Source organism: Thioalkalivibrio sp. ALMg9 (assembly GCF_000380625.1).
In the GTDB taxonomy this organism is placed as follows: Bacteria; Pseudomonadota; Gammaproteobacteria; order Ectothiorhodospirales; family Ectothiorhodospiraceae; genus Thioalkalivibrio; species Thioalkalivibrio versutus.
Window position 1 is genome coordinate 110,949 of sequence record NZ_AQYC01000005.1, and the last position, 56,243, is coordinate 167,191.

The 56,243-nt window shown below is 66.9% G+C and carries 51 protein-coding genes and 5 tRNA genes (1 of these 56 only partly in view); 39 read left to right on the forward strand and 17 right to left on the reverse strand.

Going from position 1 to position 56,243, the window contains the following annotated elements; genetic code table 11:
• The 18 genes from rpoE to F792_RS0101840 form a co-directional block, all read left to right on the forward strand.
• Positions 1-568, forward strand: the 3' portion of a protein-coding gene (gene rpoE / locus F792_RS0101755) for an RNA polymerase sigma factor RpoE (RefSeq protein ID WP_018168138.1). Its footprint begins 14 nt before the window's first position; the window shows 568 of its 582 coding nt (coding positions 15-582); its start codon lies beyond the left edge, outside the window; its stop codon occupies positions 566-568.
• A 12-nt stretch (positions 569-580) separates the two neighbouring features.
• Complete coding sequence (locus F792_RS0101760) at positions 581-1,147, forward strand: sigma-E factor negative regulatory protein (protein ID WP_018144069.1); 567 nt, start codon at positions 581-583, stop codon at positions 1,145-1,147.
• Positions 1,148-1,153: 6 nt separating this feature from the next.
• The gene (locus F792_RS0101765) at positions 1,154-2,140 is read left to right on the forward strand and encodes a MucB/RseB C-terminal domain-containing protein (protein ID WP_026305876.1); all 987 of its coding nucleotides are present in this window, start codon (positions 1,154-1,156) and stop codon (positions 2,138-2,140) included.
• A 22-nt stretch (positions 2,141-2,162) separates the two neighbouring features.
• Positions 2,163-2,651 carry a SoxR reducing system RseC family protein gene (locus F792_RS0101770; protein WP_018144067.1) on the forward strand — a complete coding sequence of 163 codons (489 nt, stop codon included), beginning with the start codon at positions 2,163-2,165 and terminating at the stop codon, positions 2,649-2,651.
• Between the two features lie 81 nt (positions 2,652-2,732).
• Complete coding sequence (locus F792_RS0101775; RefSeq protein ID WP_018144066.1) at positions 2,733-4,157, forward strand: DegQ family serine endoprotease; 1,425 nt, start codon at positions 2,733-2,735, stop codon at positions 4,155-4,157.
• Between the two features lie 110 nt (positions 4,158-4,267).
• The gene (locus tag F792_RS0101780) at positions 4,268-4,507 is read left to right on the forward strand and encodes a glutaredoxin family protein (protein ID WP_018168141.1); all 240 of its coding nucleotides are present in this window, start codon (positions 4,268-4,270) and stop codon (positions 4,505-4,507) included.
• Positions 4,504-6,312: a translation elongation factor 4 gene (gene lepA / locus F792_RS0101785; protein ID WP_018144064.1), complete on the forward strand. Its 1,809-nt coding sequence runs from the start codon at positions 4,504-4,506 to the stop codon at positions 6,310-6,312. Before F792_RS0101780 ends, lepA begins: the two co-directional genes overlap by 4 nt.
• Positions 6,313-6,379: 67 nt before the next feature.
• Complete coding sequence (lepB, locus tag F792_RS0101790) at positions 6,380-7,150, forward strand: signal peptidase I (protein WP_018168142.1); 771 nt, start codon at positions 6,380-6,382, stop codon at positions 7,148-7,150.
• Between the two features lie 59 nt (positions 7,151-7,209).
• Entirely contained in the window at positions 7,210-7,566 is a 357-nt protein-coding gene (locus tag F792_RS0101795) for a DUF4845 domain-containing protein (RefSeq protein WP_018144062.1), read from the forward strand.
• Positions 7,567-7,609: 43 nt separating this feature from the next.
• A complete protein-coding gene (gene rnc, locus F792_RS0101800; RefSeq protein WP_026289529.1) occupies positions 7,610-8,287 on the forward strand; it encodes a ribonuclease III in 678 nt (225 codons plus the stop codon).
• Complete coding sequence (gene era, locus F792_RS0101805) at positions 8,284-9,204, forward strand: GTPase Era (protein WP_018168143.1); 921 nt, start codon at positions 8,284-8,286, stop codon at positions 9,202-9,204. Before rnc ends, era begins: the two co-directional genes overlap by 4 nt.
• A complete protein-coding gene (locus tag F792_RS0101810; protein WP_018168144.1) occupies positions 9,201-9,857 on the forward strand; it encodes a recombination protein O N-terminal domain-containing protein in 657 nt (218 codons plus the stop codon). Before era ends, F792_RS0101810 begins: the two co-directional genes overlap by 4 nt.
• A gap of 35 nt (positions 9,858-9,892) precedes the next feature.
• Positions 9,893-10,660, forward strand: coding sequence for a pyridoxine 5'-phosphate synthase (locus F792_RS0101815; protein ID WP_018168145.1), 768 nt, complete (start codon positions 9,893-9,895; stop codon positions 10,658-10,660).
• A 7-nt stretch (positions 10,661-10,667) separates the two neighbouring features.
• The gene (gene acpS / locus F792_RS0101820) at positions 10,668-11,066 is read left to right on the forward strand and encodes a holo-ACP synthase (protein ID WP_018168146.1); all 399 of its coding nucleotides are present in this window, start codon (positions 10,668-10,670) and stop codon (positions 11,064-11,066) included.
• 127 nt (positions 11,067-11,193) lie between these two features.
• Positions 11,194-12,408, forward strand: coding sequence for an FtsH protease activity modulator HflK (gene hflK, locus F792_RS0101825; protein ID WP_018144056.1), 1,215 nt, complete (start codon positions 11,194-11,196; stop codon positions 12,406-12,408).
• Positions 12,408-13,292 carry a protease modulator HflC gene (hflC, locus tag F792_RS0101830; protein WP_018168147.1) on the forward strand — a complete coding sequence of 295 codons (885 nt, stop codon included), beginning with the start codon at positions 12,408-12,410 and terminating at the stop codon, positions 13,290-13,292. Before hflK ends, hflC begins: the two co-directional genes overlap by 1 nt.
• A 133-nt stretch (positions 13,293-13,425) precedes the next feature.
• The gene (locus tag F792_RS0101835) at positions 13,426-14,610 is read left to right on the forward strand and encodes an ATP phosphoribosyltransferase regulatory subunit (RefSeq protein ID WP_018168148.1); all 1,185 of its coding nucleotides are present in this window, start codon (positions 13,426-13,428) and stop codon (positions 14,608-14,610) included.
• Positions 14,610-15,911 carry an adenylosuccinate synthase gene (locus tag F792_RS0101840; RefSeq protein ID WP_018168149.1) on the forward strand — a complete coding sequence of 434 codons (1,302 nt, stop codon included), beginning with the start codon at positions 14,610-14,612 and terminating at the stop codon, positions 15,909-15,911. Before F792_RS0101835 ends, F792_RS0101840 begins: the two co-directional genes overlap by 1 nt.
• 152 nt (positions 15,912-16,063) lie before the next feature.
• On the opposite strand, the gene F792_RS0101845 is transcribed toward F792_RS0101840, so the two are convergent.
• Positions 16,064-16,150 (reverse strand) — tRNA-Leu (locus F792_RS0101845).
• A 244-nt stretch (positions 16,151-16,394) separates the two neighbouring features.
• Between F792_RS0101845 and rnr the strand changes: the two genes are divergently transcribed.
• The 15 genes from rnr to F792_RS0101920 all read left to right on the forward strand — a co-directional run bounded on the left by rnr (position 16,395) and on the right by F792_RS0101920 (position 33,404).
• Entirely contained in the window at positions 16,395-19,265 is a 2,871-nt protein-coding gene (gene rnr, locus F792_RS0101850; RefSeq protein WP_018168150.1) for a ribonuclease R, read from the forward strand.
• Between the two features lie 106 nt (positions 19,266-19,371).
• Positions 19,372-20,148 carry a 23S rRNA (guanosine(2251)-2'-O)-methyltransferase RlmB gene (rlmB, locus tag F792_RS0101855; protein ID WP_018168151.1) on the forward strand — a complete coding sequence of 259 codons (777 nt, stop codon included), beginning with the start codon at positions 19,372-19,374 and terminating at the stop codon, positions 20,146-20,148.
• A 172-nt stretch (positions 20,149-20,320) separates the two neighbouring features.
• Positions 20,321-20,725, forward strand: coding sequence for a 30S ribosomal protein S6 (gene rpsF, locus F792_RS0101860; RefSeq protein WP_018168152.1), 405 nt, complete (start codon positions 20,321-20,323; stop codon positions 20,723-20,725).
• Positions 20,726-20,767: 42 nt separating this feature from the next.
• Positions 20,768-20,992 (forward strand): 30S ribosomal protein S18, encoded by a 225-nt coding sequence (rpsR, locus tag F792_RS0101865; protein ID WP_018144049.1) that lies wholly within the window; start codon positions 20,768-20,770, stop codon positions 20,990-20,992.
• 30 nt (positions 20,993-21,022) lie between these two features.
• Entirely contained in the window at positions 21,023-21,958 is a 936-nt protein-coding gene (locus F792_RS0101870) for a hypothetical protein (RefSeq protein ID WP_018168153.1), read from the forward strand.
• Positions 21,959-22,026: 68 nt separating this feature from the next.
• Positions 22,027-22,476: a 50S ribosomal protein L9 gene (gene rplI / locus F792_RS0101875; RefSeq protein ID WP_018144047.1), complete on the forward strand. Its 450-nt coding sequence runs from the start codon at positions 22,027-22,029 to the stop codon at positions 22,474-22,476.
• 79 nt (positions 22,477-22,555) lie between these two features.
• The gene (gene dnaB / locus F792_RS0101880) at positions 22,556-23,914 is read left to right on the forward strand and encodes a replicative DNA helicase (RefSeq protein WP_018144046.1); all 1,359 of its coding nucleotides are present in this window, start codon (positions 22,556-22,558) and stop codon (positions 23,912-23,914) included.
• A 7-nt stretch (positions 23,915-23,921) separates the two neighbouring features.
• Positions 23,922-25,031: an alanine racemase gene (alr, locus tag F792_RS0101885; protein WP_026305877.1), complete on the forward strand. Its 1,110-nt coding sequence runs from the start codon at positions 23,922-23,924 to the stop codon at positions 25,029-25,031.
• Between the two features lie 53 nt (positions 25,032-25,084).
• A complete protein-coding gene (locus tag F792_RS0101890) occupies positions 25,085-26,278 on the forward strand; it encodes an O-succinylhomoserine sulfhydrylase (protein ID WP_018168155.1) in 1,194 nt (397 codons plus the stop codon).
• A gap of 7 nt (positions 26,279-26,285) precedes the next feature.
• Positions 26,286-27,758 carry a cardiolipin synthase gene (cls, locus tag F792_RS0101895; protein WP_018168156.1) on the forward strand — a complete coding sequence of 491 codons (1,473 nt, stop codon included), beginning with the start codon at positions 26,286-26,288 and terminating at the stop codon, positions 27,756-27,758.
• Positions 27,759-27,849: 91 nt separating this feature from the next.
• Positions 27,850-28,206, forward strand: coding sequence for a hypothetical protein (locus F792_RS14970; protein ID WP_196793817.1), 357 nt, complete (start codon positions 27,850-27,852; stop codon positions 28,204-28,206).
• 108 nt (positions 28,207-28,314) lie between these two features.
• Entirely contained in the window at positions 28,315-28,446 is a 132-nt protein-coding gene (locus F792_RS15045; protein ID WP_017925682.1) for a hypothetical protein, read from the forward strand.
• A gap of 11 nt (positions 28,447-28,457) precedes the next feature.
• Positions 28,458-30,977, forward strand: coding sequence for a heavy metal translocating P-type ATPase (locus F792_RS0101910; protein ID WP_018168157.1), 2,520 nt, complete (start codon positions 28,458-28,460; stop codon positions 30,975-30,977).
• A complete protein-coding gene (locus F792_RS0101915) occupies positions 30,974-32,545 on the forward strand; it encodes a multicopper oxidase family protein (RefSeq protein ID WP_018168158.1) in 1,572 nt (523 codons plus the stop codon). The genes F792_RS0101910 and F792_RS0101915 overlap by 4 nt, the downstream gene beginning before the upstream one ends.
• Positions 32,546-32,570: 25 nt before the next feature.
• Positions 32,571-33,404: a ferritin-like domain-containing protein gene (locus tag F792_RS0101920; protein ID WP_018168159.1), complete on the forward strand. Its 834-nt coding sequence runs from the start codon at positions 32,571-32,573 to the stop codon at positions 33,402-33,404.
• Between the two features lie 968 nt (positions 33,405-34,372).
• Here the strand turns inward: F792_RS0101920 and F792_RS0101925 are convergent.
• Positions 34,373-35,128 carry a UDP-2,3-diacylglucosamine diphosphatase gene (locus F792_RS0101925; protein WP_018168160.1) on the reverse strand — a complete coding sequence of 252 codons (756 nt, stop codon included), beginning with the start codon at positions 35,126-35,128 and terminating at the stop codon, positions 34,373-34,375.
• A gap of 7 nt (positions 35,129-35,135) precedes the next feature.
• Complete coding sequence (locus F792_RS0101930) at positions 35,136-35,651, reverse strand: peptidylprolyl isomerase (RefSeq protein WP_026182001.1); 516 nt, start codon at positions 35,649-35,651, stop codon at positions 35,136-35,138.
• Between the two features lie 199 nt (positions 35,652-35,850).
• On the opposite strand from F792_RS0101930, the gene gltX reads away from it, so the two are divergent.
• Positions 35,851-37,281 (forward strand): glutamate--tRNA ligase, encoded by a 1,431-nt coding sequence (gene gltX / locus F792_RS0101935; protein ID WP_018168161.1) that lies wholly within the window; start codon positions 35,851-35,853, stop codon positions 37,279-37,281.
• Positions 37,282-37,331: 50 nt separating this feature from the next.
• On the opposite strand, the gene folD is transcribed toward gltX, so the two are convergent.
• Together folD and F792_RS0101945 are read right to left on the reverse strand one after the other, a co-directional pair.
• Positions 37,332-38,195 carry a bifunctional methylenetetrahydrofolate dehydrogenase/methenyltetrahydrofolate cyclohydrolase FolD gene (gene folD, locus F792_RS0101940; protein ID WP_018144036.1) on the reverse strand — a complete coding sequence of 288 codons (864 nt, stop codon included), beginning with the start codon at positions 38,193-38,195 and terminating at the stop codon, positions 37,332-37,334.
• Positions 38,196-38,329: 134 nt separating this feature from the next.
• Positions 38,330-39,205, reverse strand: coding sequence for a GGDEF domain-containing protein (locus F792_RS0101945; RefSeq protein WP_018168162.1), 876 nt, complete (start codon positions 39,203-39,205; stop codon positions 38,330-38,332).
• 173 nt (positions 39,206-39,378) lie between these two features.
• Between F792_RS0101945 and F792_RS0101950 the strand changes: the two genes are divergently transcribed.
• The 5 genes from F792_RS0101950 to F792_RS0101970 all read left to right on the forward strand — a co-directional run bounded on the left by F792_RS0101950 (position 39,379) and on the right by F792_RS0101970 (position 42,175).
• Positions 39,379-39,455, forward strand: a tRNA-Pro gene (locus F792_RS0101950).
• Positions 39,456-39,522: 67 nt separating this feature from the next.
• Positions 39,523-39,599: transfer RNA gene (locus F792_RS0101955), tRNA-Arg, on the forward strand.
• A 40-nt stretch (positions 39,600-39,639) separates the two neighbouring features.
• Positions 39,640-39,715, forward strand: a tRNA-His gene (locus tag F792_RS0101960).
• Between the two features lie 18 nt (positions 39,716-39,733).
• Positions 39,734-39,809: transfer RNA gene (locus tag F792_RS0101965), tRNA-Lys, on the forward strand.
• 368 nt (positions 39,810-40,177) lie between these two features.
• Positions 40,178-42,175 (forward strand): nucleoside-diphosphate sugar epimerase/dehydratase, encoded by a 1,998-nt coding sequence (locus F792_RS0101970; RefSeq protein WP_018168163.1) that lies wholly within the window; start codon positions 40,178-40,180, stop codon positions 42,173-42,175.
• 521 nt (positions 42,176-42,696) lie between these two features.
• Here F792_RS0101970 and F792_RS0101975 read toward each other — a convergent pair.
• The 12 genes from F792_RS0101975 to F792_RS0102030 form a co-directional block, all read right to left on the reverse strand.
• Positions 42,697-43,665 (reverse strand): D-2-hydroxyacid dehydrogenase, encoded by a 969-nt coding sequence (locus F792_RS0101975; RefSeq protein WP_018168164.1) that lies wholly within the window; start codon positions 43,663-43,665, stop codon positions 42,697-42,699.
• Positions 43,656-44,507, reverse strand: coding sequence for an aldolase/citrate lyase family protein (locus F792_RS0101980; RefSeq protein ID WP_018144032.1), 852 nt, complete (start codon positions 44,505-44,507; stop codon positions 43,656-43,658). Before F792_RS0101980 ends, F792_RS0101975 begins: the two co-directional genes overlap by 10 nt.
• Positions 44,504-45,154, reverse strand: a complete 651-nt coding sequence (locus tag F792_RS0101985) for a sugar transferase (RefSeq protein WP_018168165.1) — start codon at positions 45,152-45,154, stop codon at positions 44,504-44,506. Before F792_RS0101985 ends, F792_RS0101980 begins: the two co-directional genes overlap by 4 nt.
• Entirely contained in the window at positions 45,151-46,365 is a 1,215-nt protein-coding gene (locus F792_RS0101990) for a glycosyltransferase family 4 protein (protein ID WP_018144030.1), read from the reverse strand. The genes F792_RS0101985 and F792_RS0101990 overlap by 4 nt, the downstream gene beginning before the upstream one ends.
• 184 nt (positions 46,366-46,549) lie before the next feature.
• On the reverse strand, positions 46,550-47,839 hold the full coding sequence (locus tag F792_RS0101995) for a nucleotide sugar dehydrogenase (protein ID WP_018144029.1): 1,290 nt from the start codon (positions 47,837-47,839) through the stop codon (positions 46,550-46,552).
• A 72-nt stretch (positions 47,840-47,911) separates the two neighbouring features.
• Positions 47,912-49,258, reverse strand: a complete 1,347-nt coding sequence (locus F792_RS0102000; RefSeq protein ID WP_018168166.1) for a hypothetical protein — start codon at positions 49,256-49,258, stop codon at positions 47,912-47,914.
• A complete protein-coding gene (locus tag F792_RS0102005) occupies positions 49,255-50,391 on the reverse strand; it encodes a glycosyltransferase (RefSeq protein WP_018168167.1) in 1,137 nt (378 codons plus the stop codon). The genes F792_RS0102000 and F792_RS0102005 overlap by 4 nt, the downstream gene beginning before the upstream one ends.
• Positions 50,388-51,725, reverse strand: a complete 1,338-nt coding sequence (locus tag F792_RS0102010; protein WP_018168168.1) for a phenylacetate--CoA ligase family protein — start codon at positions 51,723-51,725, stop codon at positions 50,388-50,390. Before F792_RS0102010 ends, F792_RS0102005 begins: the two co-directional genes overlap by 4 nt.
• A 12-nt stretch (positions 51,726-51,737) precedes the next feature.
• Positions 51,738-52,457: a hypothetical protein gene (locus tag F792_RS0102015; RefSeq protein WP_018168169.1), complete on the reverse strand. Its 720-nt coding sequence runs from the start codon at positions 52,455-52,457 to the stop codon at positions 51,738-51,740.
• A gap of 28 nt (positions 52,458-52,485) precedes the next feature.
• Entirely contained in the window at positions 52,486-53,571 is a 1,086-nt protein-coding gene (locus tag F792_RS0102020; protein WP_026304766.1) for a sugar-transfer associated ATP-grasp domain-containing protein, read from the reverse strand.
• Between the two features lie 34 nt (positions 53,572-53,605).
• On the reverse strand, positions 53,606-55,441 hold the full coding sequence (locus tag F792_RS0102025) for an ABC transporter ATP-binding protein (RefSeq protein WP_018168171.1): 1,836 nt from the start codon (positions 55,439-55,441) through the stop codon (positions 53,606-53,608).
• On the reverse strand, positions 55,441-56,243 hold an 803-nt coding region (locus F792_RS0102030), incomplete at its 5' end, for an NAD-dependent epimerase/dehydratase family protein (RefSeq protein WP_018168172.1). The genes F792_RS0102030 and F792_RS0102025, both read right to left, overlap by 1 nt.

Below are 56,243 nucleotides of genomic sequence, written 5' to 3' on the forward strand. Positions count from 1 at the left end.
TTCCGACGAGGCCCTGGTCAAGCGAGTTCAGAAGGGCGACAAGGCGGCCTTCGACGTCTTGGTGCTGAAGTACCAGCACAAGATCGTCAACCTGGTTGGGCGTTATGTCCATGACCATGCAGCGGCCCTGGACGTGTCTCAGGAGGCCTTTATTAAGGCCTACAAGGGGCTGGCGAACTTTCGCGGCGAGAGTGCGTTCTATACGTGGCTCTACCGCATCGCCATCAATACGGCCAAGAATCACCTTGTCTCCCAGGGACGGCGGCGGCCCGAGGCCGAAATCGATGCGCAGGACGCGGAACAGATGGGCGGTGACTCCGCCCTGAAGGACAGTGCAACCCCGGAGGGGGAGCTGTTGTCCGAAGAGATTGAAGGGGCGGTGCGTCGCACCATCGAGGAACTGCCCGACGACCTTCGGATGGCCATCACACTGCGCGAGATCGAGGGACTGAGTTACGAGGAAATCGCGCAGACGATGGGATGCCCGATCGGCACGGTCCGGTCGCGTATCTTTCGGGCCCGCGAGGCCATCGACCGGACCTTGCGTCCTTTGTTAGACAACAACTGAACGAGTAGCGACATGACAGAGCAAGTCTCAAAGAATGAACGTCTTTCGGCCCTGGTGGACGGAGAAACGGATGACTTCGAGACGCGTCGCCTGATGGATGAACTGGTCAAGTCCGAAGAGGACCGCGGTCAGTGGGAACGCTATCACCTGATCGGCGATAGTCTGCGCGGCGGGATGCGCCGCACGGCCCCCGCGAACTTCATGGACGGTGTCCATGCGGCCCTGGCCGACGAGGCGCCGCTGTCGGCTGCCCACAAGCCGGCGCAGCCGCGCTGGCTGAAGCCGGTTGCGGGCACTGGTGTGGCCGCCGCGGTCGCGATGGTGACCCTTGTCGGGATGCAGATGCTGGGGCCCGACACGGGCACGCAGGAGGCCGCTCCGGTCGCCAGCGAGACCCGTACCCCGGCACAGGTCGCCGATGGCGTGCAGCGGGCCAGTACCTCCGACGTCGAGGCCCCGGCCGCCGGACGCGAGTCGCTGGACCCACGCTTTGCCCGCTACCTCGAAAATCACGCGGAACTGACCGGGCCGGGTTCTACCGCCCTGGGCCGGGTTCGTTACTCGGTGAGTGACGAGTAACGCGTGATGCGCCGCGGCCTACCGTTCGTCCTGGTTGCCGCCACTGCACTTTGCTGTGTTCCGTTGCCGGTTCTGGCCGGGGATCAATCCCCGGCAGACTGGCTGCAGCGGATGACCAGTAGCCTGCATTCGGAGAGTTACCAGGGAACTTTCGTGCTCCAGCGGGATGACCGACTGGACGCCATTCGTGTGGTGCACGCCGCCGAGAACGGTGGCTACCGCGAGCGCCTGGAAACCCTGACCGGAAGCCACCGCGAGATCCTGCGGTCGGTCGACCGTCTGAGCGCGTTGAAGGGAGCCCGGGCCGCAGCCGGCGAAGGTGGTGGAGGGGCCCCGCACTGGCCGGCCGGAGCGCCAGTCTTCCTGCTCGAACATCACGATCACTACGCCCTGGAAGACATGGGCGTGGACCGTGTCGCCGGACTCGAGTGCCGCATGATCCTAGCGCGTGCCCGCGATATGCTGCGTTACAGCCATCGCTACTGCCTGCACACCGCGACCGCGCTCCCCTTGCTCAGCGAACTGTACGACGGTCACGGGGCGCTGCTTGAGCGCCTGGCCTTTACCGATCTTGAGCATCTTGACGAGGTCGCGGAAACCGCCCTCGAGGCGACCCGCGAGGACGCCGAGCATGTCGAGGTGCGAGCCGACCATGGGCACAAGAAGCCCGACTGGGACGAGCAGACCGGCATGGACGGCTGGAGCTTTGCCAAACTGCCGGATGGCTTTTCCGCGATTGCCGCGTCCGAACGCCGTGTCGGAGACGACCAGGCTAGCCTGCGTCATTTCGTGTTGAGCGACGGTCTGGCCTCGGTCTCGGTCTATATCGAGAAGGCCAGCGGCGAGCAGATGTTCGAGGGCACGACACGTGCCGGGGCCACGCACGGGGCCGCGCGTTCGATCGCGGGGCACCAGGTCACTGCGGTGGGCGATGTCCCGCAGGCGACGGTGCGGGGCGTGCTGGACGCCGTGGTGCATCACCCCGGCAATTGAATCGCCACATGGGCTCGCAAGCATGAGTGAATGGATCCGCGAACAGGGAACCGTGCTCTCGGTGGAGGGCTACGCGGCGCGTGTGCGTATCGAGCGCCGTTCGACCTGCGGCAGTTGTTCGGCCCGGACGGGCTGCGGCAGCGGCGTCCTGTCCGAGGTGCTGGGCCGCAAGGCAGTGGAGGTGTCCATCGGCCATCCCGGCTCGCTGCAGCCGGGAGATACCGTGACCCTGGGTATTCGCGATCAGGCGCTGGTTTCGGGGGCCCTGGCGATGTACCTGTTGCCGCTCGCCGGCCTGGTGGCGGCGCCGGCACTGCTGATGCTGGTCGTGCCCGGACTCGGAGAGGGCTTTCACTTGCTGGCCGGGGCCCTGGGGTTCGCGGGCGGGCTGCTCGGCGTGCGCGCCTGGCTGCGCCGGCGCGCCCCGGATCTGGCGCCGGTGCTGCTGGAGCGCCATCCGGCCACGGGAACCCACCGCGCTGCGGCACCCATGGCTGCGCCCCGGCCCTGAATCTTCGCGCCGGTCGCCGGGAACTTGTGGCCGGGCCGGCTTTCTAGAGCCATGAACCTACGACTTCCCAATGCGGGCTGGATGATGATGAAACCGATGCAATGGGCACTGGTGGCCCTGACCTTTCTCGCCCTGTCGCTGCCGGCCTCGGCGCGCATGCTGCCGGACTTCGTGCCGCTGGCGGAGGAGCACAGCCCGGCGGTGGTGAATATCGCGACCACCCGCGAGCGCGAGAACCCGCATCGCAGTCAGATGCCGGACTTCGAGGGCTCGCCCTTCGAGGACCTGTTCGAACGTTTCTTTGGGGGCCCCGGGGGCGAAGGCCCGCGCGGGCCTGAGCGCTTCGAGCGCAACTCGCTGGGTTCCGGGTTCATCTATACCGAAGATGGCTACATCATCACCGCGAACCATGTGGTGGAGGGCGCCTCGGAGGTTGTCGTGCACCTGTCCGACCGGCGCGTGTTCGACGCCGAGATCGTTGGCAAGGACCCGCAGAGTGATGTGGCCCTGCTCAAGATTGACGCCGAGAACCTGCCCACTCTGAAACTCGGCTCCTCGTCCGATCTGAAGGTTGGCGAATGGGTGCTGGCGATCGGTTCGCCGTTCGGCTTCGATCACTCGGTGACCGCCGGCATCGTCAGTGCCAAGGGGCGCAGCCTCCCGAGCGAGAATTACGTGCCGTTCATTCAGACCGATGTGGCCATCAACCCGGGCAACTCCGGCGGGCCGCTGCTGAACCTGGATGGCGAGGTGATTGGCGTCAACGCGCAGATCTACAGCCGGACCGGCGGTTTCATGGGGCTGTCCTTTGCCGTACCGATCGAGATGGTGGGCGACGTGGTACAGCAGTTGCGCGAGCACGGCGAGGTGACGCGTGGCTGGCTGGGTGTGCTGATCCAGGAAGTGACCCGCGAGCTGGCCGACTCCTTCGGCATGGACAAGCCGGCCGGGGCGCTGGTCTCGCGCGTGCAGCCGGACAGTCCGGCGCAGAAGGCCGGCTTTGAAACCGGGGACGTGATCCTGTCGTTCAACGGCATCGAGGTGCCGAACTCGTCCGCGCTGCCGCCGATTGTCGGGCGCACGCCGGTGGGCGCCGAGGCCGAGGTCGAGGTGCGCCGTGGTGACGAGACTCGCACCATCATCGTCGAGATCGAGCGTCTGCCGGAGGATATCTCCGCCCAGCGCGGGGGGCCGCAGCGTGAGGCCCCGGAGCGGACCGAGCCGCAAAGCCTGTTGGGGATGGTCCTGGAGCCGCTGGATGCCGAGCGTGCCGCAGAGCTGGACGTCGATGGCGGCCTGGTGGTCCGGGACGTCACCGACAATCCGGCGCGCTCGGCCGGGGTGCGCTCCGGCGACGTGATCGTCCAGTTTGGCGGCCATGCGGTCGACTCGGTGGAGACCCTGGAGAAGCGGATCGAAGAGGTGGGTGAGCGGCGCACGGTGCCGGTACTGGTGTACCGTGGTGGCAATCCGACCTATATCGCCCTGCGCGTTCCGCGGGACTGAAACCGCCTCGTGCTGCGCTCGCGCGGGTCCAACGGCGCGGGTGCTGCGGGGCAGCAATGGAGAACGGGAGGGCTGCCGGCGGGTTCGGCAGCCCTCCCAATCGTTTCTGGATGACCGAACTGACCCTTTATCATCGCGAGAGCTGCGGTCTCTGCCATGACATGCTGGCCGAGATCATGGCCCTCAAAAGCCGTTATACTTTCGCGCTTACGGTCGTCGACATCGACGAGCACCCGGACCTGCAGGCGCGTTTCAACGTCAAGGTCCCGGTGCTCGCGGTCGACGACGACATTCTCTGCTGCCATTTCCTCGACCGAAAGGCACTGCTGGACCTACTGGCCCCTGCATGACCGAAACCCGCCTTACCCGCAATTTCTCCATCATCGCGCACATCGACCATGGCAAGTCCACGCTGGCGGACCGCCTGATCCAGGGTTGCAACGGCCTGACCGAGCGCGAGATGTCGGAGCAGGTGCTGGACTCGATGGATCTGGAGCGCGAGCGCGGAATCACCATCAAGGCGCAGAGCGTGTCGCTGTTCTATGACGCCCAGGATGGTCAGCGCTACCAGCTGAACCTCATCGACACCCCGGGGCACGTGGATTTCTCCTACGAGGTGTCGCGCTCGCTGTTCGCCTGCGAAGGCGCACTGCTGGTGGTCGATGCGTCGCAGGGGGTGGAGGCGCAAAGCGTCGCGAACTGCTACACCGCGCTCGACCAGGGCCTGGAGGTCGTTCCGGTCCTGAACAAGATCGACTTGCCGGCCGCCGAGCCGGATCGGGTGGCGGCCGAGATCGAGGATGTGATCGGTATCGAGGCCACCGACGCCCTGCGAGTCTCCGCGAAGACCGGCGAGGGGATGGCCGAACTGCTGGAAGAGATCGTGCGTCGTATCCCGCCGCCGGAGGGCGATTCCGAGGCTGCACCCAAGGCGCTGGTGATCGACTCCTGGTACGACAACTACCTGGGCGTGGTCGCGCTGGTGCGGGTGAAGGCCGGACGCTTCCGCGCCGGGCAGAAGATCAAGGCGATGTCGGTCGGGCGTGCCCACGAGGTCAGCCGGGTGGGGGTGTTCACGCCCAAGCCGGTGGATCGCGCGACCCTGGAGGTTGGCGATGTCGGCTATCTGATCGCGACCATCAAGGACATCTCCGGGGCCAAGGTCGGGGATACCTTTACGGACTTCAACAACCCGGCCTCCGAACCCGTTCCGGGCTTCCAGGAGGTTCAGCCGCGGGTGTTTGCCGGGCTGTTCCCGGTCAGTGCAGAGGACTTCAACGACCTGCGCGATGCCCTGGACAAGTTGCGCCTGAACGATGCCGCGTTGTCCTTCGAGCCGGAGACCTCGCAGGCGCTGGGCTTCGGCTTTCGCTGCGGTTTCCTCGGCATGCTGCACATGGAGATCGTGCAGGAGCGTCTGGAGCGTGAATACGACCTCGACCTGATCACCACCGCGCCCACCGTGGTCTACGAGGTGGAAAGAAGCGACGGCGAGGTGGTCATGGTGCACAACCCCTCGGAGCTGCCCCCGAACAACGAGATCGGCGAGATCCGCGAGCCGATCATCGAGGCCAATATCCTGGTCCCGCAGGAGTATGTCGGCGCGGTGATCACGCTGTGCGTGGAAAAGCGCGGGTCGCAGACCAAGATGCAGTACCTGGGGCGCCAGGTGCAGCTGGCCTACGAGTTGCCGATGTCCGAGGTGATGCTGGACTTCTTCGATCGGTTGAAGTCCGCGACCCGTGGCTATGCGTCGTTCGACTATCAGCCGCTGCGGTTCGAGGCGGCGCCGCTGGTACGTGTGGATATCCTGATCAACGGCGACCGGGTGGATGCGCTGTCGGCAATCGTGCATCGCGACCACGCCGAGTCGCGCGGGCGCCAGATCATTGAGCGCATGGCGAAGATCATCCCGCGTCAGATGTACGAGGTGGCGATCCAGGCAGCGATCGGGTCGAAGATCATCGCGCGCTCCACGGTCAAGGCGATGCGCAAGAACGTGCTGGCCAAGTGCTACGGCGGGGATGTCTCGCGCAAGCGCAAGCTGCTGGAAAAGCAGAAGGCGGGCAAGAAACGCATGAAGTCGATCGGCCGGGTGGATGTCCCGCAGGAAGCCTTCCTCGCGGTGCTGTCGGTAGACGACGACAAGAAGTAACAACCAGGCCTGCGGCCCGGACGGGTCGCAGGGCGATCCCCGGCGGGCCGGGAACAGAGGACACGGCATGGCAAATCTCGAACTGATCCTGGTGCTGGCAACCGCCGTGACCGGCCTGATCTGGCTGGGCTGGGTGATCCTGCGGCGGCGTCGGAGCCCCGAGCGCCAGCGCGAAATGCCCTGGTTCGTCGACTACTCGCGCTCGTTCTTCCCGGTCCTGCTGATCGTGCTGATCCTGCGCTCGTTCGTGGCCGAGCCCTTTCGCATTCCCTCGGGTTCGATGATGCCCACCCTGCTGGTGGGCGACTTCATCATGGTCAGCAAGTTTTCCTACGGCATTCGTCTGCCGGTGACGCGCACCAAGATTCTCGACACCGGGGAACCGGAGCGGGGCGAGGTGGTGGTGTTCAAGTATCCGCGCAAGCCGACCGAGGACTACATCAAGCGTGTGATCGGCCTGCCGGGCGACACCATCGCGTTCCGCGACCGCGTCCTGTACGTGAATGGGGAGCCGCAGTCGGCCGAGCGCGTCGGGACCTTCGAGGGCGAGGGCTCGGGGCAGGTGATGTCGGGTGCCTCGATCTTCGAGGAGACCCTGGACGGGCGCACCTATAACACCCTGATGCGCGAGCAGCAGGCCAGCCTGGATGGATCGGTCACCGTGCCCGACGGGCACTACTTCATGGTCGGTGACAACCGCGATAATTCCAACGACAGCCGATCCTGGGGTTTTGTCGCCGAGGAGCATCTGGTTGGGCGTGCCCTCTTCATCTGGCTGCATTGGGATTACAATGAAGGCCATCGGGACTTTTCCCGGATCGGCCAGGCGATTCGCTAGTAGCCCCGCGGGGGCGGGCAAACAGGGACGGGGTATTCATGCAACATTCCAGACACTCGATGCAGGGCGCGGGCGCGATCACCATTCTCGCGCTGATCTTCCTGGCGCTGCTGGTCGGTACCTTCGTGATCAAGATGGGCACGCAGTACACCCAGTTCCTCACCGTGCGCTCGATCATGCAGGACGTCGCCACCCAGGCCGGCGCGGCAGAGAAGAGCGAACGCGAACTGTGGCGCGAGATCAACCGCCGCTTCCAGATCAATTCCGTATACGACGGGATCGGCGAGGAGGACTTCAGCGTGACCGAGAATGGCGCCAGCCGCCAGCTGCACCTGCAGTACGAGGTGCGCCGCGAATTCCTCGGCAATGTGGACGTGGTGGCGCGCTTCTCGAACAGCGAGACGCTGGCCCCCTGATGGGGTCGGCGTCGGTTCCTTGCATGCTTTGTCGGGTGGGTTCGTGAGCCGGGATTTTCGCAGTCTGCTGCCCGCGGCCGTGCGCGACGGCGACGGGATTGACCAGGCGTTGACCCACCGCAGCGCCGGCGGGCGCAATAATGAGCGCCTGGAGTTCCTGGGTGACGCCGTCCTTGGGCTGGTGATCGCCGACGCCCTGTACGAGAAGCTCCCGGATGCCCCGGAAGGGGATCTCACCCGCCTGCGTGCGGCGCTGGTCAATCGCGAGTCGCTGGCGGATCTGGCTCGGGAGACCGGCCTCGAGGGCACGCTGAACCTGGGGCAGGGCGAGCGCAAGAGTGGCGGCCAACGCCGCGACTCCATCCTGGCCGATGCGGTGGAGGCCCTGATCGGGGTGACCTACCGCGAGGCCGGGATGGAGGCCGCGCGCGACTTTACCCTGGCGCTGTATGTCGAGCGCCTGAACGATCTCCCGTCGGCTGAATCGCTGAAGGACCCCAAGACCCGGCTGCAGGAACAACTGCAGGGCCGCAATGCGGATCTGCCGGTCTACGAGGTGCTGGAGGTGGTCGGCCCCGATCACAAGCGCCAGTTCACCGTGGCGGTCCACCTGCCCACCCAGGGCTGGGGCCAACGTGGCCAGGGCTCCTCGCGCCGTCGCGCCGAACAGGCCGCGGCCGAGGCGGCCCTGAAACGCCTGCAACAGGTACAGGAACAATGAGTGAAACCGTAGTCCCCGAACCCGCCACCACGCACTGCGGGCTGGTCGCACTGATTGGCCGGCCCAACGTGGGCAAGACCACGCTGATGAACCGCCTGGTTGGGGAGAAGCTGGCGGCGACGACCCGCCGGCCGCATACCACGCGCAATCGCATCCTCGGCATCGTGACCGAGGGGCAGGACCAGGTCGTACTGATGGATACCCCGGGGATCGATACCGAGCGTACCCAGCTGGTGAACCGGGTCCTCAATCGCACGGCCAGCCAGGCGCTGGCGGATGCCGATCTGGTCTGCTTCATCGTCGAGGCTGGAGAGTTCGGCCCCGGCGACGAGCGCATCGAGGAGACCATCCGTCATTCCGGGCGTCCGGCACTCCTGGTGATCAACAAGGTGGACCAGTGTCGGGAGAAGGAAGAGCTGCTGCCGTTCATCGAGGCCCGCGCCGCGGCCTTCGGCTATGTCGGCGTGGTACCGCTTTCGGCGAAGACCGGATCCAACCTGGACGGTCTGATTGCGGAGATTCGGGCGCATATCCCGGAGGGACCGTTCCTGTACGACCCGGATCAGCTCTCGGATCGCCCGCAGCGCTTTCGTGCCGAAGAGATGATCCGCGAGTCCATGCTGGAGCATCTGGGGCAGGAAGTCCCGTACTCGGTGGCGGTGCGCGTGGAGGAATGGGCGGACGAGCCGCGCACCACTCACATTGATGCCGTGATCCTAGTCGAGCGCGACAGCCAGAAGGGCATCGTGATCGGCAAGGGCGGGCAGCGACTCAAGCGCATCGGCCAGGCCGCACGCGTCCAGTTGGAGGCGCTGCTGGAGCGCAAGGTGATGCTGCGCCTGACCGTGCGTGTCGAGGCCGACTGGACCCGCAACCCGCGCGCCCTGCGTGACCTCGGGATCGAAGAATCGCGGTGAGCGCGACCGCCGGGCTCACCCAGGGGGTGGTCCTGCACGCCCGCCCGCTACGCGAGAACAGCCGGGTGCTCGACCTGCTCACCGCCGAGGCCGGGCGCCTGTCGGCAGTGGTGCGCGGCAAGGCCGGATCGGTGCAGCCCTTCGTGCTGCTGGATCTCGCCTGGCGTGGGCGCGGCGAGCTGCCGACGCTGAATGTGGCCGAGCAGCAGCGGGTCTTCCCGCTGACCGGGCGGGCCCTGGTCTGCGGGCTGTACCTGAACGAACTGATCCTGCGCCTGTACCCACGCGACGCACCGATCCCGGAGGCCCTCCCGGCGCTGTTATCCGCTTATGCCCGGCTGGCCGCCCGCGAGCGCGCCGATACGGTCCTGCGCCGCGCGGAATGGGCCCTGCTCGCACCACTCGATTCCGGGCTCGAACACGTGGACCCGGCCGAGCTGGACCCCGATGCCTGGTACCGCTACGACCCGGAGGCGGGGGTCGAGCGTGTGGCCGCCGGTCGCAGCGAGGCGATCCCCGGTGTCGCGCTGCAGGCGCTGGCCAGCGCCTGCGACGTGCCGGATAATCAGGCCCGCGTCAGCCGCGACTTCATGCGTCGGCTGATCGACACCCATCTGGCCGGGCGGCCGCTGCGGACCCGGGGTCTGCTGTAGTGGCCCGGACCGCAGCCATACAAGGGCATCGCATCATGTCGCATCCTGCTCCGCTGAAGCTCGGGGTCAATCTCGACCATATCGCCACCATCCGCCAGGCGCGGCATACGCCGTACCCGGACCTGATGCAGGCCGTGCGCCTGGCCGAGGCCAGCGGGGCGGATTCGATCACCCTGCATCTGCGCGAGGACCGGCGCCACATTCAGGATGACGACGTGTTCGGGATCAAGCCGCGGCTGAAGGTCCCGATGAACCTGGAGATGGCCGCCACCGAGGGGATGCAGGCGATCGCCCTGAAGCTGCGCCCGGAGGCCTGTTGTATCGTGCCGGAGAAGCGCGAGGAGCTGACCACCGAGGGCGGCCTGGATGCCTTGGGCCAGCTGGAGCGTTTGCGCGCGTTTGTTGCGCCGCTGACCGCCGCCGGGATCGAGGTCTCGCTGTTCGTGGAGCCGGATGTGCGCCAGCTGGAGGCCGCCGTGGCCATCGGCGCCCCGGTGGTGGAGTTGCATACCGGTGCTTATGCGAATGCCCGCGATGTCGCCGAGCGCGAGCGGCTCCTGGGCGGGATCAACGAGGCCGCTGCGGCCGGCCGGGCCATGGGGCTGGTCATCAACGCGGGGCACGGGCTGGACTATGACAACGTGCGGCCGATTGCTGCCAACCCGGTGTTTCACGAGCTGAACATTGGGCATTCGATCGTGGCCCGGGCCCTGTTCACCGGCCTGCCCGAGGCGGTCAGCCATATGCGCGGCCTGATGGATGCCGCGCGCCAGGGTCTGCCGCCCGGTCAGTACCCGGTTTGAGCGCCGGATGATCCTGGGCATCGGAACCGATCTGGTGCAGGTCGCGCGCATGCAGGGCATGTGGGAGCGCCACGGTGCGCGCCTGGCGGAACGTATCCTGCACCCGCTGGAGCGCGCGGACCTGCCGCCCGAACACCCGGCCGGTTTTCTCGCCCGGCGCTTCGCCGCCAAGGAGGCCCTGTCCAAGGCGCTCGGCTGCGGCATCGGGGCGGATATGGCACTGGCCGAGGCCGGCGTGACCCATGATGCCCGTGGTCGGCCGGAGTTCGTGCTGGAGGGGCGTGCCCGCGCCACGGCCGAGCGTCTGGGCGCCGGGACCATCCATCTCAGCATCAGCGACGAGCGCGATTACGCCCAGGCGTTTGTCGTGATTGAGGCCGAGCCGGCCGGTATGGGCCCCGAGTAACCCCCATTTCCCTCCGGGCGTGGTTGCCCGCCCGGAGGCGCCTCCCTAGAATGTGACCCCTTATGCCCGCCGGTCTCCATGGATTCCGCGTCGGGCGCAGCCCTGAGCGAGCGACGGAGTCCACTCCATGCCCTGGAACGAACCGGGAAACAACAACCGCGACCCCTGGAGTGGGGGTGGTGGCGGCCAGCGCGGTAGCGGTGGCGGCGGAGGCGGTAACCAGCCGCCCGATCTCGAAGAAATGATGCGCAAGCTGTCGCGTCAGCTGAACGGCATCTTCGGCGGGGGCGGCAGTGGCGGCTCCGGCGGTTCCGGAAGCGGCGGCATGGGGCGCGGCACGCAGGCCCTGGTCAGCCTCGGCCTGATCATTGCCGTGGTTGTCTGGCTGGCCTCCGGATTCCATATCATCTCGGAAGGCGAGCGCGGCGTCGTGCTGCGTTTCGGCGAATTCCAGCAAGTGAAAAACCCGGGGCCGGGCTGGCACCTGCCGTACCCGATCGAGCGCGTCGAGATCGAGAATGTCGACAACGTGCGTACGCTCTCCCACCGTGCGCTGATCGTGACCGGTGACGAGAACATCATTGATGTCGACATCGCGGTGCAGTACCGCGTCCTCGATCTGGTCGACTACCTGTTCAACGTGCGCGACCCCGACACCACCGTGAACCAGGTGATGGAGTCGGCGATCCGCGAGCGTATCGGCAAGAACAACCTGGACTTCATCCTCGGCGAGGGGCGTGGCGAGATCGCATCCTCCTCGCGAGTGGTGATGCAGGAAAACCTCGATTCCTATGGCGCGGGCATTATCGTGACGGCCGTGTCCATGCAGCAGGCGCAGCCGCCGGAGCCGGTGCAGGAGGCCTTTGCCGACGCGATTCGTGCCCGCGAGGACGAGGTGCGTTTCCGCAACGAGGCCGAGGCCTACGCCAACGGTGTGATTCCGCGGGCACGCGGTCAGGCCGCCCGTATCATCGAGGAGGCCGAGGGTTACCGGGACCAGGTGATCGCGCGCGCCGAGGGTGACGCCTCGCGCTTCGATCAGTTGCTGGCCGAATACCAGCAGGCGCCGGACGTAACCCGCGACCGCCTGTACCTCGAGGCCGTCGAGGCCGTGCTGCAGGATTCCCGCAAGGTAATGCTGGATGTGGGCAGCAGTAACAACCTGATGATGTTGCCGCTGGATCAACTGTTCCAGGGGCAGCGCTCCACCACTAATTCCGGTGACACGCCAACACCGCGGCCGCTGGATACCAGCCGCAGCACGTTCGGCAACAGTGGCACGGGCACGAACCGACTGGGCGATCGCAGCCCGGCCGCCCAGCGTTCGCGGGAGGTTCGCTAATGTTTCGCATCGTCGGTATTGCCGTAGTCGTGCTCGGGATCGTGGTCGCGCTGTCGACCTACACCGTCGACGAGCGTGACCGCGTGATCAAGTTCGCCCTCGGGGAGATCCGGGAGGTCGACCCGGCCCCTGGGCTGCACTTCAAGTTCCCGCTGATCCAGAACGTCGAGAAGTTCGACGCCCGGATCATGACGCTGAATATCCCGCCGGACCGGTTCCTGACCTCCGAGGCGAAGAACATCATTGTCGACTTCTACGCCAAGTGGCGGATCGACGATGTCGGTCAGTTCTACCGTGCCACCCGTGGTGACGAGCGTCTGGCCGAAGAGCGCCTGGCCCAGATCCTGCGCGACGGGATGCGTAACGAGTTTGCACGCTTCGAGTTGCAGGACGTGGTCGCTGGCGAACGCCTGACGATCATGGGTGCGGTGCGCCAGACTGCGTTGGAGACCGCGCAGGAGCTGGGGATCGACCTGGTTGATGTCCGCATCCGCCGCATGGACCTGCCGGAAGAGGTGTCCGAGTCGGTATACGAGCGCATGCGCGCCGAGCGTCAGCGGGTCGCCCAGGACTTCCGCGCCCGCGGTCAGGAAGAGGCCGAGCGCATCCGCTCGCGCGCCGACCGTGAACGCACGGTCATCCTGGCGAACGCCTATCGGGACTCGGAAGAGATCCGCGGTGGCGGTGATGCGATCGCCACCGAGACCCTCGGGCGCTCGTTTGGCGAGGATCAGGAATTCTTCCGCTTCTATCGAAGCCTGATCGCCTACCGCAATAGCATGAGTGGCGAGAACAGCACCTTCATCCTGGAACCGAACTCCGAGTTCTTCCAGTTCTTCAACGCCCCCGGTGGCGAACGCCCGGCGCCGTTGCCGACCCGGTAAAGGAGGGGCGGAGGCGGTCCGCCGTGGCCGCCTCGAAGGTGGCCGTTTGCAACGGGCCCGGAAGATTCCGGGCCCGATTTTTGCCGGGCCGCCACTCGGGCGTGGCGGATCACAGCACAAGAGCAGGGACGAGATGACCGATATCAACCGCTGGTTGCTGCCGGACGGGCTGGAGGAGGCCCTTCCGGATGCTGCGCGCCGTCTGGAGGACCTCCGCCGGCGCGTGCTGGACCAGTTCGACACCTGGGGCTATGACCTGGTGATGCCGCCGCTGGCGGAGTATCTGGAGTCCCTGTTGACTGGTGCCGGGCACGCGCTGGATTTGCAGACCTTCAAGCTGACGGATCAGCTCACTGGCCGCATGATGGGCGTGCGCGCAGACCTGACCCCGCAAGTGGCGCGGATCGATGCTCACCGTCTGCGTGTCCAGGGCCCGAATCGGCTTTGTTACGTGGGCAGTGCGCTGCGTACCCGTGCAGATGAATGGTCGGGTTCACGCAGTCCGCTTCAGGCCGGGGCCGAGCTGTTTGGCCATGACGGGATCGATAGTGATCTCGAGATTATCCGGTTGATGCTGGCGACCCTGGCCGCCTGCGGAGTGGAACGTCCTAGCATGGATCTCGGCCACGTCGGGATCTATCGTGCCCTGGCGCAGGATGCGGGTCTGGATGCGAGCCAGGAGCAGGAATTTTTCGATCAACTCCAGCGCAAGAGCGTGCCCGAGATCGAACAGACCCTCGCGGCCTGGCAGGCCGGCGGCATGGATCCGGCGGCCTGTGCGCGGCTGCGCTCCCTGGTGGATCTGAATGGCGACGCCACGGTACTCGACGCTGCCCGTCGCGCCCTGGCCGGTGCACCCGCCGAGGTGGCGGTGGCGCTGGATCACCTGCAGGCTGTGGTCGCACGGCTTGAGGCGAGCGAGCCGGGCCTGGACCTGCACCTGGACCTGGCCGAGTTGCGCGGCTATGCCTATCACACCGGTCTGGTGTTCGCGGCCTTCGTGCCCGGGTCCGGCCAGGCGATCGCGCGCGGTGGCCGTTATAACGAGATCGGTCGCGTCTTCGGCCGCGCACGGGCGGCCACCGGTTTCAGCACCGATTTGCGCGCCTTCGTGCGCCGCGAGGCCGGGGCGCCGATGACGCCTCGTCAGACGGTGCTGGCACCGGCCACCGGCGATGTGGCGCTGGAGGCGGCCATTGCGGATCTCCGTGCCCGCGGCGTGCGCGTAGTGCGCGAGCTGGAAGGCCAGGACAACGAAGTACCCGGGGGCGCGCGGCTCGAGCCGCGCGCCGGGGAATGGACAGTAGTGGAGCATTGATGGCGATGGGACGTTTTGTAGTCGTACTGGGCAGCCAGTGGGGTGACGAGGGCAAGGGCAAGATTGTCGATCGTCTGACCGAGGATGCCGCGGCCGTCGTGCGCTTCCAGGGCGGGCACAATGCCGGGCATACCCTAGTGATCGATGGCGAGAAGACCGTGCTCCACCTGATCCCGTCGGGCATCCTGCGGGAGGGCGTGGAATGCATGATCGGCAATGGCGTGGTGCTCTCGCCCGAGGCTCTGATCACCGAGATGGAAGAGCTGGAGGCCAAGGGTGTGCCGGTGGCAGACCGTCTGCGCCTGTCGGATGCCTGCCAGCTGATCCTGCCCTACCATGTAGCCCTCGACCTGGCGCGCGAAAAGGCCCGTGGCAAGGCCGCGATCGGGACCACCGGGCGCGGCATTGGCCCCGCCTACGAGGACAAGGTTGCGCGCCGGGGCCTGCGCCTGGACGACCTGTTCCACCGCGAACGCCTGGCGGCCAAGCTGGGCGAGGTGATGGACTATCACAACTTCGCGCTGAAGCATTACTTCAAGGCCGCGACCATCGACCAGCAAGAGGTCTTGGAGCAGTGCCTGGCGCACGCCGAGCGCCTGCAGCCGATGGTCACCGACGTGGCGGGCCGCCTGCACAAGCTGCGCGAGCAGGGCAAGGACGTCATGTTCGAGGGGGCCCAGGGCACGCTGCTGGACATCGACCACGGCACCTATCCGTTCGTGACTTCGTCGAATACCACCGCGGGTGGTGCGTCCACCGGGTCGGGTGTGGGGCCGCGCGACCTCGACTACGTGCTGGGGATCACCAAGGCCTACACGACCCGGGTGGGCGCCGGACCGTTCCCGACCGAGCTGTTCGACAACATGGGTGAACACCTGGCGCGGCAGGGCAATGAGTTCGGTTCCACCACGGGGCGCGCACGGCGCTGCGGCTGGTTCGATGCCGTCGCGCTGAAGCGAGCAGTCAAGGTGAACAGCATCAGCGGATTGTGCATGACCAAGCTGGATGTGCTGGATGGCCTGGAGAACGTGCAGATCTGCGTGGGCTACAACTGCGATGGCGAGACCCGCGAGGCGCCGCCGTCCGGCGCCGAGGCCTATGCGGCCTGCACGCCGATCTACGAGGAGATGCCGGGGTGGACGGAATCCACGGTCGGGATCCGCGAGTATGACCAGTTGCCGGCTAATGCCCGCGCCTATCTGGAGCGTCTGAGCGAGGTGGTCGGGGTGCCGGTCGACATGGTCTCCACGGGGCCCGATCGTGACGAGACCCTGGTGTTGCGCGACCCGTTCGACAGCTGATTGCGTGTCTCCCTGGGCACGTCGGGGCGCGCACCACCGTGCGGGCTCCGGCGAGCCGAGTGGCGGAGCAGGTGGGATTCGCCACGCAGAAAATCCGCCACCCTCACGGGTGTCGCTTCGCGTATAACAGGGATTCGAATACAGCTGAAAAATGGTGCCGAGGAGAGGACTTGAACCTCCACGGGGTTACCCCCACTAGCACCTGAAGCTAGCGCGTCTACCAATTCCGCCACCTCGGCACGAGGGACGACACACAATGAGGAAACCGTGTGTCCTGCGCTTCAGGAGCGCGCAATATAGTGCGCGGCTGGGGGGCTGTCAACGCCCCGGAGCGGGAATGTTTCCCTCCGGTGTGGTCGGCAGGGGCGCGCAAACGCGTCCCCTGCGCAACAAAATTCCGCATGCCTCATAATGGGCGCTTTGCGCGCCCAGCCGGATTCCCGGCGAGGGGCTGCCCATTGCAACATCCACAGAGTTCACTGAATGCCAAGACAACGTCGCAAGACCCCCGCCGATCCCAATTTCGAGCGCGAGGCGCAGAAATACGACAACCCCATCCCCAGTCGCGAGTTCATCCTCGGGCTTCTGCAGGAAGCCGACAATCCGTTGTCCTACGACGAGATCGCGGAACGTCTGAAGATCGACGACGACGATCGCCTCGAGGCCCTGCGCCGCCGCCTGAAGGCGATGGAGCGCGATGGGCAGGCCCTTTGCAACCGTCGCGGTGCCTATCTGCCGGTCAACCAGGAAGACCTGATCCGCGGGCGCGTGATCGGTCACCCGGATGGTTTCGGTTTCCTGGTGCCGGACGAGCAGGACGACGACCTGTTCCTGTCGCCGAAGCAGATGCGCGGGGTATTTCATGGCGACCGGGTTCTGGCCCGGGTCATGGGCGTGGATCGTCGCGGCCGCCGCGAGGGCGGGATTGTCGAGGTCCTGGAGCACAACACCACCCAGGTGGTCGGGCGTCTGAAGATCGAGGACGGTGTCGGCATCCTGACCCCGGACAACAAGCGCATCACCCACGACATCCTGGTGCCGCCGGACGGCCTGGGCGAGGCGGAGGACGACCAGATCGTGGTCGTGCGCATCCGTGAATCCGCTTCGCGCACGGCGCGCCTGCGTGGGGACGTGCAGGAAGTCCTGGGCGAGCACATGGCGCCGGGTATGGAGATCGACATCGCGATCCGCGCTCACGCCCTGCCGCACGAGTGGCCGGACGAGGTCACCGCGGCGGCCGACGAGCTGGGCGCCGAGGTGGCCGAGGCAGACAAGAAGGATCGCCTGGACCTGCGCGAGAAGCCGTTCGTCACGATCGATGGCGACGACGCCCGCGACTTCGACGACGCCCTGTACTGCGAGCCGGAAGGCAAGGGCTGGCGGCTGTGGGTTGCGATCGCCGACGTGTCGCACTACGTCCAGCGCGACGCCGCGCTGGATCGCGAGGCGCGCACGCGCGGCACCTCGGTGTACTTCCCGAACAACGTGATCCCGATGTTGCCGGAGGCCCTGTCCAACGGTCTGTGCTCGCTGAATCCGAACGTGGACCGGTTGAGCATGATCTGCGAGATGGAGATCGGTGCGCGCGGGGCGCTGAAGAGCTATCGCTTCCACGAGGGACTGATCCGTTCGCACGCCCGCCTGATCTACGAGGACGTGGCCGCGATGCTCGACGGCGACGCGGCGCAGCGCGAGCAGAACGCGCATGTGATGCCGAACCTGGAGACCCTGCACCAGGCCTTCAAGGCCCTGCACGCGGCGCGCAATCGCCGGGGCGCGATCGATTTCGACACCACCGAAACCAAGATCGTCTTTGGCGAGGACCGCAAGATCGAGAAGATCGTGCCGACGGTGCGCAATGATGCGCATCGCCTGGTCGAGGAGTGCATGATCATGGCCAACGTGGCCGCCGCGCGCTTCCTCAAGAAGCACAAGGTGCCGGCGCTGTACCGCATCCATGATCAGCCGCCGTCGGACAAGATCGATGACCTGCGCGACTTCCTCAATGGCGCGGGTCTGAGCCTGGGCGGTGGTGACGAGCCGAGCCCCGCCGACTACACCGAAGTCCTGAAGGCAGCGCGCCAGCGCACCGACCAGCAGCTGATCCAGACCGTGCTGCTGCGTTCGTTGAGCCAGGCCGTGTATGCCCCGGAGCTCGATGGCCACTTTGGTCTGGCGCTGGACGACTACGCGCACTTCACCTCGCCGATCCGCCGCTATCCGGACCTGCTGGTGCATCGCGGTATTCGCCATGTGCTGCGCAAGGGCAGTGGCAAGGCCTTCCCGTACTCGCATGGCGACATGGAGCAGTTGGGTGAGCATTGCTCGATGGCCGAGCGACGCGCCGACGACGCGACCCGCGACGCGGTGGCCTGGCTGAAGGCCGAGTACATGCAGGACAAGGTCGGCGAGACATTCCCCGGCGTGGTCTCCGGAGTCACCGGGTTCGGTCTGTTCGTGGAGATCAAGGACGTCTACATCGAGGGCCTGGTGCACGTGACCGGCCTCGACAACGACTTCTACCACTTTGACCCGGCACGCCACAGCCTGACCGGCGAACGCGGTGGCCGGGTGTTCCGTATCGGCGACGAGCTCCAGGTGCAGGTGGCCCGGGTGAGCCTGGATGATCGCAAGATCGATCTGGCCCTGGCCCAGGAAGCGGGCCAGCCGAGTCCCGCCGCTCCGCCGCCGAAAAAGCGCAGCCGTCGTAGCAAGCGCCGCAAGGATGTTGATGCGGCGCCGGTCGAGGCCGCCGCCGAACCAACCGCAGCAGCGCCCGAGCCTGAGGCAAAACCCACAGCAGCCGGGCCGGGAGCGCCCGCGGCCGACGATGATGCCCCGGCGCCGAAGAAGAAACGCCGCCGTCGTGGTGGCCGCCGCCGTGGGGCCGCCGGTGGCGACACGAGCCCTGCTGCCGAGCCGAGCCCGGCGAAAGAACCGAGCTCGGAGAAAGAGCCGAGCCCAGGGAATGAGGCGAGCCCGGGGAATGAGGCGAGCCCGGGGAATGAAGCAAGCCCGGGGAATGAGGCGAGCCCGGGAAATGAGGCGAGCCCGGGAAATGAGGCGAGCCCGGGAAATGAGGCGAGCCCGGGGAATGAAGCAAGCCCTGGGAATGAACGGACCCGGGGCAGCGGACGTGGCCGGGGCAACGCACGCCGCCCGCGGAACGCGCCGGATGAAGGCAACAGCGATGCCCCGGAACCGGGCAACGAGGCGGTTCCGCCGCCGCGCCCCGAGGCCGACAAGGACGGAAATACCATTGTCGAGCCGAGTGCGGATCGCCCGGCCAAGGCCAAGGAATCCTCTGGGTCCGGACGTGGCCGCAGCCGTCGTCGACGTCCGTCCTCGTCCTGAGGCGCCGGGTGAACCCGCGTCTGTTCCCCCGCTTGCTCGGGGGCTGCTCAGACGGTGTCCGCCGGGGCGTTGACCCGTGGCGGGATCGCCGTGGCGGAGGTCCGCGATGAGCAAGGGGGGCAAGGGTAGTCGCGCCGAGACCTTTGGTGGCATCCACGCAGTGGCCGCCGTGTTGCAGCGGGCCCCGGAGCGGGTCAAGCGACTGCAGTTGGCGCCCGACCCCATCGAACCCGCCCTGGAGCGCCTGCGAGCGCAGGCGCAGTCGCGGGGTATCTCGATCGAGCGGGTAGGCCGCGAGCGGCTCGATCAACAGCTTCCGGGGTTCCAGAACCAGGGTGTGGTCGTGCACTGCACGCCGCGCCCGCTGCTGGACGAAAAGGCCCTGATCACCCGGGTGCGCGATGGCCTGGATCTGCTGCTGGTGCTCGACGGGGTGACCGACCCGCACAATCTCGGGGCCTGCCTGCGGACCGCGGATGCGGCCGGGGCCGGGGCGGTGGTCATGCCGCGCCATCACAGCGCCGCATTGACCCCCGCCGCCATCAAGGTGGCGTCCGGGGCCGCCGAGACCGTGCCGGTGGTGACGGTCGGCAATCTCGCGCGGACGCTGGCAACCCTGAAGGATGCCGGGATGTGGACCGTAGGCCTGGCCGGGGAGGGGGGTGAGAGCCTCTATGACCTGGACCTGCGCCCGCCGACCGCGATCGTCATGGGGGCCGAGGGCGAGGGCCTGCGGCGTCTGACCCGGGAGGCCTGTGACCACCTCGCGGCCCTGCCGATGCAGGGCGCGGTGGAGAGTCTCAACGTCTCCGTCGCCACCGGCGTCACCCTGTTCGAGGCGGTCCGTCAGCGCCGCGAAGGTCCGCCGGCTGGTTCTGCGTAGCCGGTAGCCTTCCGAGGGGCGGTGCAACCCCCTGTTTCGCCGGCTCCCTGCTTGTTGTTGGCGCTCGCTTCGGTTATCGTGTCGCGCCTTTCTGCCCTGCGGCTGCGTCCGCTGGGCCGAACCCTTGCCTCACCGCATTTGACGGGAGGCTGATACCCGCAAGGAGTTCCCGATGCGTCATTACGAAGTTGTATTCCTGGTCCACCCGGACCAGAGCGAGCAGGTCCCGGCGATGATCGAGCGCTACAAGGGCCTGGTCGAAGGTCATGAAGGCAAGATCCACCGCCTGGAAGACTGGGGCCGCCGTCAGCTGGCCTACCCGATCCAGAAGCTGGTGAAGGCCCACTACGTGCTCATGAACATCGAGGCCTCGGAAGAGGCGATGGAAGAGCTCGCCAGTGCCTTCCGGTTCAACGATGCCGTGCTGCGCCACCTGGCAATGCGCATGGAAGAGGCCGTGACCGAGATCTCCCCGCTGGCCAAGGGCCAGGAAGAGGAGAGTGGCAAGGGCCGTCGCCGCGAGCGTGACGACGAGGGCGGCGAAGGCGCCTCCGACGACTCGGCTTCCGCCGAGTAAATCCCGCCCGTTCGTTGACCGAATCATTGAAGGAGATCTGACATGGCCCGTTTTCCGCGTCGCCGCAAGTATTGCAAGTTCACCGCCGAAGGCATCGAGTACATCGATTACAAGGACCTGAATCTGTTGAAGGGTTTTGTGACCGAGACCGGCAAGATCGTACCCAGCCGTGTCACCGGCACCAGCGCGAAGTATCAGCGCCAGCTGGCCACGGCGGTGAAGCGTGCGCGCTTCCTGGCCCTGCTGCCGTACAGCGATAACCACTAAGTCCCGCACCGGTTCGCCGGGGCCGTCGCCATGCGCGTACTGGCCGAATTTGCGATGAAAAGCCGGAGCCGCGCCGTAGGCGCGGTTTCCGCCTTTGGCGTGGCGGGCCTGTTCCTGCCTCCGGTGGCGCTGCTCAGCAGTGCGCTGATCGCCCTCGTGGGGCTGCGCATCGGCCTGCGCCAGGCACTCCTGGTGATGGTGCTTTCCGCAGTGGTGCTCGGGGTGGCGATGTTTGTCCTGATCCCGGAGGCCCCGCTGTTCGCGGGGGTGGTTGCCGGGGTGGTGCAATGGGCGCCAGTGGCGCTGCTCGCCGAGCTGCTGCGGCGCACGATCTCGTGGCGCATGACGCTGCAGGTCGCCGCCGCGGTCGCCGGGGTCGGCGTGCTGGCCGTGCACCTGCTGGTGCCGGATCTCGAGTCCACCTGGGCCGAGGCGGGCATGGCCCTGCTGGGGCCTCTGGTCGAGGGCAGCGACACCGGGCCACAGGAGTTGGAGGCGGGGCTGCGCCGCGCGGCGCCGTACCTGACCGGGCTCTTGGCCGGGATCCTGCTGCTGAGCCTGACGCTGGCCGTGCTGCTGGGTCGCTACTGGCAGGCACTGCTGTACAACCCGGGGGCGTTCGGCGAGGAGTTCCGGGGGCTGCAGTTCGGGCGGATGCTGAGTGCCGTCACGCTGTTGCTGGCCGGTATCGGGCATCTGGGCCCGGTCCCGGTGGCCACGGAGTTGGCGTTCATCCTGGCGGTACTGTTCTTCCTGCAGGGGATCGCGCTGATGCACGCGCTGACCTTCCGGCAGGGGATGAGCAGTTTCTGGCTGGTGGGGATGTACGTGCTCCTGGCCCTGGCCATGCCGCAGATGTTTCTGCTGCTGGCCACCATCGGGGTGATCGACGCCTGGGCGGATATCCGCTCGCGACTGGGCCCCGGTTCCGCGCAGGGCGGGCAGGACAGTGACAACAATCCGTGAGACCGGTCCGAGACCGGTGTAGAATGCGCCCCTTCGGGGGCTGATCAAACGTTACAGGAATACCAAAGATGGAAGTCATTCTGCTGGAAAAGATCGATAACCTGGGCACCCTGGGCGACCGCGTCAACGTGCGTCCGGGCTTTGCGCGCAACTTCCTGCTGCCGCAGGGCAAGGCCAAGTTTGCCACCGCCGAGAACATCGCCGAATTCGAGGCGCGTCGCGCCGAACTGGAAAAGGCGGCGGCCGAGGCCCTGGCTGCGGCCGAGGCCCGCAAGGAAAAGCTGGACGCAACCGTGCTCGAGATCACCGCGAAGTCCGGTGGCGAAGGCAAGCTGTTCGGCTCCATCGGCCCGGCGGACATCGCCGACGCGCTGACCGCCAAGGGTACCGAAGTCGAAAAGCGCGAAGTGCGCATGCCGGAAGGTCCGCTGCGCACCACCGGTGAATTCGAGATCGGCCTGCACCTGCACTCGGACGTGGACGTCGACATCCGCGTCGTCGTGATCGGCGAAGAGTGATCCGCCGGATGTCGGGAGGGTGGCCCCACCGGGTCGCTGATACCCGGCACATGGGCGGGTTCGTCGCATGAACTCGCCCATGATCCCGAACCCGCGGGTCCCCCCGCATTCCGAGGAGGCCGAGCAGGCGGTCCTCGGAGGGTTGATGCTGGATAACGCTGCCTGGGACCGGGTGGCGGACCGCATCACTGCAGACGACTTCTACCGCCATGATCACCGCCTGATCTTCCGGGCGGTGTCCGCGTTGGCGGATCGTAATGCCCCGTTCGACATGGTCACCGTGTCGGAGCAGCTGGATCGCACGACCGAGCTGGAATCGGCCGGGGGCATGGCCTATCTCGGACGGCTGGCCGCCGAGACGCCGAGTGCGGCCAACATCGTGGCCTATGCGGATATCGTCCGCGAGCGCTCTATCCTGCGTTCGCTGATCTCGGTAGGTACCGAGATTGCCGATTCCGCCTATACCCCGGACGGCCGCGGTTCCAAGGAACTGCTGGACGTGGCGGAGCAGAAGGTCTTCCGCATCGCCGAGCAGGGTGCGCGCGGGGCTCAGGGCTTTCGCGGGATGAAGCCACTGCTGACGGCGGCGGTGGACCAGATCGAGTATCTCTACGAAAGCCAGAATCCAATCACCGGGATTGCCACCGGTTACCAGGATCTGGATGCCCTGACCTCGGGGCTGAATCCGGGCGATCTGGTGATCGTGGCCGGGCGGCCTTCGATGGGCAAGACCTCGTTCGCGATGAACATTGCCGAGTATGTGGCGATGAAGAACTCCGAGCCGGTCGCGATTTTCTCCATGGAGATGCCGGGTGAGCAGCTGGCCATTCGCCTGCTGTCCTCGATGGGGCGGATCAACCAGCAGAAGCTGCGCTCCGGACGCTTGGAGGATGGCGACTGGCCGCGCCTGACCAGCGCGGTGCAGATGCTGTCCGAGGCCCCGCTGTACATCGACGATACGCCGGCGCTCTCGCCCACCGAGCTGCGAGCACGGACCCGGCGGTTGATGCGCGAACACAAGGGCCTGGGCCTGATCGTGGTCGACTACCTGCAGCTGATGCAATCCCCCGGCAGCAGCGAGAATCGCGCCAACGAGATCTCGGATATCTCGCGTGGCTTGAAGGCCCTGGCGAAGGAGCTGAGTGTGCCGATGATCGCGTTGTCGCAGCTCAACCGTTCGCTGGAACAGCGTCCGAACAAGCGCCCGGTGATGTCCGACCTGCGCGAGTCCGGGGCCATTGAACAGGATGCGGACATCATCGCCTTCGTTTATCGCGACGAGGTCTACAACGACGAGTCGCCCGACAAGGGCACGGCGGAGATCATTATCGCCAAGCAGCGTAATGGTCCCATCGGGACCGTGCGCCTGACCTTCCACGGGCAGTTCACCCGTTTCGAGAACTACGCCCCCGACGTCTACGGCGAGATCGGCCACTAGGCACGCCGTGAGACGCGCGGCCAGCATCCACCTTCATCCCGAGGCGCTCCGACACAACCTGGGTGTGGCGCGCCGCTTGGCGCCGGGCGTTCCGATGTGGTCGGTCATCAAGGCCGAGGGCTACGGCCATGGTCTGCTGTGGGCGGCCGAGGCCCTTGCGCAGACGAGCGATGGTTTGGCGGTCTCTCAGATCGGCGAGGCCCGCGCCTTGCGCGCTGCCGGCTTCGGCGGCCCACTCCTCGTGTTGCAGGGGCCGCGCGACGTCTCCGAGGCGCGTGCCTGTACCGAGTTCGACCTGCAGCCCGTGCTGCACGACGCGACGCAGCTTGACTATCTCGACGCCGCTGGCGTGGTGCTTCCCGTGGTCTGGGTCAAACTCAACACCGGCATGAATCGCCTGGGGTTCGCACCGCAGGTGGCAAAGCGCGTCGCCACGCGTTTGCAGGCCGCCGGACACGGGTGCGGTGGCCTGCACTGGATGACGCACCTGGCGTGCGCCGACGAGCCCGGGCATCCGCAGAATGCTTGCCAGCTGGAACAATTCGGCGCGACGGTTTCCGCTTTCCCGGGGCTCCGTAGCGTGGCCAATTCGGCGGCCCTGTTCGCCGGCTGGGGCAAGGGCAGCGCGTCGGCGGCGCCCGGCGATTACTGGGCACGCCCCGGCATCATGCTCTACGGCGCGCATCCGGCCTCGGTCCCCGTCGAGCATCTCCCGGAGGGCCCGGACGGCGATCTGCGCCCGGCGATGACCGTGCGCGCCCCGATCATCGCCACCCAGCCTCTCGAGCCTGGCAGTACGGTGGGCTATGGCGCGACCTGGACCGCCGCCGCTCCGGGCCGTGCCGGGATCGTGGCAATGGGATATGCCGATGGCTACCCGCGGCATGCCCCGTCGGGCACGCCGATCCTTGTGCAGGACCGGCTCTGCCCGCTGATCGGACGTGTCTCCATGGACATGCTGGCGGTGGACCTGTCCGGGTTGCCGGAGGTGCAGGTCGGTGCCATGGCGACGTTGTGGGGCGAGGGCCTGCCGGTGGAGCGGGTCGCCCGCGCGGCGGGCACCATCAGCTACGACGTGCTCACGCGCGTGGCGGACCGGCTGCAGCCCGGAAACTGACGGAAACGCCGGGTACACTGTCCGGTCAGCAATCCGTGGCCCGAGAGACCCCAATGACCGATTTCGATCCCAGCGAATACGACCCGCAGACCGTCGCCATCCGCTATGGCTACCAGCGCACGCCCGAGGGCGAGCACTCCGAGGCGATCTTCCCGACCTCGAGCTTCGTGTTCGGCTCGGCCGCGGAGGCCGCCGCGCGCTTCGGTGGCGAGGTCCCGGGCAATATCTATTCGCGCTTCACCAACCCCACCGTGCGCACCTTCCAGGACCGCCTGGCCGCGCTGGAAGGCGGCGAGTCCTGCGTGGCGACCGCCTCCGGGATGTCCGCGATCCTGGCGACCATGATGGGCCTGCTGAAGGCGGGCGATCACGTGGTTTGTTCGCGCTCGGTGTTCGGGACCACCACCGTGCTGTTCAACAACTACCTGGCGCGTTTCGGCGTCGAGGTGACCTACGTCGAGCTGTCGAACCTCGAGGCCTGGGAACAGGCGACGCAGTCGAACACGCGGCTGTACTTCTGCGAGACGCCATCGAACCCGCTGGGCGAGGTGGTGGACATCCGTGCGCTGGCCGACATCGCCCATCGCCGCGACGTGCTGCTCGCGGTGGACAACTGTTTCTGCACGCCGATCCTGCAGCGCCCGCTGGATCTGGGCGCCGATATCATTATCCACTCGGCGACCAAATTCCTTGACGGCCAGGGCCGCTGCCTCGGCGGTGCCGTGGTGGGCGACGCCGAGCGGGTGGGCAAGGAGGTCTACGGCTTCCTGCGCACCGCGGGTCCGACGTTGTCGCCGTTCAACGCCTGGGTGTTCCTGAAGGGGCTGGAGACGCTGCCCCTGCGCATGCGCGCGCACAGCGATAACGCGCTCAATCTGGCGCAGTGGCTCCAATCCCACCCCGCGGTCACGGCCGTGCATTACCCCGGCCTCGAAGATCACCCGCAGCACGGGATCGCGAAGCAGCAACAAAGCGGCTTCGGCGGGGTGCTGAGCTTCGAGGTCGCCGGCGGGCGCGACGCCGCCTGGTCGGTGATCGACGCCACGCAGTTCCTGTCGATCACCGCGAACCTGGGGGATGCCAAGACCACCATTACCCATCCAGCCACCACCACCCACGGTCGCGTGGACCCGGAGAAGCGCGAGGCCCAGGGTATTACCGAGGCCCTGGTGCGGGTCGCGGTCGGGCTCGAGGCCGTCGCCGACATCCAGCGCGATCTGGCGCGCGGCCTCGACGCCCTGGGCTGAGACGGGTATGTCGGCTTCCAGCGGGGAGGCCCGTTCGCAGCCGCGCCGGCGGCGCCCGCGCTGGCGCGTCCTGCTGACTGTGGTCATTGCGTTCCACCTGCTGGGCTTCCTGTCCTCGCTGGATGCGCTGATGTCCACCCGCACATCGCAGGGCGCGGTGGCCTGGATCGTTTCACTCAACACCGTGCCGTATGTGGCTGTCCCGGCCTACTGGGTGTTCGGCGCCAGTGAGTTTCGCGGCTATGTCGTGGCGCGCCGCGACGAGGACTCCAGCCTGGCCCGGGCCCTGCAGCCGAAGACCGAGGAGCTGTGGTCGCACCAGTACCTCGCAGAGGAACCCAGCAAGCACCTGGACGGCGTCCAGCAGCTCGCCCGCTGGCCGTTTCTCCACGGCAACGAGGTCGAGCTGCTGGTGGACGGCGAGGCGACCTTCGACAGCATCTTCCGGGGGATCGAGCAGGCCGAACGCTACCTGCTGGTGCAGTTCTATATCGTGCGTGACGACGCGATCGGGCGCGAACTCCAGCGCCGGCTGGTGGAGCGTGCCGAGGCCGGTATCGAGGTCTATTTCCTGTATGACGAGATCGGGAGCTACCGCCTGCCCGGATCCTATCTGGATACCCTGCGCGAGGCCGGTGTGCACGTGCAGCACTTTCACTCCACCCGCGGACGCGGCAATCGCTTCCAGCTGAACTTCCGCAATCATCGCAAGATCGTGGTCGCCGATGGCGAACAGGCCTGGGTCGGCGGGCTGAACGTGGGCGACGAGTACCTGGGCCGCGATCCGGCAATCGGTGCCTGGCGCGACACCCACCTGCGTATTGCGGGGCCGTCCGCCCTCGCGTTGCAGTCGGTGTTCCTGGAGGACTGGCACTGGGCCACCGAGGCGGTCCCGGAGCTGGAATGGAAGCCGGCGACCATGGCGGAGGACGGGGTCCCGGTACTGATCCTTCCCTCCGGTCCGGCCGATGAATTCGAGACCGCCAGCCTGATGATGCAGCAGGCGATCCACGCGGCGGACCGGCGCATCTGGATCGCCAGCCCGTACTTCGTGCCCGACGAGGGCGTGCAGGGCATGCTCAAGCTGGCCGCCTTGAGCGGCGTCGACGTGCGCGTGCTGATTCCCGAGGTCACCGACAACCCGCTGACCACGCATGCGGCCTACGCCTTCCTGGGGCCGCTGCTGGACGCCGGCGTGCGCATCTATCGTTACGAGGACGGCTTCCTGCACGGCAAGGCGTTCGTGGTGGACGACATGGGCGCGGCCGTGGGTACGGTGAACCTGGACAACCGTTCCTTCCGGCTGAACTTCGAGGTCACGGCACTGGTGCTGGACCCGGCCTTCGCGCGCGAGACGGCGCGCATGTTCGAGGCCGACTTCGCCCGTTCCCGCGAGATGACTCCGCAGGACGTGAACGATCTCCCGCTCTGGCGCCGCGTGGCCGCGCGTGCCGCCTACCTGCTGGCGCCGGTGCTGTAATGTTGTTGTGCTTCCCTGCTTGATCTATCTCATGTGACCGGTCCGCGACGCTGCTAGACTTGTAAAAAGAATGCTCTTTCGAGGCCTGCCCGTGTCGCGAGCCCTGTCCCATCTGCTGACTCTGCTGATTGCCGCCGCGCTGTTGCTGGCGCCGATCGCCGGTGCGGGCATGATGCATGGGGATCACGGGGCGGCAATCGCCACGCCGGGCCACTGTCCGGATCAAGGCGCCACCTCGCCCTCGGAACCCCTGCCCTTGGACCCCGCGGTTCAGGCGGACTTCTCGGGCTGCGAGATGCCGTGCGCGGTTTGCGGTATCTGCGGGGCCTCCGCCTTGCCTTCCTCCGTGACCAAGCCGGTCACTGCATCGCTGTCCCGCCCCGTTCCGGGGGCCGTGGCCATGGGTCCCGGCGCCCGTTCGGGCCCGGATCTGCGTCCCCCTCTCTGAGTCCTCCCTGGCCGGGCGTCCGCCCGGCCCCGGGCGATTGCGGATCGCCCCCTCGATACGCGAAACCGCGTATCGCCGTTGAATTTAAGTCCTTGGGAGGACTCCATCATGATGAATGAACAAGGTTTTGGCTGGCTGGGCGGTATGGGTCTGGGCGGAGGCCTGATCGGGCTTCTGGTCCTGGTACTGCTGATCCTCGCGATCGCCGCGTTGATCAAGTATTTGTTCGGTGGTCGGTAAGGAGTCACGCGATGACGACGTCAGAAACGAAGCCGGCGACCGCCCGCGAGGCGGTGGTCATCGTCCCCGGCATGGGGTCGGACCACTGCGGGGGCATCGTGCGCTCGGCGCTGGAAAAGACCCCGGGGGTGACCTCGGTGGGGACCAATATCGCCCGGCACCGGGTGACGGTGGGGTATGACCCCGACCAGGTCGACCCGCAGGGGCTGCGCGCCGCGGTGGAGGGCGCCGGCTACGACGTCGCACAGGTCGAGAGCGAGGCCGGGGGTTCCGGTTCGGTGCGGCTGGTGGTGCCGGGCATGGGTTCGGATCACTGCGCCGGCATCGTGCGCGCGGCGATCGAGAAGCTCGCCGGGATCGAGACGGTGCGCACCAACATCTCCGACCACCGCGTGACGGTGGAGGTGACGCCGGACGGGCCCGATGGCGAGGCCCTGCGCGCGGCTGTGGAGGGGGCCGGCTACGACGTGGCGGCGGTGGAGACCGACGACGCCGCCAGCGAGGCGGACGACGCGGCGATCGACGCCGCCTACGTGAAGCAGGCCTGGAACCGTCTGTGGTTCGCGATGGTGCCGACCATCGCGATCATGGTCCTGATGATGCCGCACATGTTCTGGCAGCCGATCCCCGGCTATCTGTTGATCATCGCGTTGCTGGCCTTCCCGGTGGTGTTCCTGGCGGGGGGCGCGGCCACGCATCGGTCCGCCTGGCGTTCGCTGAAAAGCGGCAACCTGAACATGGACGTGCTGATCTCCATGGGCTCGCTGCCGCCCTACCTGATCGGGCTGGTTGGTTTCGTCTATCCGATGACCTCGTTCATCGAGATGGCCGCGACCATCATGGCCTTCCATATGCTCGGGCGCTATCTGGAGTATCGCGCGAAGGGCGAGGCCTCCTCGGCGATCCGCAAGTTGCTGGACCTGGGTGCGAAGACCGCCCGGGTCGAGCGTGATGGCGAGGAGGTCGAGGTGTCGGTCAAGTCGCTCCAGGTGGGCGACGTGATGATCGTGCGCCCGGGCGAGAAGGTGCCGACCGATGGCGAGGTGGTGGCCGGCGAAAGCACCGTGGACGAGTCCATTGCCACCGGCGAGTCGGTCCCGGTGGACAAGGGCGAGGGCGACACCGTCCTCGGCGCCACCCTGAATCAGCAGGGCCGGCTGAAGGTGCGTGCGACCCGCGTCGGGGCCGATACCTTCCTGTCGCAGGTGATCCGCCTGGTCAACGAGGCGCAGGGCTCGCGCGTGCCGGTGCAGGAACTGGCGGACCGCATCACCGCACGCTTCGTGCCGGCGGTGCTGGTGATTGCCCTGGCCGCGTTTGCGGCCTGGCTGGCGTTCTCCGGGGCGCTGCAGCCGATCCTGGTCTGGGGCGAGGGCTTCCTGCCCTGGGTCGATTCCGAACGCCCGCCGCTGGTGCTGGCGATCCTGGCGGCGATCGCCGTGCTGGTCATTGCCTGCCCCTGTGCGCTGGGGCTGGCCACGCCCACCGCGCTGATGGTCGGGTCCGGCATGGGGGCCGAGCGCGGCGTGCTGATCCGCTCGGGCTCCGCGATCCAGACGCTCAAGGACATTGCGGTGATCGTGCTCGACAAGACCGGCACCATTACCCGGGGGAAGCCGGCATTGACCGACGTTATCGCGGCCGAAGGCTTTGACGAGTCCCGGGTGCTGCGGGCGGCGGCGGCCGTCGAGGCCGGTTCCGCACACCCGCTGGCCGATGCCATCGTGCAAGGGGCGCGCGACAGGGAGCTGGAGGTCGCCGAGGTCGAGCAGTTCCAGTCGCATACCGCACGTGGAGTGGAGGCCCACCTGGACGGCGAGCGGGTGCTGGTGGGCAGCCAGCGCCTGCTGGAGGAGCAGGGCCTGGATCCATCGGCCCTGCTGGATTCCCTGCGGGAACTGGAGGATGCCGGCAAGACCGCGATGCTGGTGGCCATCGGCGACCGGCCGGCCGGCGTTGTCGCGGTCGCCGATACGCTCAAGGAAGAGTCGCAGGCCGCGATCGAACAACTGCATGGTCTCGGCATCCGCTGCGTGATGGTCACCGGCGACAACGAGCGCACTGCGAATGCCGTGGCCGCTCAGGTGGGGATCGACGAGGTACGCGCCGGGGTGCTGCCGGAGGGCAAGGTCGAGGCCATTCGCGAGTTGCAAAAGGAGTACGGCGAGCACGTGGCGATGGTCGGCGACGGCATCAACGATGCCCCGGCCCTGCAGCAGGCGAATGTCGGGATTGCGATCGGGGCTGGTGCGGATGTGGCCATCGAGGCGGCCGACGTGACCCTGGTACGCGGAGAATTGACCAAGGTCGTGGAGGCCGTGCAACTGTCGCGGCTGACCTTCCGCAAGATCGTGCAGAACCTGTTCTGGGCCTGGGGCTACAACAGCGCCGCGATCCCGATCGCCGCGGCCGGGCTGCTGCACCCGATGATCGGTGTGGTCGCGATGACCGCCAGCTCGCTCTCGGTGATCGGCAATTCCATTCTGCTGCGCCGGAGCATGCCGGCATCCCGTACTGGAGAAAAGCAATGATGAAACGACGTCAGTTTCTGGGGCTGGCCGCGGCGCTTCCCGTCATCACCACATTCGGCGGTTGGAGCCTGTTCAACCACGCGGTGTCTGCCCCCCGGCTCGACAACGCCCTGTTTCTGCCCGGCGCGGACGGCCCGTTTGCGGTGCTCGCACCCAACAAGCCGTTCACCCTGGTCGCGGAGCAGGGGTGGCTGCCGGTGCCGGGGCGCGAGGAGACCCCGTTCCTCTGGTACCGGACGCAGATGAACGGCCATGAATATCAGAATCCGATCCTCTTGTTGCGCACCGGCGATGAACTGGACGTGACCCTGGACAACCAGCTCGACGAGGGCACGATCATCCACTGGCATGGCCTGCATGTTCCGGGTCGGGTGGACGGGCATCCGATGCAGACGGTCGACCCCGGTGAGCAGTACGAATACCGGTTTAAAGTGACCAACCGTGGCGGTACCTACTGGTATCACACCCATGCCCATCACCGGACCGCGCGCCAGGCCCACCAGGGGCTGGCGAGCTTCCTGCTGGTGAGCGACGACGACAACGAGGCGCTGAACGAGGCGCTGGGGCTGGGGCTGGGCACGACCGACCTGCCGCTGGTACTGCAGGACAAGCGCTTCGACCGGCTCGGCCATCTGGTGTACCGGCCGAACCCGATGCAGGGGATGATGGGCTATCTCGGCGACGAGGTGCTGGTGAACATGACACCGTCGGCGACCCATGAAGTGGCGCGGCGCCTGCATCGCCTGCGCCTGCTGAACGGATCGACCGCCAGGATCTACCGCCTGGCCCTGCGAGTGGACGGCGAGGCGGTCCCGTTCCGGGTGATTGGCACGGACGCGGGCCTGCTGGACTCGCCCCGGGAGGCCCACGAGGCCTTCCTGTCGCCGGGAGAACGCCTGGAGGTCCTGGTCGACTTCGCCGCGTTTGCCGGAGGCGACCGGGTCGAGCTGCACAGCCTGGAATTCGACCCGATGGCCGGTGGCGGCATGATGGGAGGCGGTATGGGCGGCGGTATGGGTCGCATGATGGGTGGCAATATGCACGACGGCGATCCGCTGGCGCTGCTCGAGTTCGTGGTCCGCGAGGGCGAGGCGGTCACCGCCGATGTGCCCGAGCGCCTGTCGCGGATCGAGCCCATCGACGTGACCAATGCAACTGAACGCGACATCCGCCTGGACATGGCGCGGATGCAGTGGCGCATCAACGGAGAAACCTACGATCCGGACCGGGTGCCGATCGAGGTGGATGCCAACACCCAAGAGGTGTGGGCGATCCGCAATGCGGACCGCAGCATGCCGCATCCGATGCATATCCATGGCTTTTCGTTCCAGGTGCTGTCACGCTCCGGGGGCCCGGATTTCGTACGCGAACAGGCCGTGAACGAACAAGGGCTGACCGTCGCGGACCTGGGCTGGAAGGACACGGTCCTGCTGTGGCCGGGCGAGACGGTGCGCATCGCGATCGACTTCACCCATCACTACGCTGGTGATCAGCTCTACGTGTTCCACTGTCATAATCTGGAGCACGAGGACAACGACATGATGGTGAACGTGCGCGTCCGGGCCTGACCGTGCGTAGCGACAGAGGGATGCCATGAGCGAAAGACCGCGGCCGCACCCGGCCGTCTACCGCGCGGCCGAGGCCGCCCTGCGCGAGCGCGACCCGGAGGCCAAGTGCGAGCGTGTGCTGGAGCTGGCGCGCGCCTGGTGGGCGGATGAGCTGGAGGGCGCGAATGCCCCCGCGCCGGCACGCATGGAGGTGCCGGGGCGGCCGGAGCGGCCGGTGCTGGTGCATCCGAAGGAGCTGCCGCGGCGTGGACTGAATACCACTGCCGGTCGGGTCGCGCTGGTGCATGCGGTGGCGCACATCGAGTTCAATGCGATCAACCTGGCGCTGGATGCCGTGTACCGCTTCCGCGACATGCCGGCGCCGTTCGTCAGCGACTGGCTGCAGGTCGCGGCGGAGGAGGCGCGGCACTTCCGGCTGCTGCGGGCGCGCCTGCACGAGCTGGGTGCGGACTACGGCGACCTGCCCGCCCACAACGGCTTGTGGGAGGCGGCGCTGGCGACCGACCACGACGTGATGGTGCGCATGGCACTGGTGCCGCGGGTGCTGGAGGCGCGGGGCTTGGACGTGACTCCGGGCATGATCCAGCGGCTGGAAGCGGCGGGCGATACCGACACCGTGGCCCTCCTGGAGATCATCCAGCGCGAGGAGGTGGCGCACGTGGCGATCGGTACGCACTGGTTCCGCGAACTGGCCCGGGCACGCGGTCTCGATCCCGAACCGCTGTTCCTCGACCTGCTGGCCGAATACATGCCCGGCCGCGTGCGCCCACCATTCGCGCACGCGGCACGCCGCGCCGCCGGCTTCACCGAATCCGAGATGGCCCAACTGGAGGCTCAGGCCGCCCCGGCCTCGCTGTAGGATGCCGATGAGCGCAGCGAATCGCATCAATACCGAGCGTTCTCTTGCGCACTAAGGCTGGCCCTGGTTCGTCCTCCGGTATTTACGGTGCCTTCGGTCCGCCGCCTGCCACGCGCTCTCTCGCGAGCGCGCCGCGAGGTACTTTCTTGCTTGCCCAAGAAAGTACCCAAAGAAGGGCACCCGGATTTCGCCCGGGAACCTCGCTCCGGACGCGCTGGGCCGGCGGCGCTGAACTCGCTGCGCCTGCGGCTCCGCTCAGACATCCAGCGCCTTCTCCCGGCCCATCACGCCCTCCGCGAGGGGCTTCATACGGGAGGAGAAGGTCAAAACAGACGGTATCCCGTAGGGTGCGGTTGAGCGCAGCGAAACGCACCATCTCCCACGCCGTGCGAAACCCTGATGCGATTCGCTACGCTCATCCGCATCCTACCCCCTGGCGCCCGCTACGCGGGCGCGGCACGCCATGGCCGCAGGCCGAGCGTGCCCAGATGCCGGAACAGCCTGCCTCCATCCAATGGCACAGGCCTTCGGACCGCCGTTGTCTTGACCTTCCTCCCCGTTGTCGTCGCGCCGAGTGGAGAGGCTTTTCGCGGGAGAAAAGGCGCTGGATGTCTGAGCGAAGCGCAGCGTAGCGAGTTCAGCGCCGCCCGCGAAAAGCCTCGGAGCGAGGGAAACCCCGGCCCGCTGCGCGGGCCGGGGTCGCGGCAGTCGGGCGTGTTTCTTGGGTACTTCTTTGCACGAGCAAAGAAGTACCTCGCGGTGCGCTCGCGAGAGAGCGCCTGGCAGGCGGTCAGACGAAGGCACGTAAACACCGGATGCCGATCCAGGACCAGCCTCAATATGCGGGGCTATCGATGCGTCGAAACGATTCGCTGTGCTCATCGGGACCCTGCGGGCTTTCTGTCAGGGCTTGGTGGGGGCGTTCGCGGGCAAGCCCGCTCCCACAACACTCGTTGTGGCGGATTCGATCAGGTGCAGAGGAGGTGTTCGGGGTAGGGCGAGCCGTCGAGTTGGCGCAGGACGGGGCCCGTCGCGTCGATCTCCAGGTATCCCGGGTGTTCGTCCCAGGCGGGCAGGACGCAGCGCTGGCGTGGCTGGCCGTCGACGGTCAGCTCGTGGATCGCCGGGCGGTGGGTGTGGCCGTGGATCATCAGCGGGACGTCGGTGTCGCGGAAGGTGTCGGCGACTGTCTCCGGATTGACGTCCATGATCGCGGCGGCCTTCATCTGACCCTTGTCGCGGCTGGCGGCGCGCATGGCCTCGGCCTGGCGGATGCGTTCTTCCAGCGGATGGGCGAGAAACGCCCGTTGCCATTCCCCACTGCGTACTTGCTGACGAAACGCCATGTGCTCGGTGTCGTCGGTGCACAGGGAGTCACCGTGCAGGAGTACGGCAGGTCCGCAGGGCAGTGCCGCATGCAGGGGGTCGGGAGCCAGCTGCATCCCCGCGCGCGCGGCGTAGGCCTCGCCCACGAGAAAATCCCGATTGCCATGGATAAAGGCAACCGGGATGTCCAGGGTCTTCAGGCCTGCGGCGAGCCGTTCGGCAGCGGGAAAGCCGGCGTCGTCGCCGACCCAGTACTCGAACAGGTCGCCGAGGATGTACAGGGAGGAGGCCGCGCGCGCCGGCCCTTCGAGGAAGGCGAGCGTGGCCTCGAGCAGGGGGCCGGGTTCGCGATCCAGATGCAGGTCGGAGATGACCAGGGCCGGCGCGCGGGCACTCACGAAGAGGTTAGTCCTCGACGCGCTTGACGCTTTCCATCACGACCGGCTCCTGCGGTACGTCCTGGTGCATGCCGGCGCGGCCGGTGGGAAGGGCCTCGATCTTGCGCACCACGTCCATGCCCTCGGAGACCTTGCCGAACACGGCATAGCCCCAGCCCTGCGCGTTCGGGGCCGTGTGGTTCAGGAAGTCGTTGTCGTTCACGTTGATGAAGAACTGGGCGGTGGCGGAATGCGGGTCCTGGGTACGCGCCATGGAGATCGCACCGACCTCGTTCTTCAGACCATTGTCCGCTTCGTTGCGGATAGGCTCGCCCGCGGACTTCTGGTTCATATCCTTGTCGAAGCCGCCGCCCTGGACCATGAAGCCCGGGATCACGCGGTGAAAGATCGTGCCGTCGAAGAAGCCGTCATCCACGTAGGAGAGGAAGTTGGCGACCGTCTCCGGGGCGGCTTCGGCGTTGAGTTCCAGCACGATGCGGCCGTGGTTGGTTTCGATTGCGACCTGCGGATGGGTGTCGGCCATGAGGGCTCCTGATGTGAAGAGGGTGATCAGCAGGGTGGCCAGCACGACGCCGAGCCGGGTGCGGATGCGTTGCATTGGACTGACCTCCGGAAGATAAGACCGGCAATGGTACCCGCCACCGGCAGGGCCTGCCAGCATGCCGGAAGTGTGTGTGGGCGTGAGGGCGAAGCGCTGGTGAGCCGGTGGACGCTCCGCTACCATGCGCGCGATGACGAACTCGATAATCCGCACCCGCTTTGCCCCCAGTCCCACCGGCCTGTTGCACCTGGGCAATGTACGCACGGCGCTGTTCAGCGCGCTGCGGGCCCGTTCGCGCGGAGGGCATTTCCTGTTGCGCATCGAGGACACCGACGCCGAGCGCTCGCGCCCGGAGTTCGTCGACGCGCTGCAGCGCGATCTGCGCTGGCTCGGGCTGGACTGGGACGAAGGCTTTGGCGCCGGGGGCGATGCCGGCCCCTACGCGCAGTCCGAGCGCGGCGAACTCTACGCGGGCTATTACCGCCAGCTGATCGATCAGGGACTCGCCTATCCCTGTTTCTGCTCGCCGGCAGAACTGGAGCGCGGACGCAAGCGCATGCGTGCGCAGGGCAAGCCGCCGCGCTATCCCGGGACCTGCGCCCATCTGAGTGCGGAGGAGGTCGGCCGGCGCGAGGCCGAGGGGCAAAAGCCCACGCTGCGTTTTCGTGTGCCACTGGGCCGGACCATCCGCTTCGAGGACGGGGTGCGTGGGCCGGTCAGCTTCCGTACCGACGAGATCGGTGATTTCGTGATTCGCCGATCCGATGGCACGCCGGCCTTTTTCTTCTCCAACGCGATCGATGATGCCCTGATGGGCGTGACCGACGTGGTGCGCGGCGAGGACCATATCGCCAACACGCCGCGGCAGATGCTGCTGCTGGAGGCGCTGGGCCTCGCGGCACCCGCGTATCACCACCTGCCGCTGGTGATGGGGCAGGACGGGGCGCCGCTGTCCAAGCGCAATGGTTCCGCGAGCGTCGAGGAGTTGCGGACGAAGGGCTATCTGCCGGTCGCGATCCTGAACCACCTGGCGCGTCTTGGGCATCGCTACGAGAGCGATGCCCTGCTGTCGCCCACGGAGCTGGCGGCCGGATTCAGCCCCGAGCGTATTGGTCACAGCGCGGCGCGGCATGATCCGCAGCAGCTGGATCACTGGCAGTCAGAGGCCCTGCGCAGCCTTTCGGATGCCGAGATGCAGGCCTACCTGGAGGCGGCGGGGGTGCTGGAGGCGGTGGCCGCCGAGCAGCGCCCGGCGCTGGCGCGGCTGCTGCGCGACAACATCACCCGCGCCGAGGAGGCGCCACTGTGGGTGGCGGCGTTCGCCGCCGATCCGGCGCCGTACAGCGCGGCCGCGCGCGAGGAACTGACGGCCGCCGGCGCGGAGTTCTTTAGCGCGGGGCTGGAGGCGCTGGATGCGGCCGAGGATTTTCCCGCCCTGGCCAAGGCGGTGGGGCAGGCCACCGAACGCAAGGGGCGCAAGCTGTTCATGCCGTTGCGGGCGGCGTTGTCCGGGCAGACCTTTGGGCCGGAGCTGCCGCGTATCTGGGAGTATCTGGGGCGCGAACGCGTGCGTCTGCGGCTGGAGGCCGCGCGTCGTCACGCAGCGGGCTGAACCCGCGAGAAGCAAGCGCCCGCCCGCAGGCGGGCGCTGGACGCCATCGTTCAGGCCGCTTCGTGGGTCCCGAAGGCGCGGGCGCGCAGGGTGTTGTCCAGCAGCATCGCCACGGTCATCGGGCCGACCCCGCCCGGCACGGGCGTGATCCAGGCGGCCTTCTCGGCGGCGGCGTCGAACTCCACGTCGCCGGTCAGGGTACCGTCGTCGCGGCGGTTGATGCCGATGTCGATCACCGTGGCGCCGGGCTTGATCCAGTCACCCTTGACCAGGCCGGGCTTGCCGACCGCTGCGACCACGATGTCGGAGTGCCGTGCAATGGCGGCGGTATCCGGGGTGAAGCGATGGCAGATGGTCGGGGTCGCACCGGCCAGCAGCAGTTCCAGGGCCATGGGTCGGCCGACGATATTGGAGGCGCCGATCACGCAGGCCGTGCGGCCCTTGAACGGTTCCTCGATATGCCGCAGCAGCTGGATGACACCCCAGGGGGTGCAGGGGCGCAGGCGCGGCACGCGCGCCACCAGGCGGCCGACGTTGTACGGGTGGAAGCCGTCCACGTCCTTGGCCGGGGAGATGCGCTCGATCACCGTCTCGGGGTCAATGTGATCCGGCAGCGGCAGCTGGACCAGGATGCCGTCGATGGTGCGGTCGGCATTGAGCTGGTCGATCAGCGCCAGCAGATCGGTCTGCGGCGTGCCCGCGGGCAGGTCATAGGAGTGGGAGACCACGCCCACCTGTTCGCAGGCCTTGCGCTTGTTGCGCACATAGACCTCGGAGGCCGGGTTGGTCCCGACCAGCACCACGGCGAGGCCCGGCGGACGCAGGTCGCGGGCGGTCATGGATTCGATCTCGGTCGCGATTCTTGCGCGGTGGGTCTGGCCAATCGCGCGTCCGTCGATGATCTGGGCCGTCATGGGGTCTCGCCTCCGGGGGAACGCCCGCGATCTTCCCATGGCGGGCGCGGGGGCTCAAGCGATTTGCCGGGCGGATGCGGCATGCGGCGTGGAGCACCGCTGGATCCGCGCAGCCATCGCGCGCGGCGTGTTTTCTAAAGGGCCACCGAGAGCCCGCTGGTGGGCGCGCTGGCCTCGCAGCGGTTGCGCCCGTCCTGTTTGGCGCGATAGAGCGCGTCGTCGGCGCGGGCAATCAGGGTCTCGGCGGTGTCCCTGGATTTCGGGTTCGCGTCGCGGCTGGCGATGCCGACGCTGACCGTGACCGTCAGGGTATCCGGTGCGCAGGGCGGGGCGGCCTGGTGCCCGGTCAGGGTGATCGGGTGGCCGGATATGGCTTCGCGCAGCTTCTCGCCCAGCGCCATCGCTGCCTTGAGGTCGGTATGCGGGGCGACGACGACGAACTCCTCCCCGCCGAAGCGCGCGGCAAGGTCGGAGCGCCGCAGGACTTGCTGCATGCGTTCGGCGAGGGTCGTCAGGATGTAGTCCCCGATCAGGTGGCCCAGGCGGTCATTGATCGGCTTGAACTGGTCGATATCCAGCATCACGACGGACAATGGCTGGCCGTAGCGCCGGGCGCGGGATACTTCCTCGTCCAGCCGGCGATCCATGTGCCGGCGGTTGAACAGGCCGGTCAGCGGGTCGGTGATGGATTCGTGTTCCAGCCGCGTAATGTGGCGGATCTTCTCCACCGAGCTGTGGGTCAGACCGACCACGGTGCAGACGAAACACCCCCCGAGGAGGAAGATGGCCGGCACCAGGAGGTCGGGCAGGCCCTCGTAGAGCCCCCAGTTCAGCGGGATGTAGCCGAAGTAGCCGAGGGTAAAGACCGGGACCAGAAAGAACATCATCTTCCAGCCGGTACGGACCCGGCTCTCGGGGAGCTCGCGCAGCAGCCGGGCGAGTGTCCATTGGGCATACAGGAGGCCGCTTGCCCCCAATACAATGGCTGTGTTGGCTACCCAGTCGAGCATCCGTCCCCTCCGCGCTCGCGACCCTGCGAACGTCCCGAGCCGACGTTAGCACGGAGCCGCGCCCGAGGGGAGGGCATTGCAGGCGAAACCTGTTGATGAATGTTGACCGCGAACCCCTCGCGGGGCTACCATCCTGCGCTCGCTGTGTAGGCCCTTTAGCGGGGACGGCTCGACGGGGTATAGCGCAGTCTGGTAGCGCGCCTGCTTTGGGAGCAGGATGTCGGGGGTTCGAATCCCTCTACCCCGACCATGGCTCCCGGCCACGGTTTTCCGGCAGGCTCGGATCAGGCGCCATGGCCTCAATGCTCGGCGGTAACGCGCTCGTAGCTCAACCGGATAGAGCATCGGCCTTCTAAGCCGACGGTTGCAGGTTCGAGTCCTGCCGGGCGCGCCAGGGCCGCCCTTCGCGCAAGTAGCTGTACAGTGACACGGTGGTGACCGTAGCTCAGTTGGTAGAGTCCCGGATTGTGACTCCGGTTGTCGTGGGTTCGAGTCCCATCGGTCACCCCACCCCCTTTTTTGTTCCGGGGGCCGTTAGCTCAATTGGTAGAGCAGTGGACTCTTAATCCATTGGTTGTAGGTTCGATTCCTACACGGCCCACCATTTCTTTCCAGACCCTTGCATACCTTGGTGGCGCTCGATTTGATCGGGCTCGAAGCCGTGTGGGTGCGTATGGGGCATGAGCCCGCGTTTCGTGGCTGCTCTCTCTTCTTCCGTCTGATCTGTGTCTCCTTGAGGTGCCCGTCGCGGCGATCCCCCTGTGGGATGCGGAAGGTATTCTCCGGCTCTTTCGGAGGGACGTCCGGATAGCGTGACGACGCCCTCAGTCGCGTCCCCTACAGCGTGATTCCCCCCCCAGATGTCCGGTGATTGCACTGGTAGCCTCCCTTCTCGCTTGCGGCGAACGGCGACATGAAAACGTCGTTGTTCTGCCTCGTGATCCGATCGATGACACGAAGGGAGGCCATACGATGGCGCTACTGGATCGTAGTCTTGAAAACCTGCTGCAGCTGCCGCGTGGCGCGAAGCAGGGGTTGATGGTGCTGGCAGACAGCACGATGCTGCCCCTTGCCCTGTGGCTGGCGTTTGTAATCCGCACCGGGCAGCCGCTTCCGGCCATGATGGTCGAGGCCTGGTGGCTTTTCCCGCTGGTTTCGGCGGTCGGTATTCTGGTGTTTGCCCGGCTGGGGCTCTACCGGACGGTAGTGCGCTTCATGGGGGCTCGGGCGTTCAAGGCCGTGATCGTCGGTGTGCTGGCGCTCGCGGTGATGATCTGGGCGTCCACCGAATTGACGCAGACACCCGGCTTCTTCGGAGCGATTTCGGTGAACTTTGCCCTGTTGGCCTTTGCCCTGGTGGCGGCCGGGAGATCTCTGGTGCGTAGCTGGTATCAGGCGGTCTCCGATGCGCGATCGGGGAGTGAGCGCGTGGTGGTCTTCGGTGCTGGCGAGGCGGGTATTCAGCTGGCGTCCGGGTTGCAGTCCAGTGGACGCTTCCGCGTGATGGCGTTCATCGACGAGGATCCGGCGGTCCAGGGGCGTGCCATTGACGATATCCCGGTATGCGGGCCCGCGGCCCTGGAGACTCTTGTGGACCAGTGCGGGGTCGCGCGCGTGTTGCTGGCCGTTCCATCGGCGAGTCGAGCCGATCGCCGGCGTATCCTCGAATGGCTGGAACCGTATCCGTTGCATGTGCAGTCGGTGCCATCGCTGGAGGCGGTGGTGTCGGGGCAGGCACCGCTGGATCAACTGGAGGATCTCGATATCGCGGATCTCCTTGGGCGCGATCCGGTGCCGCCCAACGAGGCCCTGCTGGCCCGAAGCATCCGGGGGCGTGTAGTGATGGTGACCGGTGCCGGTGGTTCGATCGGTTCGGAGTTGTGTCGGCGCATCCTCAGCCTTGAGCCGGCCGCGTTGGTGCTTTTTGAACGTAACGAGTTCGCGCTCTACCGGATCGAGCAGGAACTCGCGGAGCGTCGTTCCGGCATGCAGACGGAGGTGGCGGTGCACGCCGTGCTCGGATCGGTCGCGAACCGCGCGCGGGTCGCCGAGGTCCTGCGCGAGCACGGTGTGCAGACGCTCTATCATGCCGCCGCCTACAAGCATGTGCCGCTGGTTGAAGGCAACCTGCTCGAGGGCCTGCGCAACAACACGCTGGGTACGGCTGTGGTAGCCGATGCAGCGATCAGCGCGGGAGTCGAGCGCTTTATCCTGATCAGCACCGACAAGGCCGTGCGTCCGACCAACATCATGGGTGCAAGCAAGCGCCTGGCCGAGATGGTCCTGCAGGATCGGGCGCGGCGCCAGAATGCGACGGTCTTCAGCATGGTGCGGTTTGGCAATGTGCTGGGTTCGTCCGGTTCCGTGGTCCCGCTATTCCACCGGCAGATACGCGAAGGGGGGCCGGTGACGGTCACCCACCCCGAGATTACCCGTTACTTCATGTCCATTCCGGAGGCGGCCGAGCTGGTGATTCAGGCCGGCGCGATGGCCGAGGGTGGCGAGGTCTATGTCCTCGACATGGGGGAACCGGTCCGGATCATCGACCTGGCCCGGCGCATGATTCGCCTGCATGGCCATCAGGTGCGCGAGGACGAGGCCGTCGGGGGAGAAGGCATCGCCATTACCTGTACGGGCCTGCGTCCCGGCGAAAAGCTCTATGAGGAGCTGCTGATCGGAGATAACGTGGAGGCGACGCCTCACGCCAAGATCATGCGCGCCCGCGAGACCTGTGTGGCGGCGGATGTACTCGCCCAGGCATTGCAAGCGTTGAAGCAGGCCGACCACGAGCGGGATGCCCGGGTCGCGTTCGAGACACTGCGCCGGGTCGTGGATGGGTACAAGCCCGGGAGCGAGGAAGAGGCAACGCACAGTGCCCCGGCACCGTCCCGCCCGCCACGACCGGTTCCGGCTCCGGTGCGCCCTGCAGTGGTGACCTATGCGCGAACGGCCGCGCCCGCTTCGCGGTAGGTGATGCGGTGGATCACAGTCCGGTGGTCGTGCACCTCGCATACCGTCGTGGATGACTCGCGGCCTTCGGTGCGGTCACGCGGGTTGCCAATGCACTGGCGTCGGCACCTCCGTACCTTTCCAGTGCCATGTCCGTACCGCTTGCCGGTCCGCGGATGTGGCTCGGGAAGTAACGCCCGGGTGGCTTCGCGGGCGGGCTGTCGCCAGTCACCTTTCCGCCCCATTTTGGCCACGGTGCGCAAGGTGAGAGGCCCTGTGGTGGCGCGATATAGCGTGGTGGCAGGCCGAGCGGATCCATTCGGGGGGGGCGCGTTGGCGCCCGATTCTTTCCAGGACCGGGTCTTTCCAGGACCAGGCGCGGCGTCCCGGCAAGTGGGGTCGACTCTTCCGCGGCCGTGCGGATGGATCCACGCCCCCCTGGGGGGGGCGAGTGATGTTCTCCGGGCCCGCATACTTGCAGGAAGGGAAGTGCGAGAGAAACGAGCAGGGCTCTTGCGGAGCCGCGTTTTGTCGGGCGGCAGTCAGTAGCCGGCGGCGGGATCGACCGGCGTGATCGGGGCGTGGCCCTGTTCAAGCGCGCGGGCGTTGCGCACGAAGATCTCGAGGGCGCGCTCCATATAGTGCGGCGAGGTTCCCGAGACGTGTGGAGTGACGAGGACATTCTCCCGGTTCCACAGGGACGAGCCCGCGGGCAGGGGCTGCTCCTCGAAGACATCCAGTGCGGCGCCGCGCAAGTGGCCCGTGTCCAGGGCCTGGGTCAGGGCCCGCTGATCCACCACGCCGCCACGCGATATGTCCACCAGAACCGCGCCGGGCTTCAGGTGCTGCAACTGGGGCTCGGCGACCAGGTGGTGAGTGCCCGGCGTGAGGGGCAGGCAGACGACCAGGTAGTCCACTTCGGATAGACGTTTTTCCACAGCGTCCAGCGGGATGACCTCGCTGGCATGGTCATGGGCCCGCGGGTTGCGCTGGACGCCGATCACACGCATGTCGAACGCCTGGGCGCGGCGGGCTACCAGCGCGCCGATGTGCCCCATGCCGAGTACCATGACGGTGCGTCCGGTCAGTTCCCCAAGCCAGCTGCGCTCCCAGCGTTTCTGGCGGCTTTGCTCGTTGAAACGATCGAAGTGCTTGGCGAAGTAGAGCATGGCGCCGATCGCATACTCGCTCATCGGGGCACCATGGACGCCGCTGCTCTTGGTCATCATCAGGCCATCCTTGGGGAAGGGCATGTCCCAGATTCGCTCCACCCCGGCGGACAGGAAATGGATCCACTGATAGCGCGACAGGCGGTTCAGGGCCTCGGGCAGCCAGGGCAGCGTGGGGGCGATGACCGCGTCGACCTCAAGCCCCTCGGGAACGGCGTCGGGCCCCCCGGCGAAGGTCAGCGCGGTGTTGGGAAATGCCTCGCACAGGCGGCTTTCGATGAGGCCCTGTTGTTGCCGCAGGACGTCAGGCTTCTGCAGGAACAGCGTCCGGCTCAGGCGCATGCCCGACTCCGGTTGTGCAGCCGGGCCGCCAGCCGGAAGATGCGGCTGCGGACCTCGTCGCGGTTCTCCCCCAGCTGTTCCGGCGTCGCCGCGCGAAACCGTTGTTCCGCCGCTTGCAGGCGTCCCAGTTCGCCGCGCAGGCGCGCGGCCCCGGTGGCCGGGTCTTCCTGACTGACGACCTCGCGGAATGCGCGCGAGAGGATCACCCATTCGGAGCCGAGGCGGACATGCTCGCCCAGAATGGATTCCGCCGGGATCTCGCCTTTGCCCACGGCCCCGACGCCTCCAAACCCGAACGCGACGCCGGCCTCGCGGCACAGTGCCGCAGGGGCCTCGAGCATGCCGCCGGCCAGGGGTTCGAACAGGAAATCGAGCCCGGTGGCCAGGCTGAGGTCATTCAGGCCGATGTGAATCTGGTCGTCGGGCCCCAGCAGCGGCAGGTAGGAGGGGAGCCGGATCAGTGCCTGGGGTGTCTCGACCAGCAGAGCGACCGGCACTTGTCCGCCCACTGCGTCGAGGAAGAGCGCGACCTCGTCGATGTGGGTGAACATCGGCAGCATCAGCCGGTCGGCGCCGGCTTCGATCGCCTGGCGGACTTCGGAGGGCGTTTGCGATGCCGGGGGGTTGATGCGAACCATCAATTCGGCGCTCGTCAACGCGCCGGCAATGCGGCGCACATCCTCGAGCGTGTGGCGCGCCTTGTGCGTGTCCATATGGCCCTGACGCTCGGCCTTCCCGCGGACTTCCATATCGACAAAGATGCGCGCGATCCCGGCTGCCTCAGCTTGTCGGGCGACGTTGGCGGAGGCGGTGATGAACATGTGTTTCAGGGTCGAGTTCATTTCGTGTCCCCTTGCTGTCGGTTACGCAACGAATCGCGATAGGTACGCCAGTTGATGCCGGCCTCGCCGTACACCCCCTGGCCGGTCAGGACTACGTAAATGGTCCGCAGGATTAATCCCAAGTCATACAGCAGGTGATGCTGCGCGGCGTACTCGGTATCGGCCTCGAGCTGCTGGATCCAGCCCAGGGTGCGGCGACCGCGGACCTGGGCCAGGCCGGTCAGGCCGGGCCGCACGGAAAAACGGGAGGCGTAGGAAGGCGGGACGACCTCCACCTGCTCCGGCAGGATGGGGCGGGGGCCGACCACGCTCATGTCGCCACGCAGGATATTCCAGAGCTGTGGCAGTTCATCGAGACTGCTGGCGCGCAGCAGCCGGCCTGCACGCGTGATGCGCGGATCGATCCCGGTACTGACGACCTGCTCGTGGTGCTGGTCGATGGTGTCCGGGTCGCGATCCACCATGGTGCGGAACTTGAGCACCCGGAAAGGCTGGCCATGGAGGCCAATACGTCGCTGGCGGAACAGGACCGGGCCCGGGCTGTCGAGGCGGATTGCCGCGGCGATCAGAAACAGGACCGGTGCCAGCAGGATCAGGGCCCCCATGCTGGACAGGACGTCGAACAGTCGTTTGAGAGTCGCGTTCATGTGAGCTCCATGGACCGAAGAATCACGCGATTGACCTGTCCAACCTCGTATTTCGCTTCCACCCGCTCACGCGAGGCCCCGGCCATCCGGGGTAACAGTTCCGGCTGATCCAGAAACCGTTGCATGGCCTCGGCCAGGGGCGCAGTGGTTCGGGGCGGGACGAGAAAGCCGTTCTCGCCATCCAGGACGGTTTCACGGCAGCCAGGGGCATCCGTGGTGATGATCGGGCGCCCCACGCTCATCGCCTCCAGCACCGAGCGGGGCGTGCCTTCTCGGTAGGAGGGCAGGACGAAGACCGAGGCCTTCTCGAGCCAGGGCCGAACATCGGTAACGCCGCCTGCGAACTCGACGATGCCCTCGCGCTTCCAGGCCTCGACCTGCTCTGCCGGGATCGAGTGGGGCAGGTCCGGGTTGTGGGGACCGACGACGACGAACCGGGCGCTGGGGGATTGCTGGTGGACCTGGCGCGCCGCCTCCACGAATTCGAGGATGCCCTTTTCGGTCAACAGGCGACCGACAAACAGGAACAGTGGGTCGCCCTCGGGCAGGGGCTGCCGCGCGAAGCGCTCCACATCCACGCCGGATCCGTTGATGCGGACCACCCGTTGGGTGTCGGGCAAAACCCCGCGGTCGAGGAAATCCTGCAGGTCATCCGGATTCTGGAAGAACACGCGATCGCAACGAGCGAGTGCCGTTCGGTACAGACGCGAACTGATGGTCCGCAACACCCGTGTCCGCCAGGACTCGGTCGTGAAGGCATGCCCCAGGCCGGTGATCATGGCGTATACCCGCGGAACGCCGGCCCAGTGTGCAGCCAGGGAGCCGTACACGACGGGCTTGACGGTGTAGCTGAACACCGCCTCCGGGCGCAGCCGCCGAATCAGCCGCGCCAGGGACATTGTGGTCCGCAGGTCTTCGACCGGGTTGACTCCGGTCCGGCCCAGGTCGAAGGGGTAGATCGGGATACCCAGGTCCTCGACCTCGGGTAGATAGTCCTTGCGCGGGACTGCCGCGGCCACGCCATGCCCTCGCGCCTGAATCTCGCGGATCAGATCACCGCGGTTGGCGATCAGCGAGCGGGCGTTGGCGGCCACGATCAGCAGATCGACGCTGCAGCGTTCGCGTACCGCGCCTTGACGGGCGGTCTCGGCAGCACTGGAGGTGTTGCCGCGCAGGGGCGATACGATTCGGCGATGCTCGGTTTCCTGCATGCGTTGCGCTCCTGTCTCGAGGGTGCTTCGCCCCCCTCCGGGGTGGCGGCGTTCAGGCACCTCGTAAGTCCGTGTGCATGAGGGCAAAAGGTAAACAAGACAATGGTTTATAGCCATCTTTCCGGGGGCTCAAAGTGTGCGAGACACCCCGAAAAGACAGCGCGAACCAAGAGGGATTGAGCGTTTATAGACGCAGGTCACTCGCCTCCGGCGGGAGCACGGATTTGACGTCGAAGATCACCGCGCGCTCGCGTGCGAACTTCTGTACGCCCTGCGGGCCCAGTTCCACGAACTCCCAGTGCGGGACGGCGAGGACGATTGCATCGTAACGAGACGGCTCCGGGGTATCGGACAGGAGGTCCAGGCCGTACTCGTGATGGGCCTCGGCTGCGTCCACCCAGGGGTCCCAGATGTCGACGTTGGCGTTATAACCGTGCAGGTCATGGACGATGTCCACCACGCGCGTGTTGCGCAGATCCGGACAGTTCTCCTTGAAGGCGAGACCCATGATCAGGATGCGCGAACCCACGACCGGGAACCCCTTGCGGATCATTGCCTTGATGGTGCGGTCCGCGATATGCCCCCCCATGCCGTCGTTGGTGCGGCGTCCGGCGAGGATCATCTCCGGGTGGTAGTCGACGGCCTGCGCCTTGTGCGTCAGGTAGTACGGATCTACGCCAATGCAATGCCCGCCCACCAGGCCGGGCCGGAACGGCAGGAAATTCCACTTGGTCCCGGCCGCGGCCAGTACCGCCTCGGTATCCAGGTCCAGGCGCTCGAACAGCATGGCGAGTTCGTTGATCAGCCCGATATTCACGTCGCGCTGGGTGTTCTCGATGACCTTGGCCGCCTCGGCGACACGGATGCTGGCCGCCGGATGGGTGCCTGCGCGGATGATGCGGGTGTAGAGCGCGTTGACGAAGGCGGCGACCTCGGGGGTGGAGCCGGAGGTGACCTTGACGATGTCGGGGATACGGTGTTCCTTGTCGCCGGGGTTGACCCGTTCCGGGCTGTAGCCGAGGAAGAAATCCCGATTGAGTTCCAGCCCCGACTCGGCAGCCAGCACGGGGGCGCAGTCCTCCTCCGTGGCTCCGGGGTAGACCGTGGACTCGTAGATCACCACGTCGCCCGGCTTCAGCACGCCCCCCACCGTGTGGCTGGCGGCCAGTAGCGGGCCCAGATCGGGGCAGCGATGCGCATCAATCGGGGTCGGCACCGTCACGATGAACACATTGCATTCCCGCAGCCGCTCCCTGTCTGCGGTCAGCTCCAGATGTTCGGCGCCGGCGAGTTCCTCGCGCGAGACTTCGCGCGTGCGGTCATGCCCCCCGCGCAGTTCCTCGACCCGACCCGTATCGATGTCGAAGCCCAGCGTGGGCAGGACCCGTCCGAACTCGGCCGCCAGAGGCAGGCCGACATAACCCAGACCAATAATGGCCAGACGCGGGGCGTCCGGTGCCGCAAATTCCGCCATCTTTCAATCTCCTGTGTGAATGTTGGTAGGGGCCCCGGGAGTGGGGCGGGTGCGCGTGGGGTGCGCGGCAAATCAGGGCGAGGCACGCCGCGGGTGCGGCAGGCTTGTATCGGAAGATTCGGGTGGATCGGTGACATTGTCGGTCGTCGCTGCACGCCTCCCGGTGAGCCGTTGCAGGCGTTCCCAGCGCCATACGCGGCGGCCGGCCAGGCCCGCGGCCAGGGCAATCAGAATTCCGAGGAATTTCGCGCGGTGGCGGGCGGCGGTACCGAAGTTGCTGGTGCCCCAGGCGAAAATGATCGTGAGCACGACGAACATCACCACCAGCAGTCGGAAGTCCTTGCGTTGCCACCAGTGGTGGCGATAAACCGCCAGCAGCAGCACCAGGGACAAGTAGAACAAGCCCTCCAGCATGCCGATCAGGTGAACCGGGGAGCGCACCTCCCACAGCGGGGGGCCGAACAGCAGATAGCCCATGCGGACCGGCGTCAGGACCAGCGCCTGAAGATCATTGGAGGGAATGAGAAAAGACGGATAGGCGGCGCCGCCACGCGCGCTGCGCTCGGCCCGCTGGTCCAGGGTCTCGGTCTGCTCCATGACATCGCCTAGCTGACCAATGGAGGAGAAACGCATGTCGTCCATCACCAGGAAGCCCAGGACACCGGCCGCGCCGAGCAGGATGCCGCCGAACAGCAGGCCTGGGCGCATGCGGCCCAGGTCCGAGGCGCGCAGAAACTCCTTGATCGACCAGCCGACCAGCACGACCGCAATGCCGGCGATCGCAAACACCGCGGCGCCATGCACGATCGCCGAGGCCAGCAAGACCCCCACCGCCGCCACCAGAAAAACGCTGCGCTGGCTTTGCACCCAGCGCACCAGCCAGAGCACCCCGAGCAGGAAGAAGGCGGTGAACCAGACCTCGCGCAACGGCACGGCGGCGTTCACGATCAGGATGGGGAACAGCGCGGCGATCCAGGCGGCGCGCACCGCCGCCTGGCGGTCCCAGAGCTGTTCGGCGATGCGCGCGATCAGGTAGACCGTCAGCATGCCCAGGGCGATATTCACGGCCTGGAAGGCGAGGGGCGCGCGGTCGACGCAGGCATAGATGTTCGCGATCAGCCAGCTGTGCAGGTAGGAACTGCCCATGCTGAAGTGATCCCCGAGATTGCCGCAGCCGCTTTGGGCCCAGAACCAGGCGCGGCGTTCGAAGCTGATCGCATCGGCGCCGCCCTGGGGCAACGGGAACAGGAAACGCTGCACCAGGGCGGCGCCGATGCGGGCAAGGAGGGCCGCCAGCAGTGGCCACAGATAGCCCTCCCGGGTGCGGCCCGTCCACAGCACGGCGACCAGCACGATGATCAGGAAGCTGCCCGACAGAAGCAGTTCCATGAAGGTGAACGGGATCGCGGTATAGCTCATGGCGAGACGGACGCGGTGCCTGCCAGGGCATCCTGGAACAGGGCCTGATAGCGCGCGCTCACGGCATCGAGGGCGTAATGCGATTGCATGCGTGCACGAGCCTTGCCCCCGAGACCGCGCAGGCGTTCACGGCCCTGGCCAACGGCGTAGCGAATGGCGTCGGCCAGGTCCGGCGGCTTTGGGCTTGCGGAGACAAAACCGGTCTCTCCGACCACGATGGCTGCATCGCCGATGTCCGTGACCACGGCGGGGACGCCGCAGGCCATTGCCTCGCCTACGACGTTGGGGAAGCCCTCGCCCCAGCGCGATGGCAGCACCAGCAAATCCAGGCCTGGATAGAGGGCCTCGGGTTCGGGGGTCGGAGGCAGCAGTGTTACGTGCCGGGCCATCCCGTGCTCGCGCATGGCCAGGGCCAGGGGATTGTCGTCTGCGGAGACCCCGGTGCCGACCATCACGCAGTGCACGTCCACCCCGGACTGGACCAGTTGCGCCAGGGCGGCCACCAGTCCGGCATGGTTCTTCATCGGATGGGCGCGGCCCACCATGCCCAGCAACCAGGTTTCCGCACCAATGCCCAGCTGCGCGCGCAGGCCACGGGGCGCCTCGGGTTCGGGGCAGAAACGCCCCAGATCAAAGCCGTTGGGCAGCACCACGCGACCGCTGGACGCAAAACCCAGGGCCTCGTGCTGCGCGGCCGCGGCCGCACTGTTGTAGACGATGCGCGCCGGATGCCGCGACAGCCACGCCCCGGTCCGGATCACCCAGCGGGTTCCGCGTTTCTCGTGTGCCAGGTCGTGCACCGAGTGGCGTACATTCCAGAACACCGGACCGCGGTGTCCAAGGCGCCGGGTGAGCGAGGCGGCAAGGTTGCCGTGGTACATCCAGCCCATGACGCCATCCGGCTGATAGGCGTCCAGTGTCCGGCGCAATGCCGCGATCCATCCCACCGAGAGCGGGCTGCGCAGTCCTCCGGAATACACCGGGATGCCGTGCGCGCGGATGGTCCCGGCCATTACGCCGGGCTCCTTGAGTGCGAAGACCGCCCCGGTATCCGGCGCGGCCCGTAGCAGGTTCCCTAGCTGGCGTTCCGCTCCGCCCTGGCCGAGCCCATTGATCACATGCAGGATCTTCACCGCCGATTCTCCCGCAATTCGCTGATGACATGCAGGTGCTTCCCGCTGGCCGAGGGCGGAATCGTGCCCACGCGTTCGATATCGAGCCGGGTGCTCGCGCCCAGTTGCTGGTGGATGGCGGGTTCCAGTCGCTCGCGCAGGGACTGCTCGCGCTCGCTGTCGGACCTGTTGTCTGCAGGGATCAGCCGCAGGCGGAGGTGATCCTCCGCGTGCTGTACCCACTGGTACTGCCCGATCCAGTCTTCCGGGTACAGAAGCTGGCGCAGCCAGCCGCCGAATACGACTGCACCGTTGGCGCCGCGTAGGTGATCGGTCACGCGCCCCCATACACCCTCCAGCAGGGGCCACTCACGGCCACAGTCGCAGGTCTCCCTCGACCAGCTGGCCAGGTCGCCGATCGCGTAGCGCAGTAGGGGCATGCTGTGATTCGTGAGCGAGGTGACCACGACGCGACCCGGGGTGCCGGGGGGTGCCGGCCGGCCCTCGTCGTCGAGGATCTCGAGGAACTGTGTCAGGGGGTTCACGTGCAGGCCTCGGTGGCGTTCGCATTCGCAGGCCATGTCGCCCACCTCCCGCGAGCCGTAGCGGTTGAACACAGGGGCGGAGAAGGCCTCCTCGATGGTGTCGCGCATATCGGGAAAGAGGGTTCCGGCCGAACTCAGCACGCTGCCGATACCCTGAATGCGGATCCCCCGGCGCAGGGCGTGCCGGGCGAGTTCGTGGCCGCTCTCCGCGTAGACCTGGAGCTGCGCGGGCGGTGCCGCGCGCAGCTGCTCCAGGTGTGCATCCATCGTGGCCGGATCCATGCAGTAGGCGTTCAGAAGGGTGCGATTCTTCATCCGCTCGGCCAGTCGGCGCACGCCGCGCCCGGCGGTCAGGTCGCGTGAAGCGGCCCAGAGCACGGCCTTGCGGTGTCCCGGCCGGTAGCCGGTCCAGGCGTCGAACAGGGCCTTGGTGGCGCGGCCCCAGCGGCGGTAGGCGGTGTCCTGGTAGAACGTTGCGGGCTCGCCGGTCGACCCGCCGGAGGTGTTGCGCCGCAGTCCGGGGCGTGGCCGCTCGGAACACAGGCGCTCGCCTTCGCGGCGGATGGTGTGCTTGTCGAGAATGGGCAGTGACAGCAGGGCCGCAACCGGATCAGTCGCGATCACGTTCACCGGTGGCAACAGGTCGCGGTAGTACGGGACCTCGTCTCGCGCCTGCATCAAGAGACGGGCCAGTCGTTCGGCCTGCAGGCGTTGCAGGGCAGGGAGTGAGAGCCGCTCGGCGCGGCGCAACGCGGCATATTCGCGCGGGCCGGACAGCCAGGGAAGGAGGGCACCAAAGGCGAGGGACATGGCGTTCGCGTCTCAGGCGCCGGCGGTGCGCATCAAACGCAGGCTGGAGCGTGCCCGGCGTGCGAGCTCCAGGAGTGGCCCCAGGCGCGAATACTGGATTGCCCGGTTCGACTCGCGCGAGAAGCGGCAAGGCTGGCAGTGACCACAGGGCCGGCCCAGGATCGGCGAGTGGCAGAACCAGGATTGTTCGAGCAGGGGCAGGAAGCCCTTGGCCTCGGCATCGAACTTCATCGCCTCCTTGGTTACCGACAGCAGCGGGAAGCGGTAGTACTGGAACAGCTCCCAGGCGAAGTCGTCCTCGCGAAAGCGGTAATCGCCGCACTGCGGATTGCGGAACAAGCGTTCCTGCAACTCGGTTCCGGCCTCGTGACCGGTCAGCGACAGTTCGAGGTCACGCAGGCCCTCCTGTGCGCACAGTCGTGCCAGCCAGTCGTACTGGGTACCCACATGCACCTCGCTGGCCAGGCGCTGATAAAGCGTGGTGATGTCCGGGTTCGCGAGGATGTCGTCGCGCAGGTAGACCCGGACCGGCGCGACCCGCCCGCGGGCTTCCGGGCGGGACTCCAGCCCTGCCCGGATGGTGGCCATGGCGCGCAGCTCGTGGACATAGGACTTGCGTCGCGGGTCCAGGACATAAATCGGTTGGACCCGGTGCTGGCGGTGCAGCGCCAGGTCCAGAAGGCGGTAGCTGGAGTCCCAGCCACCGGTCCACAGCAGTTTGATCGTGTGCATGACGTCCTCGTGATTGCGGCTGGCTGGGTTAGCGCGGATAGCCCTGTGGGACCGAGGGCAGCAACGGGCCAAAACAGGACTCGTTGCGCGACCAGGCCACTTGCTCCGCATTCCATTCCAGGATCACGGGCTTGCCGTCGGCCTGGATGCAGACGTCCCAGCCGATGAAGCGCAGATAGGGGATGCGGCGGTGGGCGTTCAGGCAGAGCTCGCGCACGGCGCCGAAGTTGGGGATCCGCAGGCCTTTGACGTCAGTGCCACTGTCCGGGTGGACCGAACCGATGCTGACGCAGACCGGGTCGCGCAGGTGGCCATCCAGCCAGCCTCCGCCGTCCACGCCGACGAAATAGCCGCCGGTGGAGACGTTGTCGGTGCGCTGTCCTTCGCGCCCGAGGCGCAGAAAGTGGTTCAGGATGCGCAGCTCGCCGGATTCGGGATCGAGGAAGGTCAGGACCCGCAGGGTGTTCACCGAACTGGCATTGATTTTCGCGATATCGGCGTGCTGCTCGATCAGGGGCTGCACGATGCAGTTGCCGGGAATCCGGGAGAGTTCCTCGGCGACGCGGTCGGCGGGCGCAAAGGTCACGCCGAGGCCCTGACGCCCCTCGTCGGGCTTGAGGACGTAGCTCTTGTCGTCTTCGAGACGGGCGAGGGCGGCAGCCAGCGGTTCCGGTGTGCCCCGGGCGTCCAGATACTGGCCACCCACGCGCACGAAGATGGGCGGTACGACGCTGTCCGGGAACAGGCGGGAGTCCATCGTCTTGAGTCCGCTCAGGCGGCGGATGTCCTGGCGGTTCCACAACGGATTGAGGTGTTCGGTGTAGTAGTCGTCGCCGATCCAGCCCTCGATGAACTCGCGGCGGACCTCGGTGTAGGCCGCCAGCCATGGCCACCAGGAATCGCTGCCGTAGGTTTGAGCGGCGTAACGCTTGATCTGTTGTAGGACCGGGCGCGTCACCACCGATTCGCCGTGCGCGCGGATCAGCTTTTCGCGCCACTGGATCGCGATCTTGCGCGACTTCTGCAGGTGGCGCAGGTGCACCGCACGCGCAAGGGTGCGCGCGAGGCGTCCGCTGTTCTTGATCTGCAGGGGCTGGGATTGAACGTGTGTCACGGGCATTTCCTCGGTTTGCATCGGCACGCCGGCTTCAGCAGTGGGTGCCGGAGGGCGCAGCGTCGGTAATCGACTGGACCGGAGACTCGGTCGTCCCGGGTTCGGTGACCAGGTCGTCGAAGCGGCCCACTGACGTGAACGAGCCGCGCTCCAGATGGGCGACCTGATCGCAGGCCCGCACGGTGCTCAGACGGTGGGCAATCAGGATGATGGTCTTGCTCTGCGCCAGGGACTCGATCGCCTCCATCACAGCGCGCTCGGTGGTGGTGTCGAGGGCGCTGGTGGCCTCGTCGAATACCAGGACATCGGGGTCGTGGTAGAGGGCGCGGGCGATGCCGATGCGCTGGCGTTGACCGCCGCTCAGGCGCACGCCGCGCTCGCCGACCATGGTGACGTACTGCTCCGCCATGTCCTGGACGATGAAGTCGTGGACCTGCGCCATGCGGGCGCAGCGTTCCACCCGGTCGTGGTCGATTTGTGCGGCCGGGATACCCAGCGCGATGTTTTCGGCCACGGTCGAATCCGTCAGGAAGATGTCCTGGGGCACATAGCCCAGGGACTGTTGCCACGCGCGCAGGTTGGCATCCGTGACGGGCTGGCCATCCACCAGGATGGCGCCCTGGGTCGGCCGTAGCAGGCCCAGAAGCACGTCCACCAGGGTCGTCTTGCCGGACCCGGTGGTGCCGATGATGCCCACCGAGCTGCCAACCGGGATTTCCAGATCAATGGACTGCAGGGCGGGCTGGTGGGCGCCCGGGTAGGTGTAGTCGATGCCCTTGAGCTGGATGGTCTGGCGTGGGACCAACGGCTGCGGTGCACGTCGATGCAGCTCCGCGAGGGCCTCGCGTTCACGCAGGTCGGCGGTCACGCTTTCCACCGCCGCAGCGCCGAAGCGCAGTTTGGCGAGGCCGGCGTAGATGTGCTGCGCGGCGGGCAACAGGCGATAGCCGGCAAAGGCATACAAGCCGATGATCGGGAGGATCTCGCCGAGGGAATCGGTACCCGTTCCGCCCTGGGTGTGCAACAGGATCAGGGTCAGCGCGATGATGCCGCCGAAGCCGATCGCCTCGATGAGGAATTTGGGGACCTGGGCGATGGTCTGGTTGGTGGCCTGGTGCCGGGCCTGGCGCTTGGACGGCGCGTCGAAGCGCGACAGGTAGGCGTGCTCGCGGCCCAGTAGCTTGATGTCCTTGATGCCGCCTAGGGCCTCGCCGGCGGCGGTGAAGCGCTCCTTGTTGGCGCGCGAACGATCGCGCCCGATGCGTCCGAGCAGGCCGCGCACGAACACAAAGATCGTGCCGTACACGCCGCCAATGACGACCGCGACTCCCAGCGCCAGCCACGGGTCGACGATGACGAGCAGCGCCGCGATGGCGAGGGTGACCACCAGGTAGGCCACCATGGTGATCCCGGGGCGGAAGACATTGAGTACCAGCTGGTCGACCTCCGAGAGGATGCTTTTGGCCATGTCGCCGCTGTGGCGATTCAGGAAAAATGCATACGGCTGGCGCAGGTAGGTCTCCAGGAGTCGCTTGCCGAGGCTGTGGCGGCGCATCTCGATGAAGCGGTTCATCGCAAAGTGCGTGAGTGTGCGAAACACCGCCGAGAACAGGATCAGTGCGAAGGCTGCGGCGCCCAGGGCAAAGATGAACTGGTCCACCGAGGTGAAGCCCAGCCCGGTGTAGAGCTGGTTGAGCACGGGGTTGGTGTGGACCAGTTCGGGGTTTCCAAGCACGGACAAGAACGGCATGACCGACGCCACGCCGGCGGTTTCCAGTATCGCCATCACCATCACCATGCCGAGCACCAGGGCGCCCCGCCGTCTCTCGGCCGGGGTGAGCAGTTGCAGGGTCTTGCGGTAGATGCCCATCAGGCGGCCGCCCGGTAATACCCCAGGTACCAGTCCACGAAACGGGCGATGCCATCCTCGACGGTGGTGGTTGGTTCGTAGCCGGTATCGGCGCGCAGGGCCTCGACGTCGGCGTAGGTATCCGGCACGTCCCCCGGCTGCAGCGGCAGCAGGTGCTTCTGGGCCTTGCGACCCAGGCAGTCCTCCAGCACCTCGATGTAGTGCATCAGCTCCACCGGACGGTGCGCGCCGATGTTGTACAGGCGATAGGGCGCGGAACTGCTCGCGGAGTCCGGGGCCGCGCCACTCCACTCGGGGTTCGGGGCCGCGGGCCGATCCAGGGTGTGGATCACGCCCTCGACGATGTCGTCGATATAGGTGAAGTCGCGCCGGTGGTGGCCGTAGTTGAAGACGTCGATCGGCTCGCCCGCCAGGATCTTCTGCGTGAACAAGAACAGCGCCATATCCGGGCGGCCCCAGGGGCCGTAGACAGTGAAGAAGCGCAGCCCGGTCACCGGCAGATCGTAGAGATGGCTGTAGGTATGCGCCATCAGCTCGTTGGCCTTCTTGCTGGCGGCGTACAGGCTCAGCGGGTGATCGACGTTGTCGTGCACCGAGAACGGCATGGTGGTGTTGGCGCCGTAGACCGAGCTGGAGCTGGCGTAGACCAGGTGCTCGACGCCGTTATGCCGGCAGCCCTCCAGGATGTTGCCGAAACCGACCAGGTTGGTGTCGACATAGGCCGCCGGGTTCTCCAGCGAATAGCGCACGCCGGCCTGGGCCGCCAGGTTCACCACCCGCTGCGGCCGGTGCTCGCGGAACA

Bases quoted from the DNA above. Each gene is read 5' to 3' on its own strand.
- F792_RS0101890 (WP_018168155.1), top strand. From the start codon at position 25,085: ATGACCGATTTCGATCCCAGCGAATACGACCCGCAGACCGTCGCCATC.
- F792_RS0101760 (WP_018144069.1), top strand. From the start codon at position 581: ATGACAGAGCAAGTCTCAAAGAATGAACGTCTTTCGGCCCTGGTGGAC.
- F792_RS0101985 (WP_018168165.1), bottom strand. From the start codon at position 45,154: ATGAACGCGACTCTCAAACGACTGTTCGACGTCCTGTCCAGCATGGGG.
- F792_RS0101795 (WP_018144062.1), top strand. From the start codon at position 7,210: ATGCAGGGCGCGGGCGCGATCACCATTCTCGCGCTGATCTTCCTGGCG.
- gltX (WP_018168161.1), top strand. From the start codon at position 35,851: ATGCGCGCGATGACGAACTCGATAATCCGCACCCGCTTTGCCCCCAGT.
- rnr (WP_018168150.1), top strand. From the start codon at position 16,395: ATGCCAAGACAACGTCGCAAGACCCCCGCCGATCCCAATTTCGAGCGC.
- hflC (WP_018168147.1), top strand. From the start codon at position 12,408: ATGTTTCGCATCGTCGGTATTGCCGTAGTCGTGCTCGGGATCGTGGTC.
- F792_RS0101770 (WP_018144067.1), top strand. From the start codon at position 2,163: ATGAGTGAATGGATCCGCGAACAGGGAACCGTGCTCTCGGTGGAGGGC.
- era (WP_018168143.1), top strand. From the start codon at position 8,284: ATGAGTGAAACCGTAGTCCCCGAACCCGCCACCACGCACTGCGGGCTG.
- F792_RS0101775 (WP_018144066.1), top strand. From the start codon at position 2,733: ATGATGATGAAACCGATGCAATGGGCACTGGTGGCCCTGACCTTTCTC.
- F792_RS0102000 (WP_018168166.1), bottom strand. From the start codon at position 49,258: ATGAGCTATACCGCGATCCCGTTCACCTTCATGGAACTGCTTCTGTCG.
- folD (WP_018144036.1), bottom strand. From the start codon at position 38,195: ATGACGGCCCAGATCATCGACGGACGCGCGATTGGCCAGACCCACCGC.
- F792_RS0101975 (WP_018168164.1), bottom strand. From the start codon at position 43,665: ATGCGCCTGAGCCGGACGCTGTTCCTGCAGAAGCCTGACGTCCTGCGG.
- F792_RS0101870 (WP_018168153.1), top strand. From the start codon at position 21,023: ATGCGCGTACTGGCCGAATTTGCGATGAAAAGCCGGAGCCGCGCCGTA.
- F792_RS0101945 (WP_018168162.1), bottom strand. From the start codon at position 39,205: ATGCTCGACTGGGTAGCCAACACAGCCATTGTATTGGGGGCAAGCGGC.
- rpsR (WP_018144049.1), top strand. From the start codon at position 20,768: ATGGCCCGTTTTCCGCGTCGCCGCAAGTATTGCAAGTTCACCGCCGAA.
- F792_RS0101920 (WP_018168159.1), top strand. From the start codon at position 32,571: ATGAGCGAAAGACCGCGGCCGCACCCGGCCGTCTACCGCGCGGCCGAG.
- F792_RS0101980 (WP_018144032.1), bottom strand. From the start codon at position 44,507: ATGAACTCGACCCTGAAACACATGTTCATCACCGCCTCCGCCAACGTC.
- F792_RS0101970 (WP_018168163.1), top strand. From the start codon at position 40,178: ATGGCGCTACTGGATCGTAGTCTTGAAAACCTGCTGCAGCTGCCGCGT.
- rlmB (WP_018168151.1), top strand. From the start codon at position 19,372: ATGAGCAAGGGGGGCAAGGGTAGTCGCGCCGAGACCTTTGGTGGCATC.
- lepA (WP_018144064.1), top strand. From the start codon at position 4,504: ATGACCGAAACCCGCCTTACCCGCAATTTCTCCATCATCGCGCACATC.
- F792_RS0101995 (WP_018144029.1), bottom strand. From the start codon at position 47,839: ATGGCGGAATTTGCGGCACCGGACGCCCCGCGTCTGGCCATTATTGGT.
- F792_RS0101765 (WP_026305876.1), top strand. From the start codon at position 1,154: ATGCGCCGCGGCCTACCGTTCGTCCTGGTTGCCGCCACTGCACTTTGC.
- F792_RS0102015 (WP_018168169.1), bottom strand. From the start codon at position 52,457: ATGCACACGATCAAACTGCTGTGGACCGGTGGCTGGGACTCCAGCTAC.
- F792_RS15045 (WP_017925682.1), top strand. From the start codon at position 28,315: ATGATGAATGAACAAGGTTTTGGCTGGCTGGGCGGTATGGGTCTGGGC.
- F792_RS0101835 (WP_018168148.1), top strand. From the start codon at position 13,426: ATGACCGATATCAACCGCTGGTTGCTGCCGGACGGGCTGGAGGAGGCC.
- F792_RS0102010 (WP_018168168.1), bottom strand. From the start codon at position 51,725: ATGTCCCTCGCCTTTGGTGCCCTCCTTCCCTGGCTGTCCGGCCCGCGC.
- dnaB (WP_018144046.1), top strand. From the start codon at position 22,556: ATGATCCCGAACCCGCGGGTCCCCCCGCATTCCGAGGAGGCCGAGCAG.
- F792_RS0101815 (WP_018168145.1), top strand. From the start codon at position 9,893: ATGTCGCATCCTGCTCCGCTGAAGCTCGGGGTCAATCTCGACCATATC.
- F792_RS0101990 (WP_018144030.1), bottom strand. From the start codon at position 46,365: ATGCAGGAAACCGAGCATCGCCGAATCGTATCGCCCCTGCGCGGCAAC.
- F792_RS0101840 (WP_018168149.1), top strand. From the start codon at position 14,610: ATGGCGATGGGACGTTTTGTAGTCGTACTGGGCAGCCAGTGGGGTGAC.
- acpS (WP_018168146.1), top strand. From the start codon at position 10,668: ATGATCCTGGGCATCGGAACCGATCTGGTGCAGGTCGCGCGCATGCAG.
- rplI (WP_018144047.1), top strand. From the start codon at position 22,027: ATGGAAGTCATTCTGCTGGAAAAGATCGATAACCTGGGCACCCTGGGC.
- F792_RS0102025 (WP_018168171.1), bottom strand. From the start codon at position 55,441: ATGGGCATCTACCGCAAGACCCTGCAACTGCTCACCCCGGCCGAGAGA.
- F792_RS0101780 (WP_018168141.1), top strand. From the start codon at position 4,268: ATGACCGAACTGACCCTTTATCATCGCGAGAGCTGCGGTCTCTGCCAT.
- F792_RS0101910 (WP_018168157.1), top strand. From the start codon at position 28,458: ATGACGACGTCAGAAACGAAGCCGGCGACCGCCCGCGAGGCGGTGGTC.
- rpsF (WP_018168152.1), top strand. From the start codon at position 20,321: ATGCGTCATTACGAAGTTGTATTCCTGGTCCACCCGGACCAGAGCGAG.
- F792_RS0101915 (WP_018168158.1), top strand. From the start codon at position 30,974: ATGATGAAACGACGTCAGTTTCTGGGGCTGGCCGCGGCGCTTCCCGTC.
- hflK (WP_018144056.1), top strand. From the start codon at position 11,194: ATGCCCTGGAACGAACCGGGAAACAACAACCGCGACCCCTGGAGTGGG.
- F792_RS0101930 (WP_026182001.1), bottom strand. From the start codon at position 35,651: ATGGCCGACACCCATCCGCAGGTCGCAATCGAAACCAACCACGGCCGC.
- lepB (WP_018168142.1), top strand. From the start codon at position 6,380: ATGGCAAATCTCGAACTGATCCTGGTGCTGGCAACCGCCGTGACCGGC.
- cls (WP_018168156.1), top strand. From the start codon at position 26,286: ATGTCGGCTTCCAGCGGGGAGGCCCGTTCGCAGCCGCGCCGGCGGCGC.